The 56,093-nt window shown below is 64.1% G+C and carries 56 protein-coding genes (1 of these 56 only partly in view); 34 read left to right on the plus strand and 22 right to left on the minus strand.

What is annotated here, in order from left to right; translation table 11 throughout:
- Positions 1-285 precede the first annotated feature (285 nt).
- Positions 286-996 carry a hypothetical protein gene (locus ACTUWL_RS02205; RefSeq protein WP_146160371.1) on the plus strand — a complete coding sequence of 237 codons (711 nt, stop codon included), beginning with the start codon at positions 286-288 and terminating at the stop codon, positions 994-996.
- A gap of 72 nt (positions 997-1,068) precedes the next feature.
- On the plus strand, positions 1,069-1,623 hold the full coding sequence (locus ACTUWL_RS02210; protein ID WP_146160370.1) for a hypothetical protein: 555 nt from the start codon (positions 1,069-1,071) through the stop codon (positions 1,621-1,623).
- 77 nt (positions 1,624-1,700) lie between these two features.
- Here ACTUWL_RS02210 and ACTUWL_RS02215 read toward each other — a convergent pair whose 3' ends face one another.
- The gene (locus ACTUWL_RS02215) at positions 1,701-2,054 is read right to left on the minus strand and encodes a cupin domain-containing protein (protein WP_021082277.1); all 354 of its coding nucleotides are present in this window, start codon (positions 2,052-2,054) and stop codon (positions 1,701-1,703) included.
- 201 nt (positions 2,055-2,255) lie between these two features.
- Here ACTUWL_RS02215 and pstB point away from each other — a divergent pair, with 201 nt between their 5' ends.
- Positions 2,256-3,050 carry a phosphate ABC transporter ATP-binding protein PstB gene (gene pstB / locus ACTUWL_RS02220; RefSeq protein ID WP_106940261.1) on the plus strand — a complete coding sequence of 265 codons (795 nt, stop codon included), beginning with the start codon at positions 2,256-2,258 and terminating at the stop codon, positions 3,048-3,050.
- 70 nt (positions 3,051-3,120) lie between these two features.
- On the opposite strand, the gene ACTUWL_RS02225 is transcribed toward pstB, so the two are convergent.
- From ACTUWL_RS02225 to rpiA, 4 genes are all read right to left on the minus strand, one after another.
- Positions 3,121-3,312: a DUF2934 domain-containing protein gene (locus ACTUWL_RS02225; protein WP_021082279.1), complete on the minus strand. Its 192-nt coding sequence runs from the start codon at positions 3,310-3,312 to the stop codon at positions 3,121-3,123.
- 364 nt (positions 3,313-3,676) lie between these two features.
- Positions 3,677-5,062, minus strand: coding sequence for a glutathione-disulfide reductase (gor, locus tag ACTUWL_RS02230; protein ID WP_021082280.1), 1,386 nt, complete (start codon positions 5,060-5,062; stop codon positions 3,677-3,679).
- Between the two features lie 65 nt (positions 5,063-5,127).
- Complete coding sequence (locus tag ACTUWL_RS02235) at positions 5,128-5,661, minus strand: DUF2059 domain-containing protein (protein WP_021082281.1); 534 nt, start codon at positions 5,659-5,661, stop codon at positions 5,128-5,130.
- A gap of 23 nt (positions 5,662-5,684) precedes the next feature.
- The gene (gene rpiA, locus ACTUWL_RS02240; RefSeq protein ID WP_021082282.1) at positions 5,685-6,383 is read right to left on the minus strand and encodes a ribose-5-phosphate isomerase RpiA; all 699 of its coding nucleotides are present in this window, start codon (positions 6,381-6,383) and stop codon (positions 5,685-5,687) included.
- Positions 6,384-6,591: 208 nt separating this feature from the next.
- Between rpiA and ACTUWL_RS02245 the strand changes: the two genes are divergently transcribed.
- From ACTUWL_RS02245 to ACTUWL_RS02270, 6 genes are all read left to right on the plus strand, one after another.
- On the plus strand, positions 6,592-7,272 hold the full coding sequence (locus ACTUWL_RS02245; RefSeq protein WP_021082283.1) for an HAD hydrolase-like protein: 681 nt from the start codon (positions 6,592-6,594) through the stop codon (positions 7,270-7,272).
- 160 nt (positions 7,273-7,432) lie between these two features.
- Positions 7,433-7,897, plus strand: coding sequence for a magnesium chelatase accessory protein (locus ACTUWL_RS02250; RefSeq protein WP_021082284.1), 465 nt, complete (start codon positions 7,433-7,435; stop codon positions 7,895-7,897).
- Between the two features lie 243 nt (positions 7,898-8,140).
- Positions 8,141-9,175, plus strand: a complete 1,035-nt coding sequence (gene moaA / locus ACTUWL_RS02255; protein WP_021082285.1) for a GTP 3',8-cyclase MoaA — start codon at positions 8,141-8,143, stop codon at positions 9,173-9,175.
- Between the two features lie 346 nt (positions 9,176-9,521).
- A complete protein-coding gene (locus ACTUWL_RS02260; protein ID WP_021082286.1) occupies positions 9,522-10,061 on the plus strand; it encodes a TRAP transporter small permease subunit in 540 nt (179 codons plus the stop codon).
- Positions 10,058-11,662, plus strand: coding sequence for a TRAP transporter large permease (locus ACTUWL_RS02265; protein WP_021082287.1), 1,605 nt, complete (start codon positions 10,058-10,060; stop codon positions 11,660-11,662). Before ACTUWL_RS02260 ends, ACTUWL_RS02265 begins: the two co-directional genes overlap by 4 nt.
- Positions 11,663-11,782: 120 nt before the next feature.
- Positions 11,783-13,072 carry a M20/M25/M40 family metallo-hydrolase gene (locus ACTUWL_RS02270; protein ID WP_035653570.1) on the plus strand — a complete coding sequence of 430 codons (1,290 nt, stop codon included), beginning with the start codon at positions 11,783-11,785 and terminating at the stop codon, positions 13,070-13,072.
- Positions 13,073-13,124: 52 nt separating this feature from the next.
- Here the strand turns inward: ACTUWL_RS02270 and ACTUWL_RS02275 are convergent, their stop codons facing one another.
- Together ACTUWL_RS02275 and ACTUWL_RS02280 are read right to left on the minus strand one after the other, a co-directional pair.
- Complete coding sequence (locus tag ACTUWL_RS02275; protein ID WP_021082289.1) at positions 13,125-14,459, minus strand: sensor histidine kinase; 1,335 nt, start codon at positions 14,457-14,459, stop codon at positions 13,125-13,127.
- A gap of 2 nt (positions 14,460-14,461) precedes the next feature.
- Complete coding sequence (locus tag ACTUWL_RS02280) at positions 14,462-15,136, minus strand: response regulator transcription factor (protein WP_021082290.1); 675 nt, start codon at positions 15,134-15,136, stop codon at positions 14,462-14,464.
- A 403-nt stretch (positions 15,137-15,539) separates the two neighbouring features.
- Here ACTUWL_RS02280 and ACTUWL_RS02285 point away from each other — a divergent pair, with 403 nt between their 5' ends.
- The 6 genes from ACTUWL_RS02285 (at position 15,540) to ACTUWL_RS02310 (ending at position 22,640) form a co-directional block, all read left to right on the plus strand.
- Positions 15,540-16,730, plus strand: a complete 1,191-nt coding sequence (locus ACTUWL_RS02285; RefSeq protein ID WP_021082291.1) for an efflux RND transporter periplasmic adaptor subunit — start codon at positions 15,540-15,542, stop codon at positions 16,728-16,730.
- A gap of 58 nt (positions 16,731-16,788) precedes the next feature.
- The gene (locus tag ACTUWL_RS02290; RefSeq protein WP_021082292.1) at positions 16,789-20,037 is read left to right on the plus strand and encodes an efflux RND transporter permease subunit; all 3,249 of its coding nucleotides are present in this window, start codon (positions 16,789-16,791) and stop codon (positions 20,035-20,037) included.
- A gap of 93 nt (positions 20,038-20,130) precedes the next feature.
- A complete protein-coding gene (locus tag ACTUWL_RS02295) occupies positions 20,131-21,633 on the plus strand; it encodes an efflux transporter outer membrane subunit (RefSeq protein WP_291734348.1) in 1,503 nt (500 codons plus the stop codon).
- Positions 21,634-21,672: 39 nt separating this feature from the next.
- The gene (locus tag ACTUWL_RS02300) at positions 21,673-21,873 is read left to right on the plus strand and encodes a hypothetical protein (protein ID WP_021082294.1); all 201 of its coding nucleotides are present in this window, start codon (positions 21,673-21,675) and stop codon (positions 21,871-21,873) included.
- A gap of 61 nt (positions 21,874-21,934) precedes the next feature.
- A complete protein-coding gene (locus ACTUWL_RS02305) occupies positions 21,935-22,267 on the plus strand; it encodes a hypothetical protein (RefSeq protein WP_021082295.1) in 333 nt (110 codons plus the stop codon).
- Positions 22,268-22,337: 70 nt separating this feature from the next.
- Entirely contained in the window at positions 22,338-22,640 is a 303-nt protein-coding gene (locus ACTUWL_RS02310; RefSeq protein ID WP_021082296.1) for a hypothetical protein, read from the plus strand.
- 65 nt (positions 22,641-22,705) lie between these two features.
- On the opposite strand, the gene ACTUWL_RS02315 is transcribed toward ACTUWL_RS02310, so the two are convergent.
- The 5 genes from ACTUWL_RS02315 to ACTUWL_RS02335 all read right to left on the minus strand — a co-directional run bounded on the left by ACTUWL_RS02315 (position 22,706) and on the right by ACTUWL_RS02335 (position 27,542).
- On the minus strand, positions 22,706-23,794 hold the full coding sequence (locus ACTUWL_RS02315) for a TRAP transporter substrate-binding protein (protein WP_021082297.1): 1,089 nt from the start codon (positions 23,792-23,794) through the stop codon (positions 22,706-22,708).
- Positions 23,795-24,041: 247 nt separating this feature from the next.
- Positions 24,042-25,130: a TRAP transporter substrate-binding protein gene (locus ACTUWL_RS02320; protein WP_021082298.1), complete on the minus strand. Its 1,089-nt coding sequence runs from the start codon at positions 25,128-25,130 to the stop codon at positions 24,042-24,044.
- Between the two features lie 308 nt (positions 25,131-25,438).
- On the minus strand, positions 25,439-25,672 hold the full coding sequence (locus ACTUWL_RS02325) for a hypothetical protein (RefSeq protein WP_021082299.1): 234 nt from the start codon (positions 25,670-25,672) through the stop codon (positions 25,439-25,441).
- A 189-nt stretch (positions 25,673-25,861) separates the two neighbouring features.
- Positions 25,862-26,995, minus strand: a complete 1,134-nt coding sequence (locus ACTUWL_RS02330; protein ID WP_021082300.1) for an Mrp/NBP35 family ATP-binding protein — start codon at positions 26,993-26,995, stop codon at positions 25,862-25,864.
- 109 nt (positions 26,996-27,104) lie between these two features.
- The gene (locus ACTUWL_RS02335; protein WP_021082301.1) at positions 27,105-27,542 is read right to left on the minus strand and encodes a VOC family protein; all 438 of its coding nucleotides are present in this window, start codon (positions 27,540-27,542) and stop codon (positions 27,105-27,107) included.
- Between the two features lie 202 nt (positions 27,543-27,744).
- Between ACTUWL_RS02335 and ACTUWL_RS02340 the strand changes: the two genes are divergently transcribed.
- The 5 genes from ACTUWL_RS02340 (at position 27,745) to ACTUWL_RS02360 (ending at position 32,957) form a co-directional block, all read left to right on the plus strand.
- A complete protein-coding gene (locus ACTUWL_RS02340; RefSeq protein ID WP_021082302.1) occupies positions 27,745-28,617 on the plus strand; it encodes an NAD(P)-dependent oxidoreductase in 873 nt (290 codons plus the stop codon).
- A 160-nt stretch (positions 28,618-28,777) separates the two neighbouring features.
- Entirely contained in the window at positions 28,778-30,220 is a 1,443-nt protein-coding gene (locus ACTUWL_RS02345) for an L-lactate permease (protein ID WP_035653572.1), read from the plus strand.
- Between the two features lie 158 nt (positions 30,221-30,378).
- A complete protein-coding gene (locus ACTUWL_RS02350; RefSeq protein ID WP_035653573.1) occupies positions 30,379-31,983 on the plus strand; it encodes a sensor histidine kinase in 1,605 nt (534 codons plus the stop codon).
- 154 nt (positions 31,984-32,137) lie between these two features.
- Entirely contained in the window at positions 32,138-32,341 is a 204-nt protein-coding gene (locus ACTUWL_RS02355; RefSeq protein WP_035653599.1) for a DUF1289 domain-containing protein, read from the plus strand.
- A 25-nt stretch (positions 32,342-32,366) separates the two neighbouring features.
- Entirely contained in the window at positions 32,367-32,957 is a 591-nt protein-coding gene (locus ACTUWL_RS02360) for a TIGR02281 family clan AA aspartic protease (RefSeq protein ID WP_021082306.1), read from the plus strand.
- A gap of 39 nt (positions 32,958-32,996) precedes the next feature.
- Here ACTUWL_RS02360 and catC read toward each other — a convergent pair whose 3' ends face one another.
- Entirely contained in the window at positions 32,997-33,287 is a 291-nt protein-coding gene (gene catC, locus ACTUWL_RS02365; protein ID WP_021082307.1) for a muconolactone Delta-isomerase, read from the minus strand.
- A gap of 89 nt (positions 33,288-33,376) precedes the next feature.
- On the minus strand, positions 33,377-34,954 hold the full coding sequence (locus tag ACTUWL_RS02370) for a 4-hydroxyphenylacetate 3-hydroxylase N-terminal domain-containing protein (protein ID WP_021082308.1): 1,578 nt from the start codon (positions 34,952-34,954) through the stop codon (positions 33,377-33,379).
- Positions 34,955-35,217: 263 nt separating this feature from the next.
- On the opposite strand from ACTUWL_RS02370, the gene ACTUWL_RS02375 reads away from it, so the two are divergent.
- From ACTUWL_RS02375 to ACTUWL_RS02395, 5 genes are all read left to right on the plus strand, one after another.
- On the plus strand, positions 35,218-35,835 hold the full coding sequence (locus ACTUWL_RS02375) for a riboflavin biosynthesis protein RibF (protein ID WP_021082309.1): 618 nt from the start codon (positions 35,218-35,220) through the stop codon (positions 35,833-35,835).
- On the plus strand, positions 35,832-36,356 hold the full coding sequence (locus ACTUWL_RS02380) for a flavin reductase family protein (RefSeq protein WP_021082310.1): 525 nt from the start codon (positions 35,832-35,834) through the stop codon (positions 36,354-36,356). The genes ACTUWL_RS02375 and ACTUWL_RS02380 overlap by 4 nt, the downstream gene beginning before the upstream one ends.
- A gap of 71 nt (positions 36,357-36,427) precedes the next feature.
- Positions 36,428-37,297, plus strand: a complete 870-nt coding sequence (locus ACTUWL_RS02385) for an intradiol ring-cleavage dioxygenase (RefSeq protein WP_021082311.1) — start codon at positions 36,428-36,430, stop codon at positions 37,295-37,297.
- A gap of 64 nt (positions 37,298-37,361) precedes the next feature.
- The gene (locus ACTUWL_RS02390) at positions 37,362-38,540 is read left to right on the plus strand and encodes a muconate/chloromuconate family cycloisomerase (RefSeq protein WP_021082312.1); all 1,179 of its coding nucleotides are present in this window, start codon (positions 37,362-37,364) and stop codon (positions 38,538-38,540) included.
- A 168-nt stretch (positions 38,541-38,708) separates the two neighbouring features.
- Entirely contained in the window at positions 38,709-39,626 is a 918-nt protein-coding gene (locus tag ACTUWL_RS02395; RefSeq protein WP_307756224.1) for a LysR family transcriptional regulator, read from the plus strand.
- A 9-nt stretch (positions 39,627-39,635) separates the two neighbouring features.
- Here ACTUWL_RS02395 and dusA read toward each other — a convergent pair whose 3' ends face one another.
- The 7 genes from dusA to ACTUWL_RS02430 all read right to left on the minus strand — a co-directional run bounded on the left by dusA (position 39,636) and on the right by ACTUWL_RS02430 (position 47,044).
- Positions 39,636-40,595 carry a tRNA dihydrouridine(20/20a) synthase DusA gene (gene dusA / locus ACTUWL_RS02400; protein ID WP_021082314.1) on the minus strand — a complete coding sequence of 320 codons (960 nt, stop codon included), beginning with the start codon at positions 40,593-40,595 and terminating at the stop codon, positions 39,636-39,638.
- A gap of 287 nt (positions 40,596-40,882) precedes the next feature.
- A complete protein-coding gene (locus ACTUWL_RS02405; RefSeq protein ID WP_021082315.1) occupies positions 40,883-41,653 on the minus strand; it encodes an HAD-IIA family hydrolase in 771 nt (256 codons plus the stop codon).
- Positions 41,650-42,495, minus strand: a complete 846-nt coding sequence (locus ACTUWL_RS02410; RefSeq protein WP_021082316.1) for a phosphodiesterase — start codon at positions 42,493-42,495, stop codon at positions 41,650-41,652. Before ACTUWL_RS02410 ends, ACTUWL_RS02405 begins: the two co-directional genes overlap by 4 nt.
- A gap of 69 nt (positions 42,496-42,564) precedes the next feature.
- Positions 42,565-43,830, minus strand: a complete 1,266-nt coding sequence (locus ACTUWL_RS02415; protein ID WP_021082317.1) for an extracellular solute-binding protein — start codon at positions 43,828-43,830, stop codon at positions 42,565-42,567.
- A gap of 112 nt (positions 43,831-43,942) precedes the next feature.
- On the minus strand, positions 43,943-44,923 hold the full coding sequence (locus tag ACTUWL_RS02420) for a carbohydrate ABC transporter permease (protein WP_021082318.1): 981 nt from the start codon (positions 44,921-44,923) through the stop codon (positions 43,943-43,945).
- Positions 44,920-45,858: a carbohydrate ABC transporter permease gene (locus ACTUWL_RS02425; protein ID WP_021082319.1), complete on the minus strand. Its 939-nt coding sequence runs from the start codon at positions 45,856-45,858 to the stop codon at positions 44,920-44,922. The genes ACTUWL_RS02420 and ACTUWL_RS02425 overlap by 4 nt, the downstream gene beginning before the upstream one ends.
- 1 nt (position 45,859) lies before the next feature.
- Positions 45,860-47,044 (minus strand): ABC transporter ATP-binding protein, encoded by a 1,185-nt coding sequence (locus ACTUWL_RS02430; RefSeq protein ID WP_021082320.1) that lies wholly within the window; start codon positions 47,042-47,044, stop codon positions 45,860-45,862.
- A 138-nt stretch (positions 47,045-47,182) separates the two neighbouring features.
- On the opposite strand from ACTUWL_RS02430, the gene ACTUWL_RS02435 reads away from it, so the two are divergent.
- A complete protein-coding gene (locus ACTUWL_RS02435; RefSeq protein ID WP_021082321.1) occupies positions 47,183-48,040 on the plus strand; it encodes a LysR family transcriptional regulator in 858 nt (285 codons plus the stop codon).
- Here the strand turns inward: ACTUWL_RS02435 and ACTUWL_RS02440 are convergent, their stop codons facing one another.
- Positions 48,041-48,961 (minus strand): LysR substrate-binding domain-containing protein, encoded by a 921-nt coding sequence (locus ACTUWL_RS02440; protein ID WP_021082322.1) that lies wholly within the window; start codon positions 48,959-48,961, stop codon positions 48,041-48,043.
- Positions 48,962-49,061: 100 nt separating this feature from the next.
- On the opposite strand from ACTUWL_RS02440, the gene ACTUWL_RS02445 reads away from it, so the two are divergent.
- The 8 genes from ACTUWL_RS02445 to ACTUWL_RS02480 form a co-directional block, all read left to right on the plus strand.
- On the plus strand, positions 49,062-49,835 hold the full coding sequence (locus ACTUWL_RS02445; RefSeq protein ID WP_021082323.1) for an ABC transporter ATP-binding protein: 774 nt from the start codon (positions 49,062-49,064) through the stop codon (positions 49,833-49,835).
- On the plus strand, positions 49,832-50,554 hold the full coding sequence (locus tag ACTUWL_RS02450) for an ABC transporter ATP-binding protein (RefSeq protein WP_021082324.1): 723 nt from the start codon (positions 49,832-49,834) through the stop codon (positions 50,552-50,554). The genes ACTUWL_RS02445 and ACTUWL_RS02450 overlap by 4 nt, the downstream gene beginning before the upstream one ends.
- Position 50,555: 1 nt before the next feature.
- A complete protein-coding gene (locus ACTUWL_RS02455; RefSeq protein WP_021082325.1) occupies positions 50,556-51,470 on the plus strand; it encodes a branched-chain amino acid ABC transporter permease in 915 nt (304 codons plus the stop codon).
- A gap of 3 nt (positions 51,471-51,473) precedes the next feature.
- Positions 51,474-52,547, plus strand: coding sequence for a branched-chain amino acid ABC transporter permease (locus tag ACTUWL_RS02460; protein ID WP_021082326.1), 1,074 nt, complete (start codon positions 51,474-51,476; stop codon positions 52,545-52,547).
- Between the two features lie 31 nt (positions 52,548-52,578).
- Positions 52,579-53,766: an ABC transporter substrate-binding protein gene (locus ACTUWL_RS02465; RefSeq protein ID WP_021082327.1), complete on the plus strand. Its 1,188-nt coding sequence runs from the start codon at positions 52,579-52,581 to the stop codon at positions 53,764-53,766.
- 91 nt (positions 53,767-53,857) lie between these two features.
- A complete protein-coding gene (gene pxpA / locus ACTUWL_RS02470; RefSeq protein ID WP_021082328.1) occupies positions 53,858-54,586 on the plus strand; it encodes a 5-oxoprolinase subunit PxpA in 729 nt (242 codons plus the stop codon).
- A gap of 41 nt (positions 54,587-54,627) precedes the next feature.
- Positions 54,628-54,870 (plus strand): acetyl-CoA carboxylase, encoded by a 243-nt coding sequence (locus ACTUWL_RS02475; protein WP_021082329.1) that lies wholly within the window; start codon positions 54,628-54,630, stop codon positions 54,868-54,870.
- A 12-nt stretch (positions 54,871-54,882) separates the two neighbouring features.
- Positions 54,883-56,093, plus strand: the 5' portion of a protein-coding gene (locus ACTUWL_RS02480; protein WP_021082330.1) for an acetyl-CoA carboxylase biotin carboxylase subunit. 190 nt of this gene lie beyond the right edge of the window; 1,211 of the gene's 1,401 nt are visible here — the first part of the coding sequence; its start codon is at positions 54,883-54,885; its stop codon lies beyond the right edge, outside the window.

Below are 56,093 nucleotides of genomic sequence, written 5' to 3' on the forward strand. Positions count from 1 at the left end.
GGAAGAACGGCTGTACTGCTGAAGGTTGTCTGCAAAATTTCGAGTATGATCACGGGGCATGGGGCGGAGGACGCGAAGGAAATGGGAAAGAGGCGCGGCAAACTGAGGCCGACGACGCAACCGAAGAACACAAGCCCCCACACCGCGGACGAGAGCAGAATTCTTCCGGTTTCCAATCAAGTCTTGTCTTCGCAGTCTAGTGCCTCCTCGGATAGCGTTGCTACCGTTGATGCAATTGCGGAGGCCAACCTACGGCTAACTCGATGGTTGGTAATATGGACCGCCGTGCTCGCAATCGTCGCCATCATCACAACCGTCGTTGGGTACATACAGTGGAGGGCATTGCTTAAAACTGACAGCACGACCCGCGAAGCGTTCACGGCGGTCCAACGGCCTTTCATCATCGCGACAGGCCTAGCAGCATCCCAAGACCTTCCGGGCTACTGGACCTTTCAGACGATTTTGGAGAACACAGGTAGTACGCCCACCAAAAATATGACCGTGACATCTGCAGTATCATTCTCAGTGCCTGTATTGCCCGACAGCCCCGATGATCCTGGAGAACTAAGAAAGCAATCGAGGGAAGCCTATCCAACCGTGACCGATTACTTCATCGGCCCACACGGCAAAGTGGCCGTTGACGCGATTTCGCTGATTAACAAGACTCTTGAAGATATGGCTGACCAGCGTGCTGACTTCTTCGTGTATGGAATTGCGAGGTACAATGATCAATTCGCGGAGACCGCCGAACGTCTAACCAAGTTCTGTTTTGTGGTGCGTCCATATAAGGGCCAAACCGGTTTGACGCTTCAAAATCGCGGTCCCTGCCATCACTGGAATTGTGGTGACGGAGATTGCCAACGAGACAAGCAAGGGTATGAAGAGGAGCGTGCGGAGTTCCTGAGGAAAAATCCCGCCGCGAAATATGTTGCTCGAGATATCCCTATCGCAGCTATCATCCCCTTCTATCCGATACCGCTCGTTAAGGCGCACTAATGTGCTGCTCGACGTTTGTCCGTAAGCCAATAGCAACGCCGCTTATTTGGTAATTGGGAGACAATACCTTCGATGCGGTCAACGCAGCGATCTGCCAAAATAGCGCGCCGGGAACGCCTTGCACCTGCATTTCGCATTCCGCTTGCTGGCTCGGAACTGCAGGCGCTTGGAGAATTGTGCGCGATTCAAGGACAATGCGAACATCTGCTCGTCCATACGCTGCACTATGTTTTGGATTTGCCAATAGAAACAGCGCGTACAATGTTAGCGTCAAGTAGCATCCATACGAACGCAAGGGTATGGATCGAAGTGCTTCGCGCGAAATGCCGCGATCGGTCGATTTTAGAAACCGCCGAAGAAGCTTTCAGTTTAGTTGAGAGCACGACTAAGGGAAGAAACGACTTCGTTCACGCGATTTTTGCCACACCGATCGGAAATATGTGGATGCTTGACGTTGCTCCGAACGGCGCGAAGCATCGGCGATCGAAGGAAAACGAAGCCATCGCGGTGCGCACCCGAGACATCAGAAAGAAGCGACCGGTTTCTGACCTCGTTTCAGTACGCAATGACGCGGCAAAATTATCTCTGCTGCTCTCGAAAATTGCCTCCGAGTTCTTGCCTGATTAGGAAGCAATCGCAGCTGGGCTCATTCTTGTCCGCTTTCTCGGCCTTCCAGTATTCGGCTCCTGTGGGCGTTGCAGGCTTCACACCACCTTCCTCGCCGCCGCCGTCGCCGCATCACCCGTGTTCGCCGTCCCGGTCGGCTCGATCAGCAACAGATGCGCCTCCTCCCGCGCGACGGGGCGGTGCTCGACGCCTTTCGGCACGATGTACATCTGGCCTGGCTTCAGCGTCACGGTGCGGTCGCGCAGTTCGATGTCGAGCACGCCCTTCAAGACAAGAAAGAAGTCGTCGGTATCGTCGTGCTTGTGCCAGACGAACGCGCCCTGCACCTTCACCACCATGACGTCGCAGGCGTTGAACTGCGCCACGGTGCGCGGCGACCAGTGATCGGAGAACGTGGACAGCTTTTCGGCGAGATCGATCGGGTCGTGCACTGGTGCCTCCAGGCTCGGAATGACAATGGCGGGAGTGGATCGAGGCCGGCGCCGCGCCTTGATCAGCATCAACGCGCGCTGGACCGCCCCGGCTATCGATATAGCCGATGTCAATGCTGAGGGGGACGGCTGATGCTGTACACGACGAACTTTGTACCGATCGGCTCCGAGTCCGACCGCGAAGCAGCCGCGCGGCAGGCGATGGCCGCGATCGTCAACAGCAAGCCCACCGTGACCGCGACCACCGAGAAGATCAGGATCAAGAACCTGAATTTCTTCTACGAGGACGGCAGCCAGGCGCTCCGCAATGTCTCGGCACCGATCTATGACAAGCGCGTGACAGCCTTCATGGGTCCGTCCGGCTGCGGAAAGTCGACGCTGCTGCGCGTGCTGAACCGGATGCACGACCTCTACCCCGGTCAGCGTGCCGAAGGCGAAATCCTGTTCGACGGCGAGGACATCCTCAGCAAGATCGATGTGTATCAGTTGCGCGCGCGGATCGGCATGGTGTTCCAGAAGCCGACGCCGTTTCCGACCACCATCTACGACAACATCGCGTTCGGCATCAGACTGCAGCGCAAGGTCAGCGACGCCGAGATGGACGTTCTCGTCGAACAGGCGTTGCGCCGCGCCGCGCTGTGGGACGAGGTGAAGGACAATCTGACGCGTTACGGGTTCGACTTGTCGGGTGGCCAGCAGCAGCGGCTGAGCATTGCGCGCGTCATCGCAACCGGCCCGGACGTGCTCCTGCTCGACGAGCCCTGCTCGGCGATCGATCCGATCTCCTCGGCCAAGATCGAGCAGACGATCGACGAACTGAAGCGGGATCACGCCATCATCATCGTGACGCACAATTTGCAGCAGGCGGCTCGGGTGTCCGACTTCGCCGGCTTCATGTATCTCGGGGAACTCGTCGAGTTCGGCACCGTGGGCGACATCTTCGTCAGCCCCAAATACAAGCAGACCGAGCGCTTCATCACCGGAAGATTCGGTTGACGGCGCATCAACCGAAAATCGCGAACCCCGGCATCATCCGGGACTCGCCTGGTGTGTCTCGTGCCAATGCCTATTGATATCTCGTCGGCTGATGGCCGTTCAATTCGCCGTGCGCTTCACCGTTGCCGTTGGCGGCCTTGCGCGCCAGCAGTTCCCGTTCGGCCTTGTACCAGAGCTGATCCATCTGGCCTGGCGGCTCGCCGGCGTCCTTCCACAGCTCATAGGCGCGGGTCCGAATTTCCTGCTCGGTGGGACCTGTCATGGGCGGCTCCCTCAATTTGAGACATCAAACTGTTTGAGAGTGGAACTGCCAGCATAGCGCAAGGTTCCAAGGCGTGCGAGATGGCGCGCGGCCAATTGCGTACCCATGCTGTGCACAATCGCCGCGGCGGCAAGCCTACCCCTTCAGAGGTATGAAACCGATGCGCGCTTGCCGCAGACCTATCCTCATCAGGATTTTGCCACGACCCTCCTGGGGCTAGAGACAGCGCCGCTCGCAGGTATTTTAAGCGGGCGGCGTTGCGCTGTCAGGCAGGGCGCGTTCCCAGTTCCCAGCCATCAATGCGGGATGTGACGCGTTTTCTTCACGCAAACCCGCATCGGGAGAGTGCCTCGGCCGAGCGGCCCTACTCCGCCGCCTGGCGGACGTGGCGCGCGGTCGGGGTGCGCATCGTCACCAGCTCTTCGGACGCGGTCGGATGCAGCGCGATGGTGGCGTCGAAATCAGCCTTGGTCGCCTTCATCTTCACCGCGATCGCGACCGCCTGGGTGATCTCGGCGGCGGCATCGCCGACGATGTGGCAGCCGAGCACGCGGTCGCTCGCGCCGTCGACCACGAGCTTCATCAGCACGCGGGTATCGCGGCCGGACATCGTCGCCTTGATCGGGCGGAAATCGGTCTTGTAGATGTCGACGTGGGAAAACTGCGCCCGCGCCTCTTGCTCCGTCAGGCCGACGGTGCCGACCTCGGGCTGCGAGAACACCGCGGTCGGGATCGTCGCGTGATCGACCTGAACCGGGCGCTTGCCGAATACGGTGTCGGCAAAGGCATGGCCCTCGCGGATCGCGACCGGGGTCAGGTTGGCGCGGTGGGTGACGTCGCCGACCGCATAGATGTTGTCGACCGAGGTCTTCGACCAGCCGTCGACCTGGATGCCGCCATTGGCGGGATTGATGGCGACGCCGGCAGCTTCGAGCCCGAGACCTGCGATATTGGGATGGCGGCCGATCGCGAACATCACCTGGTCGGAGGCGATGCTTGAACCGCTCGACAGATGCGTCGTGAAATCACGGCCGTGCTTGTCGACCTTGGTCACCGTGCAGCCGGTGATGATGGTGATGCCGCGCTTCTCCATCTCGGCGCGGACATGCTTGCGCACGTCCTCGTCGAAGCCGCGCAGGATGTTGTCGCCGCGGTAGACCACCGTGACGTCGGAGCCGAAGCCGGCGAAGATGCCGGCGAATTCCAGCGCGATGTAACCGCCGCCCTGGATCACGATCCGCTTCGGCAGCTCCTTGAGATGAAACGCCTCGTTGGAGGAGATCACATGCTCGATGCCGGGCACCGCCGGGCCATGGTTGGGCGCACCGCCGGTGGCGATCAGGATGTACTTTGCTGTCACCTTCTCGCCGGTGGCGAGGCGGATGGTGTGGGCATCCTCCAGCACCGCGCGGGTCTTTACGATCCGCGCGCCGGACTTCTCGACATTGGTGGTGTAGGCGGCCTCGAGCCGGGCGATCTCCTTGTCCTTGTTGGCGACCAGGGTTGCCCAGTCGAACGAGATCTGGCCGATGTTCCAGCCGAAGCCGGCGGCGTCCTCAATCTCCTGGTGGACATGGCTGCCGATCACGAACAGCTTCTTCGGCACGCAGCCGCGGATCACGCAGGTGCCGCCCATCCGGTACTCTTCGGCGACCATGACCTTCGCGCCGTAATTGGCGGCGATGCGGGCAGCACGAACGCCGCCCGAACCACCACCGATGACAAACAGGTCGACGTCGAACTCGGCCATGGCAACCTCTTTCTTCGCCCTCGCCCCGCAAGCGGGGCGAGGTGACAAGCGCGCTTAGATATCCTTTAGATATCCTTGCCGCGCTTCTTCATCTCGGCCTTGAACTGGCCGGCGACGATCACGCCGAACTGCTGGGCCCATTGCTGCATATATTGCAGCGAGCCGTTGATTGCAGTGGGCTCCGCGGTCAAAAGCTTCTGGCCGAGCGGGGTCTTGTAGAACGTCACGAGATCCTTCAGCTCCTGCTCGGTGAACTCGGCGGCGTAGATCTGCGCCATGCCCTCGCCGATCTCCTTCTCACCGCCGGCGAACTGCTTGGCGACGATCACCGCGACCTCGTCGAGATCCTTCTGGTAGTTCAGGTACTGCTGCAACAGACCGGTCTTGGTCTTCTCGATGATCCCCGGAACGGCGCCGGAGTACATCACCGCCACGTTCTTCATGGTCAGGATTTCCTTGGCAGCCGCGATCGCCGCGGGCGTCGACTGCTTGACCTTGGGCATCGGAGGCAGCTGCTGCTGCGCCATGGCCGGTGCGGCCGCCAGCGCCAGTCCAGCAGCCAGGGCCGCCGCCGACAAAAGTCCCGAAAAACGCTTCATTCCAAGTCTCCTTGCTTGCGGCGCTATCGCCGTTCAACAACCCGAATTCCCTGCGCGCCGGCCAGAACGGCGACGCTGCCAAGCCCGATGAACAGGCCGTGTTCGACCACGCCCGGAATGACGCTGAGCAGACCCGCAAGACGCGGCGGGTCGCCGATCCGGCCGAGATGGGCATCGACGATCCAGTGGCCGCCATCGGTGACAAAAACGTGACCGTCCTTGCCCTTGCGGATGACCATTTGGCCGGACACGCCGGCCTCACCGAACGCTCGCGCCAGCGCGGCCTGGGTGGCGGCGAGCCCGAACGGGATCACCTCGATCGGCAGCGGAAAGCGGCCGAGCACGTCGACCCATTTGCTGTCGTCGGCGATCACGATCATGCGATCACTGGCGGCGGCCACGATCTTCTCGCGCAGCAGCGCGCCGCCGCCGCCCTTGATCAGATTGAGCGCGGGGTCGATCTCGTCGGCGCCGTCGATGGTGAGGTCGAGATGGTCGATCTCGTCGAGCGTGGTCAGCGGCACGCCGCAGCGGATCGCGTCCGCCCGGGTCGCCTCCGAGGTCGGCACGCCGATCACCTTCATGCCGGCGCGGACCTTCTCGCCGAGCAGCTCGACGAAATGCTTGGCGGTCGACCCGGTGCCGAGCCCGAGTTTCATGCCGTCGCGCACCTCTTCGAGCGCGCGCGCCGCCGCCTGGCGTTTCAGTGCGTCCATGTCCACGTGCCGATAGCCCCCGGTTGTCGATTCCGGGCACGCCATCGGCCGCCCAGCGGGCGCATATCTAGCCTCGATTCACCGGCAGGAACAGCGCCATCCGGACCGGTCTTCTGGACGAAACGGCATCGATCACGGCCAAAATCGCCGAAAACCGCTCTCCGGCCGCATCTGCTCTTGCATCGCGGTGCGCAGCCCGATAGCGAAATGCGTGATGTCCGCCGCCTCTCCCCCCATCATCGTGTTCGATCTCGACGGCACGCTGGTCGACACCGCGCCCGACCTGATCAGCGCACTGAACCACGTGCTCGACCGCGAAGGTCTGCGGCCGGTGCCGCTGTCAGCCGCCCGCAACATGATCGGCGCCGGCGCGCGCAAGCTGCTCGAGCGCGGGCTCGAAGTGGAAGGCCGCGTGGTCAGCATCGGTGAGCTCGATCGCCTGACCAGGGATTTCATCGACTTCTACGCCGAGCACATCGCCGACGGCTCGCGTCCGTTCGACGGGCTCGAGGCCGCGCTCGACCGGCTCGCATCGAAGGGCCATCGCTTGGCGGTCTGCACCAACAAGCTGGAGTGGCTGTCGAAGCTGTTGCTCGACAGGCTCGACCTGACGCCGCGCTTTGCCGCCATCTGCGGCCAGGACACGTTCGGGATCGCCAAGCCGGATCCGGCGTTCCTGCGCGAGACGGTGGCCCGTGCCGGCGGCCGGCTGCCCGGCGCGATCATGGTCGGCGATGCCGGCCCCGACGTCGGGGTCGCCCGGCGCGCCAACGTCCCGGTGATCGGGGTCGATTTCGGCTATACCGACGTCCCGATGACCGAGCTGAAGCCGGACCGGCTGATCAGCCATATGCGCGATCTGCCGGACGCCATCGCCAGCCTCATCGCGACATAAGTTTTTCGCAACACACTGATATCGCTTGGCAATGTTTTGCCATGCGATTTTTTCATTAACCATCCTTTAACGAACAGGCCTCGCCCTGTTGCGCCTCTGTTCCGACGCTCCTATGGTCGGGCCGGGGATTGTGGCTGATTGCCGCAGTAGAGTGTGGATCATGCGTCGTATCATCGTAATTGCGGCCGCCGGGCTGAGCCTGGCCGGCTGCTCCTCCTTCTCATTGGATTCGTTCAAGTCCGCGCCACCGCCAATGCAGGTGCAGCTGGATTCGAATCCGCAAGGCGCCGACGCCGTGACGTCGATCGGACCGGGCTGCAAAACGCCCTGCTCCGTGTCGATCCCGACGCCGGAGAGCAACTTCACCGTCACCTTCAACATGCCGAAGTTCCAACCGGCGACGGTGCCGGTTACGGTGACCCGCTCGCCGGGCGACTTCGCGAGCCCGGCCACCACCGCGCTCGATCCCAGCCCGGTGTTCGCCGAGCTGCAGCCCGCCGGCCCGCCGCCGCGCGCGCACAAGGGGATGCGGCCGAAAAAGAAGAAGCCGAAGCCGGCTGCCGCTGCGGCCCCCGCCGCTGCGCCTGACGCGGCGCCGCCGGCTGCGGCGGCTCCGACGCGCTAGCACGCAGCATTGCGCACTGCACAAAGAACCCGGCCCAAGGCCGGGTTTTGGTTTTCGTCGAGACACATCGGCGATTGCGATCATGCATCGCGCGATCTACCTCGCCTATCACTTTGCAATTCGCATTGCAGGTTGCGGATCATCCCTTGGAACGCATTGTGACGCTGTGCCAACATGCATAGATTGTGCGTGCGGGCCGGCCACGGCTTGGCCCGCAGCGACAGATTGCAAGGCTCGAGCTGAATGAACGGATCCACGCAGGCGCATCCCGACACGCTGTTCCGTCCGATGACCGACCCGTTCGGCCGGACCATCCGTTACCTGCGTGTCTCCGTCACCGACCGCTGCGACCTGCGCTGCTTCTATTGCATGTCGGAAGACATGACCTTCCTGCCGAAGGCCGATCTCTTGACGCTGGAGGAGCTCGACCGGCTCTGCTCCGCCTTCGTCGCCAAGGGCGTGCGCAAGATCCGCCTCACCGGCGGCGAGCCGCTGGTCCGCCGCAATGTGATGGGCCTGGTGCGTTCGCTGTCACGCCATCTGACGACGGGCGCGCTCGACGAACTGACGCTGACCACCAACGGCTCGCAGCTCGCGCGCTTCGCGCAGGAGCTGGCCGATTGCGGCGTGCGCCGCGTCAACGTCTCCCTCGACACGCTCGATCCCGTAAAATTCCGGAGCATCACCCGCTGGGGCGACATCGACAAGGTGCTGTCGGGCATCGAGGCGGCGCGATCGGCCGGGCTCGCGGTCAAGATCAACGCGGTCGCGCTGAAGAACTTGAACGAGGACGAGATTCCCGCGCTGATGGAATGGGCGCATGGCAAGGCAATGGGCTTGACGCTGATCGAGGTGATGCCGATGGGCGACATCGGCGAAGGCCGCATCGATCAATATGTGCCGCTGTCGCTGCTGCGCGCGCGGCTCGAGAAGCACTACACGCTGACCGACCTCGCCGACGACACCGGCGGCCCTGCCCGCTATGTCCGGGTCACCGAGACCGGCGGCAAGCTCGGCTTCATCACGCCGATGACCCACAATTTCTGCGAATCCTGCAACCGGGTGCGGATCACTTGCACCGGCACGCTGCACACCTGCCTCGGCCATGAGGACGCCTCCGACCTGCGCCGGCCGCTGCGCAGCTCGCCGGACGATGATCTGCTGTCGGCGGCGATCGACCGGGCCATCGGACTGAAGCCGAAGGGGCACGATTTCATCATCGACCGCCGCCACAACCGCCCGAGCGTCAGCCGCCACATGAGCGTGACAGGCGGCTAGTTCAAAACCCTGCGCCGACGCCTGCGTCGTCCTCCGATTTCCAAGGCGGGACAACGGTTTGCCGTGCCGTCAATTTGCCCATTTTCCGATTGACGGCGCTACACGGCGCTGATTTGGTGCCCCGGCTTTCACGCTTGCCCGGCCGGATAGGCCGCTGCCTCCCGTCGGCTCCAGCCGACGATCCGGCAGCCAAGAGCACCTAAAGACGGCGGAAGCGGATTTCGGGGGAGGACGAACGCTTGCAACTGCTCCTGAAAGTGAGCCGTGCTCCGCGCGCATGCGCGCGGCGGCCGGATGATGCTTGAAAGATATTCGGTGCGCAGATCGCGCGACCGCGGAGATCGTGATGCGCCCAATGTTGGCACTAAGTCAGGCCATCGACCGCCTCAATGAGAAGATCGGCACCATCTGCAACCTGCTCGTGCTGATCGCCTGCCTGGTCAGCGCCGGCAATGCCATGATCCGCTACGCGTTCAGCTACTCCTCGAACGGCTGGCTCGAGGCGCAGTGGTACATGTTCGCGATCCTCGTGATGTTCGGCGCCTCCTACACCTTCAAGCGCAATGAGCATGTCCGCGTCGAGATCCTTTATCTGATGCTGTCCGAACGCGGCCAGCTCTGGCTCGACCTGATCGGCACGCTGTTCTTCCTGATTCCGGCCTGCCTGCTGCTCGCCTACCTGTCCTGGCCGTTCTTCTACCAGGCTTATGCGGTCGGCGAGATGAGCGGCAATGCCGGCGGCCTGCTGCGCTGGCCGATCAAGTTCGTTATCCCGTCCGGCTTCGTGATGCTTGCGTTGCAAGGCGTCTCAGAGGTGATCAAGCGGATCGCCGCGCTGCAGGGCTATGTGACCATCGACGCGAAGTATGAGAGGCCGACGCAATGACGATCACGTTGGAGATGATGCCGCCGCTGATGTTCGGCGGCCTGATCGTTGCGATGCTGATCGGCTATCCGGTGGCGTTCACGCTCGCCGCGGTCGGCCTGTCGTTCGGGTTCCTGTCGATCTATCTCGGCTTCTTCGACCTCAACTTCCTGCAGGCGATTCCGGGCCGCATCTTCGGCAGCGTGCTGTCCAACGAGCTGCTGCTCGCGATCCCGTTCTTCACCTTCATGGGCGCGATATTGGAGAGATGCGGGCTGGCCGAGGACATGCTGGATTCGATGGGCCAGCTGTTCGGCCCGATCCGCGGCGGCCTCGGCTATTCCGTGATCATCGTCGGCTTCATCCTCGGCGCCATCACCGGCACGGTGGCGGCGCAGGTGATCGCCATGGCGCTGATCTCGATGCCGGTGATGATCCGCTACGGCTACAACATCCGCTACATCACCGGCGTGCTCGCCGCCTCCGGCACCATCACCCAACTCGTTCCGCCCTCGCTGGTGCTGATCGTGCTCGCCGACCAGCTCGGCAAGTCGGTCGGCGACATGTATCTCGGCGCCTGGGGCCCGTCCGTGTTCCAGATCCTGCTGTTCGCCGGCTACACCTTCCTGCTCGGCATCTTCAAGCCGAGCCACGTGCCCGCGGTGCCGATCGAGGCCCGCACCTTGACCGGCTGGGCGCTGTGGAAGAAGTGCCTGCTCGGCATCATCCCGTCAGCGGTGCTGATCTTCGTCGTGCTCGGCACCATGATGATGGGCCTTGCGACCCCGACCGAAGCCGGCGCAATGGGTGCGGTCGGCGCCATCGTGCTCGCTGCGATCCACCACAAGGACTTCAGCGCGACCGGCCGCAAGGTGCTGATAGCAGGCGTGATCGCCGGCGGCATCGGCACCATCATCGCGATGCTGTTCAGCGAGAACCTGATCTTCAGGCTCGCCTTCGCGATCACCTATCTCGCGGTGGTCTGGATCTGCCTCGAGGCGGTGAAGATCCCTGACCTGCGCGACCTGATCAAGCAGGGCTACGAGACCACCATGCGCATCACCTGCATGGTCACCTTCATCCTGATCGGTTCGACCTGCTTCTCGGTGGTGTTCCTCGGTGTGTCCGGCGGGGTTTGGCTGGAGCACATGCTGACCTCGCTGCCGGGCGGCGTCTGGGGCTTCCTGATCTTCATCAACATCTTCATCTTCTTCCTGGCGTTCTTCCTCGACTTTTTCGAGATCGCCTTCATCATCCTGCCGATGATCGCCCCGATCGCGCAGAAGGTGCTGGCGCCGGTGGTCGGCCCGGATGCGGCGCTGATCTGGTTCGGCGTGATGCTCTGCGTCAACATGCAGACCTCGTTCCTGCATCCGCCGTTCGGCTTCGCGCTGTTCTATCTGCGCGGCGTGGCGCCGAAGGAAGTGAAGAGCTCGGACATCTACTGGGGCGCGATGCCCTGGATCGGGCTGCAGGCGATCATGGTGGCGCTTGTCATCGCGTTCCCGGTGGTGGTCACCGGCCTGCTCGACAAGCCGCTCGACGTCGACCTCAACAAGGTCAAGATCGAGGTGCCGCAGATCGAGTTGCCGCCGCTCGATTTCGGCCAGCCGAAGCAATAGCCGGCGTCAGCCCCTGCGGCGCGCCTCGCTTCCGCGAGGCGGGCCGCGATGGTTGACGGCGGCGGCGCGGCCTGTGAAGACGGGGATCCGGATCGTCCTCGAACCCACAGATCGCCGCCCATGCCCCAATCGCGTTCCACCCGCTCGTTCGTCCGCCCGCTCATCGCATCCCTCGGCCTGGCGCTTGCCGCCACCACGGCGCAGGCAGCGCCGGCAGCCGACATTCGCGCGCTGGCACAGCAGGAGCAGCAGCCGCTGCTCGACACCCTGCGCGACCTCGTGCAGATCGAATCCGGCAGCAAGGACCTCGACGGCCTCAACCAGATCGCCGCGCGCATCGCTGCGGAGCTCAAGCAGCTCGGCGGCGCGGTGGACATCCTGCAGACCACCGACATCTATCGCCTCGACGACACGCCCGAGAAGATCGGCCCGGCCGTGCGGGCCGTCTTCAAGGGCACGGGCAGCGCGAAGATCATGCTGATCGCGCACATGGACACGGTCTATCTCAAGGGCATGCTGAAGGATCAACCCTTCCGCATCGACGGCGACAAGGCCTATGGACTCGGCATCGCCGACGACAAGCAGGGCGTCGCCACCATCATCCACACCGTGGCGCTGCTGCAGAAGCTGAACTTCAAGGACTACGGCACGCTCACGGTGCTGATCAACGGCGACGAGGAGATCTCCTCGCCCGGCTGGCGCTCAACCATCACCCGCACCGCCGCGGAGCAGGACGCCGTATTCTCGTTCGAGGGCAGCGACGCCAGCGGCACGCTCCGCCTCGCCACCAGCGGCATCGGCTCGGCCTATCTCACGGTGCACGGCAAGTCGTCGCACGCAGGCGCCAGGCCCGAGGGCGGCGTGAATGCGCTCTACGAGCTGTCGCACCAGGTGCTGCAGATGAAGGACCTGTCCAAGCCCGAGCAGGGCCTGAAGCTGAACTGGACGGTGTCGAAGTCCGGCACCAACCGCAACGTGATCCCCGCCGAAGCCACCGCCCAGGCCGACGCACGCGCGCTCAAGGTCGCGGATTTCGACGAGCTCGAGAAGGCCCTGCAGGACAAGATCAAGAACCGCCTGCTGCCCGACTCCAAGGTGGACGTGAAGTTCGAGGTGCGCCGCCCGCCGCTCGAAGCCAACGACGCCTCGCGCAACGTGGCCGGCCACGGCAAGGCGATCTATCAGGAACTGGGCCTGTCGATGAACGTCGCCGAAAGGGCCACCGGCGGCGGCACCGACGCCGCCTTTGCCGCCCTCAAGACCAAGGGGGCCGTGGTCGAAGGCATGGGCCTGTCCGGCTTCGGCGCGCACTCCAACGATGCCGAATACGTCCAGCTCAACAGCATCGTGCCGCGCCTGTACCTGACCACGCGGATGATCATGGACCTGTCCGACGGCAAGGTGAAGTAAAGCGGCACGGTCGGCGACCCGGCCGGGCTGCCGCCGAAAACCGGTGAGCCGGTCACGCGGTCGCCGGCTCGGCCTTGGCGAGATGAAAGCTCAGCGTGAACTGGGCACCGCCGGATGGCAGGTTCTCGACCTTGATCGTCGCGTCGTGATCGTCGACCACGCCCCGGACGATCGAGAGTCCGAGCCCCGCACCATCCGTGCGGTGGCGCTGCCGATCGCCACGCCAGAAGCGCTGGAACACCAGGCCCTGCTCGGCAGGCGCGATGCCGGGCCCGCAGTCGCGCACCTGCACCGAGCCGTCCTCGTGCACCTCGACATCGACTGACGTAGCGTCGGCGGTGTATTTGATGGCGTTCTCCGCCAGATTGAAGATCGCCCGCTGCAGCATCTCGGCATTGCCCTTGACCCGCACCGGACCGTCGGTGCCGCGCAGCGCGATGTCCTTCTGCTGCGCCAGCGCGTAGGGCGCGATCGAGCCGACCACCTCGGCGCACACCGCGCGCAGGTCCGCGGTCTCGCCGGGGTCCAGCACCAGCGTATCGAGCTCGGCGATCTCGAGCAGCTGACTGACGATACGGCTCATGCTCTCGATGTCGGCATGCAGCTCCCTGGTCCCCTTGCTCGCATCCAGCGTCTCGATCCGAGTCCTCAGGATCGCGAGCGGGGTGCGCAGCTGATGTGCGGCATCGGCCGTGAACTGGCGCTGCACATGAAACCCTTCCTCCAGACGGTCGAAGGCCTGGTTGACAGCGGTCACCAGCGGCAGGATCTCGCTCGGAATCCCCTTCGTCGGCAGCCGGACGCCGGTCCTGGCCGGCCCGATGGTCCTGGCCTCCTCCGATGCCCGCAACAGCGGAACCACGGCGCGGCGGAAGATCAGGATGTCGGTCGCAAGCAGAATCAGGAGAATCGGGATGGTGATCCAGCCGACCCGCCGGAAGAAGTTGGAGACGATGTCGTCGATGATGACGTCGCGATGCGACAAGTCCTCGGCGACCTGGATGCGCAGCGTCTCGCCGCCGAGCACCTTGGTGACGCTGGCGCCGGAAATCCGGTTGGCCGAGGCGGGCGGCCGCGGCGGCTCGCGATGCGACGAGAACAGCAGATGATCGTCCGCATCGTAGATATCGTAGCGGTAGCGGCCATACGCGTCGGAATACAGCCCCCTCAGGCTGTCCGGCAGGTTGAGCTGCACCTTGCCGGCGGCATCGACCGCGAGGTTCTCGCCGAGATCGGCGGCTTGGTCGCGCATCGCCTCGCTATGCAGATGGTTGATCTCCGAATTCAACAGCCACAGCAGCAGCAGCGGCAGGAAGATCGCAGCGACCGCGACCGCCACGATGTGCAGGAACACGATCCGCGAGGTCAGCGACGTGAAGCGGAACACCCCTATTTTTCCTCCGCCATCAAATAGCCGACGCCGCGAATGGTGTGGATGATGACCCTGGCGCGGTGCTCGGTCAGCAGCTTGCGCAGGCGCGACACATAGACCTCGACGGCATTCGAGGCGACCTCGCCCGACAGACCGAAGATGTGGTCCTCGACGTTCTTCTTCGGCACCACCCGGCCCTGCCGCCGCAGCAGGATCTCCAGCACGGATGTCTCACGCGCGGAGAAGACGTGCGGCGCACCGTCGACGAACACCTGCTTGCTCTCGGTGTCGTAGACAAGATTGGCGAGCTTGAGCGACGAGCCGAGCAGTTGGCCGGGCCGCCGCAGAATGGCTTCGAGCCGCGCCACCAGCTCCTCCAGCGCGAACGGCTTCGCCAGATAATCGTCCGCGCCGCTGCGCAGGCCATTGACCCGATCCTGCAGCCCGTTGCGCGCTGTCAGCACCAGGACCGGCAGCGGGTCGCTCCTGCGGCGCAGCTCCGACAGCACCGACAGGCCATCGCCGTCGGGCAGACCGAGATCGAGGATCATGGCAGCATAACTGACGCTGCGCAGCGCATCGCGCGCTTCGGCGACGCTGTTGACGATGTCGGACTCATAGCCCGCCGCCATCAACCCGCTGGCGAGCAGTCTCGAGAGCTCGACATTGTCCTCGACGATCAAAAGGCGCATCGCAGCATTCCTGTCTTCACCAAAGCGCGCCTGTTCGCACACCCGATTGCAATAGGCCAGCCATTCCCGAAATACCGGAACAGACCACTTCGCGGGCACCAGCATCGTGCAAATGCCGCGCATGTCCGCAGACCGCCCCAGACACGCGAAACCGGCTATGTTTTTTCTATGGGCGGACCGGCCCGCGCCTACAAAAAATAGATAAAACCGCCTATGCTGCAACGGAAATTCGTTAGTCGCATGCGAGGTTTGTGCAAAGCAGTGTAAGGCTGGCGTAAGCTGGTCCTGATAACAGGTTCCTGGCCCCGTCGAGACCAACATTCCTGTCCGCGATGCGGTTAGGTTTCGGGTTCTTGTGCGGCCTCTCCAATCTCGGCGAATCGGGCGGACGATGTCATTTCGGATGAAGTATGCGGGTTACTTTGCGCTGCCCCTGCTGGCTGGACTGCTGGCGGGCGCATGGCTGCTGGTGCGAACCAGCGGCGTCGAGAGTGTCAAGGCGGCTGCGCCGACCAACACGGCGCCTGACGTCAACATCGAGCAGCAATATGTCGTCCTGACCGACAAGCAGGCCGCCAACTTCAAGATCATGCCCGCCGAACAGCGCTCCTTCAAGACGCTGAAGAATGCGGTCGGCTCGATCGACTTTAATCAGAACATGCTGGTGCAGGCGTTCACGCCGAATCCGGGACGGATCGTCGATACGTTCTTCAACGTCGGCGACGAAGTGAAGAAGGGCGATGCGCTGTTCACCATCGACAGCCCGGACCTGCTTCAGGCCGAATCCGGACTGCTTGCGTCGGCCGGCGTGCTCGAGCTGCAGACGAGAACGCTCGCGCGGGTCAAGCAGCTGCTCAAGACCGGCGGCGGCGCGCAGAAGGACGTCGATCAGGCCACGTCGGATCAGCAGACCGCCGAAGGCAATTTCAAGGCCGGACGAGACGCAGTCCGCTTGTTCGGCAAGACCGATGCCGAGATCGATCGCATCGTCGCCGATCGCAAGGTCGACTCCATCCTGGTCGTTCCAAGCACGATTTCGGGCCGAATCATCGCGCGCAATGCCGCGCCCGGCCTCTACGTGCAGCCCGGCAACGCGCCGGCCCCCTACTCGCTGGCCGACATCTCGACGATGTGGATGGTGGCCAACGTGATCGAAACCGACGCGCCATCTTATCGGATCGGCCAGCCGGTCGAGGTGCGGGTGCCGGCCTATCCAGGCGAGGTGTTTCGCGGCCGGGTGACGACGCTCGGCCTCAACATCGATCCGAACTCGCACCGCCAGCTGGTGCGTTCGGTGATCGAGGATCCCCAGCACAAGCTGCGCGCCGGCATGCTCGCGAGCTTCACCATCGAGACCGAGCCGCCGAAGATGTCGGTCAGCGTGCCGCTCGAGGCCATCGTCCGCGAGGGTGACGGAACGATGACAGTGTGGGTCACGACTGATGGCCGACGGTTCGATCGACGGTCGGTGAAGATCGGAATGGAGCAGGACGGCTGGCGTCAGATCCTCGACGGCGTTGCCGCCGGCGAGAAGATCGCCTCCACCGGCGCGGTGTTCCTCAGCAACAAGTTTGCCAACGCGGCCACAGGCTAGCCGTGGCCGCCGAGATCAACCGCGCCGTCCATCGTTCAAGACCAAGTGCAGTAGTCCAGTGATCAAGAGCATCCTCCAGTTTGGCCTGACACGAAGCGCCGTCATCGTGCTCAGCCTTGCCGTGTTTTGTGCCGCCGGCATCGCCGCGTTCTACAAGCTGAACATCGAGGCCTATCCGAACCCGGCGCCGGTCATCCTCGAGATCACGGCACAGGCCGCCGGCCTCTCCGCCGAGGAGATGGAGAAGTATTATACGATCCCGATGGAGGTCGGGCTGTACTCGACGCCGGGCGTCGTCAACATCCGCTCGACCTCGTTCTACGGCCTGTCGTTCGTGCGGGTCACCTTCAAATACGGCGTCGACTACTATTTCGCGCTCTCGCAGGCCACCAACAACCTCACGCAGAACGTCCAGCTTCCCGGCAATCAGATCCCGCAAATCCAGCAATCGAGCCTGGTCGGCGAGATTTTTCGCTACCAGCTCGTCGGCCCGCCGAATTTCGGCCTGACCAACCTCAGGACCTTGCAGGACTATGTCGTCGCCCGCCGGCTGATGACGATACCGGGCGTGGTGCAGATCAACTCATGGGGCGGCACGACCAAGCAGTTCAACGTCGATGCCGACCTCGAGAAGCTCGAGGCTTACAACATCACCGTGCCGCAGCTGATCAGCGCGCTCGGTAACGCCAACATCAACGTCGGTGGCCGCGAAATCGCGATCGGCCAGCAATCCGTCAACATCCGCGGCATCGGCCTGATCAATTCCGGCGGCGAAGACGACGTCACCAAAGGCTACCGGGTCCGGGACATCGAGAACGTCGTGTTGACCCAGTCGAACGGGTTGCCGATCCAGATCAAGGACGTCGCCAAGGTGTCGGTCGGCTACGTGCCGCGGCTCGGCATCGCAGGAAAGGACAGGGACGACGACGTCGCGGCAGCGATCGTCGTCATGGGACGCACGCAGCACACCAACGACATTGTCCCCAAGGTCGAGGAGGAAGTCACCAAGATCAACAGCGACGGCACCTTGCCTCCCGGCGTCAAGATCGCGCCCTACTACGATCGCACCTCGCTGGTCAGCGTCACGACGCATACCGTGCTGCATAATTTGGTGTTCGGCTGCCTTCTGGTTTTCGTGATCCAGTGGGTCTTCCTCGGCGATCTGCGCAGCGCGCTGATCGTCAGCGCCAACATCCCGTTCGCGCTGTTCTTCGCCATCATCATCCTGGTGCTGCAGGGCGAGGACGCCAACCTGCTGTCGCTCGGTGCGGTCGATTTCGGCATCATCGTCGATTCCGCCGTCATCATGATGGAGAACATATTCCGCAACTTCCAGTCCGCGCCCGAGAACCGGCTCCGCGTGCTGCAACACCTTGCACAGGGCTATTGGGGGACCGATCCGACCACGTCGCCCAGCGGCCAGCCCGCGCCAGGCTGGACCGAACGGCTGCGCATGATCTTCGTCAGCGCATTGCAGGTCGACAAGGCGGTGTTCTTCACCGCAGCCATCACTGTCACCGCGTTCGTGCCGCTGTTCACCATGCAGGGCGTCGAAGGCCAGATCTTCGGACCGATGGCGCGCACCTATGGCTACGCGCTCGCAGGTGCTCTGCTGGCAACCTTCACCGTGACGCCGGTGCTGGCCTCGCTGCTGCTGCCGAAGCATATCGAAGAGACCGAGACCGTCATCGTGCGGTCGCTGCGTCAGGCCTACACGCCGGTGCTGCGCTGGTCGCTGTCGCATCTGAGGGTCGCGGTTGCCGCCGGCATCATCTTCCTCGGACTGAGCGGCCTTGCCGCAAGCCGGCTCGGCAGCGAGTTCCTGCCCGCGCTCGAGGAAGGCAATTTCTGGATCCGCGCCTCGATGCCACCGACCATGTCGCTCGATGCCGGTACCGAGCCGACGCGCAAGATGCGCGAGATCCTGCTGCGCCACCCCGAGATCATCACCGTGGTGTCGCAGCATGGCCGTCCCGACAATGGCAGCGACGCGTCGGCTTTCTCCAATGTCGAGCTGTTCGCGCCGATCAAGCCGTTCGACCAATGGCCGCCTGGCCTGACCAAGGAAAAGCTCACCGAGGAGCTGCAGAAGGAATTCGACGAGGAACTGCCCGGCGTCACCTTCAACTTCTCGCAATACATCCAGGACAACGTCGAGGAGGCGCTCTCGGGCGTCAAGGGTGCGAACTCAGTCAAGATCATAGGTCCGAACCTTGCAGTGCTCGAACAGCTCGCGGGCAAGGTCGCGCAGGAGATGGCCAAGATCCGCGGCGTTGCCGACCTCGGCGTCTTCCACCTGGTCGGGCAGCCCAACCTCAACATCAAGGTCAACAGGGAGAAGACCGCGCGCTACGGTCTCAATACCGGCGATGTCACGACCGTGGTCCAGGCCGCGCTCGGCGGCACCAGTGCGACGACGGTGCTCGAGGGTGACCGGCAGTTCGGCGTGGTGGTACGGCTCGATCCGAAGTTCCGCCAGAGCATCGACGAGGTGCGCGAGATCAAGGTGGCCTACCAGACGCCATCCGGCAGCAACGCCTATATTCCCTTGAGCGAACTCGCCGACATCTCGCTCGATACCGGCGCGTCGTTCATCTATCGCGAGCGCAGCCAGCGCTATATCCCGATCAAGTTCAGCGTGCGCGGCCGCGATCTCGGCAGCACGGTGGCGGAGGCGCAGAGGCGCGTCGCCGAGGCCGTGCAGCTTCCGGCCGGTTACCGGATGATCTGGTCCGGCGAGTTCGACAATCTCGAGGCCGCCAAGGCGCGCTTGTTGATCGTGGTGCCGGTGACACTGCTGCTGATCTTCGTGCTGCTCTACAGCCTGTTCAACTCGCTGCGCGACAGCCTGCTGGCGCTGGCCGGCATTCCATTCGCGGTCGGCGGCGGCCTGATCGCGCTGTACCTCGCCGGGCTCGATTTCTCGATCTCGGCCGCGATCGGCTTCATCTCGCTGTTCGGCGTCGCGGTCATGGACGGCATCCTCAACATCACCTATTTCCGCGAGTTGCGGGCCTCGGGCATGAGCATCGCGGAGGCGGTGTTCAACGGCGCCGAGCAACGCATGCGGCCGATGCTGATGACCGCGCTGTCTGCTGGCGTAGGCCTGTTCCCGGCCGCGCTGTCGCATGGTATCGGCAGTCAGGTGCAACGGCCGCTTGCGACGGTCGTAGTCGGCGGCATGTTCATCGGTCCGCTATTGCTCTTGATCGTCGCACCGGCGTTGCGCAAGATATTCCTGTCGCGCGAGCGCGTTGCTTCGCCCGACGAGACGGCTGCCGCGGCGCCGCCCGAAGCAGCGCATTAGAGGCGCCCAGTCATGCACGCCCTCAGCGCAAGAATGTCTCGCCACGCAGCCGCCTTCCCCATGCGCGCGCTGGCGGTAGCGGCCGGAGCCCTCATGCTGGCGAGCTGCGCCGTCGGCCCGAATTTCGCGCCGCCGGCCGCTCCGGACGTCGAACGCTTTACGGCCGAGAAGCTCGCTTCCCCCAGCGCCAATACCGCGGGCCCCAGCGTGCCGAAGCAGCATTTCGTCAACGGAGAGGACGTGTCGCTGCGGTGGTGGACGGCGTTCCGGTCGAAGCCGCTCGACGAGCTGATCAAGATGTCAGTCGAGCACAACCCTTCCCTGCAGTCGGCCGAAGCGGCGATCAGGATCGCGCAATACAACGCGCTGGCCCAGCGCGGGCTGTTCTTCCCGCAGATCGGTGCAAACTACACGCCCTCCCAGCAGCAGATTTCCGGCGCGTCGAGTTCGGGCCCGGGCGGCCAGTCCCCGTCGGTATTCTCGCTTCACACCGCGCAACTGAACGTCAGTTTCGTGCCGGACATCTGGGGCCAGAATGTTCGCGCGGTCGAGAGCCTTGATGCGATCTCCGAGCAGCAACTGTTCCAGCTGGAAGCGGCCTACCTCACGCTGACGGCCAACGTCGTCACCGCGGCGATCCAGGAAGCATCGCTCCGCGGCCAGATCGGAGCGATCCAGCGCGTCGTGAAGATCGAACGCGGCATTCTGGAGATCGTCAAGAACCAGTTCAACGCAGGCGGCGCCGCCCAGGTCGACGTGCTGGCGCAGGAAGCCGCGCTGGCGCAGTCCGAGCAGCTGCTGCCGCCGCTCGAAAAGCAGCTCGCGGTTCAGCGCGACCTGCTGACGTCGCTGGCCGGGCAGTTCTCGGCTGACGAGATCCTGCAAAAGTTTACGCTCGACCGCCTCACGCTCCCAGCAAACCTGCCGGTGAGCCTGCCGAGCAAGGTGATCCGCCAGCGTCCGGACGTCAGGGCCGCGGAGGCGCTGCTGCATTCGGCGAACGCCCAGATCGGCGTCGCGATCGCGGCGCGGCTGCCCAACATCACGATATCAGGAAATGCCGGAACCACCGCCTTCACCCTGGCCGAATTGTTCACGCCGGGAACCAGCTTCTACGCCATCGCGGCGAGCGCGACCCAGCCGATCTTCGATGGCCTGACGCTTTACCACAAGCAGAAGGCCGCCGAGGCCGCGGTGGACCAGGCCGACGCGCTCTATCGTCAGGCCGTCATCACGGCGATGCAGAACGTCGCCGACGCCCTGCGAAGCCTGCAGGCCGACGCCCGCGCGTTGCAGGCTGCGGTCAAGGCCGAACTCGCCGCAAAGGCCAGTCTCGACATCATTCAGAAGCAGCTTGCGCTCGGACAGGTCAACCAGGTGGTCGTGCTCAATGCCCAGCAAGTCTACCTGAACGCCGCGGTGGTCCGCGTCCAGGCCCAGGCGACCCGTCTGTCGGACACCGCCGCCCTGTTCATGGCGCTCGGCGGCGGTTGGCCCACCAACTGCGCGTCCGACGACTGGCGCAAATGCGCCCTCGAGGACGCGCCCACCACCACCGCGCAGCAGGTCAGCGAAAACCGGCCTGCGGCCCGCTGACCGGGCGGAACGCAAGGTCCCAACTGGAGGAGTCGGCGAATGAAAAACATGCTCACTTTGGCGGCAATCCTGCTTGCGATCTCGGCGGGATCCGCGGCCGCACAGAGCGCTGTCGGCGGCCCGAAAAAGCCGAGCAATCTCGGCGGGCCAACCGCCCAGAAGAACCCGGTGGTTCCGGCTCCGCAGGGCAACGCACCAACGCCTCCACCAGCGCCGCCAAAGCAAGCGCCGAAGAAGTAGCGCATGCTTCGGCAATTGAGTTGGCACCCGGACATCAGCTGATCGGCCCGATGAGACCAATATGAAACGCACGACGCCCCTGCTTCTCATCGTTGCGGCGATCGCCGTCATGGCATCGGAGGTCCGCGCTGTGCCCGTTCACGTCACAACGCTGTGGTCGCAACCTCCTGCGAGCACCGTTCAAGTGCGGCTCGCCTGCGACCAGGACTGCCGTTGCTGGCAGACGCGCTACCGGCAGCGAAGCTCTCGCCATGGGATCGACGATCAAGCGCGCCTCGATCCGAACTACTGCCCCGGCGGGGGGCACTACAACGGTCATTACCGCACCGGACCGGCCACCGGATTGAGCTTCGAGAGCCGCGATCGGGTGCGCGCATTCCCGTTTCCATTTTGATCGACGGGATCGCACCGGTGACAGCCGCCCGCTCCCGCCTCAGGCCAACGCCTTGTGAAGGAACCGCACCATGAAAAGCGCTGCCTTGGGCGTCGTGCCGTTGACGGCAGCGCTGTGCCTGGGTGCCCTGTCGAACGCCGAGGCGTCCCGCACCAACCCCGACGATTGCACGGTGAGAGTCCTGCACGCCGAAGAGCTACCTTACGCTACGATCGGATACTGGCTTGTGAAAGTGACGCTGGAGGTCACCCCGGCGAGCGGACCGCAATTCGTAAGAACGCTGTTCAACAATGTCCCATGGCAGAAGTCGTCGCCCAGACGGGGCGACACTTACCGGTTGAGGTGCAGCTCGCTGGACGGGTTCGGTTATTGACGGCCGCGCCGTTGTCGGCCGCCAATGCCCGATGGGATCTCTGCACGCGCTGAAGAGGCGCGGCGTCAGACCTGAGAGTGCCGCGCCATGAAATTGTCGTAACCGACTTCAGCGACCTGGAACCACTGATAGCCGTTGTTGGAGAACGACGTCAGCGAATCATAGACCTTCTTGAAGTTGGCATTGCCCGCCGCGACCTCGGCATGCAGCTCCTTGGCGGCCTTGAAGGAGGCCTCCATCACCGCAGACGGGAACGGGCGCAGCTTGGTACCGACCGCGAGCAGCTTCTTCAGCGCGACCGGGTTGGCCTGATCGTAGCGGGCCATCATCCAGTTGTTGGCGAGATGGCCGGCCTGCTCGAGGACGTGCTGATAGTATTTCGGCAGCGCGTTCCATTTGTCGAGGTTGATCATCGCAACCAGCATCGGGCCGCCCTCCCACCAGCCGGGGAAGTAATAGTTCGGCGCGACCTTGTAGAAGCCGAGCTTCTCGTCGTCGTAGGGACCGACCCACTCGGCCGCGTCAATGGTGCCTTTTTCCAGCGCCGGATAGATGTCGCCGCCGGCGAGCTGCTGCGGCACCGCGCCGAGCTTCTGCATCACCCTTCCGGCAAAGCCGCCGATCCGGAATTTGAGGCCCTTGAGGTCGTCGACGCTGTTGATCTCCTTGCGGAACCAACCGCCCATCTGGCAGCCGGTGTTGCCCGCGAGCAGCGAGGTGACGTTGTAGCTCTTGTAGAACTCGTTGAGCAGCTCCTTGCCGCCGCCCAGCATGAACCAGGCCTGGTTGAGGCGCATGTTGGGCCCGAACGGCACCGACGAGCCGAAGGTGAAGGTCGGGTCCTTGCCGAAATAATAATAGGGCGCGGTGTGCCCCATCTCGACCGTGCCGTTCTGCACGGCGTCGAGCACCTGCAGGCCCGGCACGATCTCGCCGGCGGCAAAGGTCTGGATCTGGAACTTGTTGTCGGTGGCCTCACCGACCGCCTTGGCCATCAGCTCCGCACCGCCATGCAGCGTGTCGAGCGATTTCGGCCAGCTCGTCGTCAGCCGCCATTTGAGCTCCGGCATCGACTGCGCGATCGCGGGAGCTGCGACTGTTGCCGCGCCCGCGACACTGAGGCCCGTGACCTTGATGAAATCTCTTCGCTTCATTTTGAATCCCGCCCTGTGTGATTGTGTTGTCCGAGCGTCGACTGCTTGCGCTCGTCGCGCTGCTTTTCTTTGCCGTCATGACCGGTGACCGATCGCGCGCCGCCTTCGTGCCGAGGCTTCGGCAGCGAGCATGGAACATCCCCCGGGCGAATGCCAGACGCAAAAAACCCGGCCCCCTTGCGGGGGCCGGGCTACTTAAGTCGAAGCTTTTTGGCGCGTTCGCGTCTCGCGAACGCCCGAAACGCCGTCAGCCGCGGGTGCGCGAGCGGATCATGAAGCTGTCGAAGGTGTACTCGGCAACCTGCCACCACAGATACTGGTCGGAACGGTATGCCTGCATGGCATCGATCGACTTCTTGAAGTCGGCGTTCTTGGCCGAGATTTCACCCCACAGCTCGTTGGTCGCCTTGAGGCAGGCCTCGAGCACCTCGTTGGTGAACGGACGCAGCTGCGTGCCGCTGGCGACCAGCCGCTTCAGCGCCGAAGGATTCTGCATGTCGTAGCGCGCAGCCATCCAGCTGTTGGCGTTGGCGGTCGCGTTGGTCAGGATCGCCTGGTAGTTCTTCGGCAGCGCATTCCACTTTTCGAGGTTGCAGTAGGCGTGCACGGTCGGGCCGCCTTCCCAGAAGCCCGGGTAGTAGTAGTACTTGGCGACCTTCTGGAAGCCGAGCTTCTCGTCGTCATAGGGACCGACCCACTCGGCAGCGTCGATCGTGCCCTTTTCCAGCGCCGGATAGATGTCGCCGCCGGCGAGCTGCTGCGGCACCACGCCGACCTTCTGCAGCACCTGGCCGGCAATGCCGCCGATGCGGAATTTGAGGCCGGAGAGATCGGCGACGGTCTTGATCTCCTTGCGGAACCAGCCGCCCATCTGGGTGCCGGTGTTGCCGCAGGGGAATCCGATCACACCGAACTTCTTGAAGAACTCGTTGCCGAGCGCCTCGCCGCCGCCCTGGTACCACCAGGAATTCTGCATGCGCGCGTTGAGGCCGAACGGCACCGACGCGTAGATCGCAAAGGTCGGGTCCTTGCCGACATAGTAGTAAGACACGGTGTGGCACATCTCGACCGTGCCGTTCGACGTCGCGTCCAGCGCCTGCAGCCCGGGGACGATTTCACCCGCCGCGAACACCTGGATCTGGAACTTGTTGTCGGTCATTTCGGCGACATACTTCGCCACCTGATCGGCACCGCCATAGATGGTGTCCAGCGACTTCGGGAAGCTCGAGGTCAGGCGCCACTTGATTTCAGGCGAGGACTGCGCGATCGCCGGCGCGGCAACCGCCGTCGCGGCAGCACCGGCCGCAGAAACTTTCAAAAAATCACGACGCTTCATCGTAAGGCTTCTCCTTGAGGGGCGTTTCCCAGTGATCGCAAGCAATTCTCCGGCAGGACGCTAGCACGTCCAGCCGAGGCGCTCTGATCGGCCCTTTAACACGGAAGGCGGCCTCACGGAAACGCGACAATGGCATGACCGCGCCAATTAAACGAAAGTCTGATGACGCGGGAATCTGCTGGAAATTGCAGGCTCAGGCCGCCGCGCCGACACCTTGCCGCTGGTCGCGGACCCTGCCGCCGACCGCGCGGTAAATCGCCGCGTGCGGGCCGTCCGGTTGTTTCTCAACCTCCGGGTGACCGTGGCAATCAGCGCCGCGTCGTCTCCCGCGATTTCTTGGCCTTGTCGGCCAAATGCCGCCCACGCCGGATCCAGCTTTGCGCGGTTGTCTTGCTGACACCATACATCTTCGCGATCGTCGCCGCGGCTTCGCCGATGGAGTCGGACTTCTTCGCAACGTTGAACGCCACCCGGGAGGCCTCTTCGCGCTTCTCCCGCGTCAGATGCTTGCGCTCTTTGTCTGCTTCGCGTGACGCTGCCATGTCGATGGTCGCTCCACGACCCTTCCCGCGGTTTCGGCTTCATCCCTGGCCGCCTTCAATTGATCGAAAGACGGTATGATTCGGCCAGTGCAGCACAAACATACAGGCCGGAACCGATTCAGCAATCGCCGCGGGGCGACAGGCCTGTGAAGAAAGCCCGCCGCGGCGCGCCGGAACACCAGCGCGGGCTCAGGCGGCGGCGATCACGCCTTGCAGCTGCTCGCGGACCTTGCCGCCGATCGCGCGGTAGATCGCCGCGTGCGGGCCGTCCGGTTCGCTCTCGACCACCGGGTTGCCGGAATCGGAGGCGGTGCGGATGGCGATGTGCAGGGGGATTTCGCCGAGGAACGGCACCCCGAGCTTCTCGGCCTCGTGGCGGGCGCCGCCATGGCCGAAGATGTCCGAGCGCGTGCCGCAATGCGGGCACTGGAAATAGCTCATGTTCTCGACGATGCCGAGCACCGGCACGTTGACCTTCTTGAACATCGCCAGACCGCGCCGCGCGTCGATCAGCGAGAGGTCCTGCGGCGTCGAGATGATGACGGCGCCCTTGAGCGGGACGTTCTGCGCCAGCGTGAGCTGGGCATCGCCGGTGCCCGGCGGCATGTCGACGACCAGCACGTCGAGCGTGCCCCAGGCCACGTCGCGCAGCATCTGGGTGATCGCCGACATCACCATCGGCCCGCGCCAGATCATCGCGGTGTCTTCCTCCACGAGGAAGCCGATCGACATGATCGACAGGCCGAAGCGCGCCAGCGGAATCATCTTCTTGTCGTCGTTGAGCTGCGGCTTCTCGCGGATGCCGGTCAGCCGCGGCACCGACGGGCCGTAGATGTCGGCATCGAGCAGCCCGACGCGCAGGCCGAGGTCGCGCAGGCCGAGCGCGAGGTTGAGCGCCGTGGTCGACTTGCCGACCCCGCCCTTGCCGGAGGCCACCGCGATGACGGCGGAGATGCCGGGGATCTCGGCCTGGCGCGCCATCGGTGATTGCGCGCCAGGGGGGTGCGGATGGCGGTGCGCTGACGCCGGCTGGACGCCGCCGGCCGGCCGCGGCGCGGGTGCCGCGCCGCCGCCCGCCTTGCGCTCCGCGGTCAGCGCGATCATCGCGACGCTGACGCCGGGCATGGCGCGCACGGCATTCTCGGCCTGCGCGCGAACGCTCTCCCAAGCGCGGGCTTCCGCGGCATCGACGTTGATCGAGAAGAACACCTTGCCGTCGGTGACCGTGATCGCCGACAGCACATTGGCGTTGGTCAAGGGGACGCCGCGGGGCGACATCACCTTGGCAAGGCAATCGAGAACCTGTTGCTGCGTCACGCTCACCGCGCATCTCCTGGGCTTCTAGCGGGCATGGTCTTGTTCGGAAAACCGCTTCGTACTTTCCCGGACCGTGCCCAAGAGACGACCCAATAGAGCGTTGCAGCGCAAAAGGCTACCTCGCTCCGACGTCGTCCCGCCGCTCGGCCGGTGCCGCGGCGCCGCCTTCCTTGGCGGCCTCGTAATTCAGCTCGATCATGACCCCGTTGGGGTCGTTCACGAAGATCTGCCAGAGGTCGCCGCCGGGAACCTGGCGTGAGTCGAATTCCATACCCTTGGACTGCAGCCGCTTCCGCATCCCGTCAAAGCCCTGGCTGGCAAAGGCGACGTGATGGACGACGCCCGAATCCGGCTTCTGCGCCTCGTCGGTCGCGGAGATGTCGACCAGATGCACGACAGCCTTGCCTTCGCTGTACATCCACGCACCGGGGAACGCGAAGTTCGGGCGGGCGCCCTTTTCCAGGCCCAGAACGTCCTCATAGAACCGCACCGTGGCGGCGAGATTCCGGGTCCGTATATTGAAATGATCGAGCACACCGACGCTCATGCCCATGCGAGACACTCCCTTTTTTGTGAGGTTCTTAGGTAGCCCGATCCTAGCACAAAACCGGGGCCTGCCATCCAACGAACCCGTTGCCCTCCGCTGCGCAGGGGGTATGGTGCGGCTCCTTCCATGGACGGAATGCCCTGCCCGGCGCGACGTTTTCCGGCGGTCTTGCGGGGCGATCACCACGGCAAATCACAAGGTATCAGACATGGCTAAAGTCGCTTTTCTCGGTCTCGGCGTAATGGGCTTCCCGATGGCGGGACACCTCGTGAAAAAGGGCGGCCATGAGGTCACCGTGTACAACCGGACCGCGGCGAAGGCGAAGGAATGGGCCGACAAGTTCGGCGGCAAGACCGCAGCCACGCCGAAGGCCGCGGCCGAAGGTCAGGACTTCGTGATGTGCTGCGTCGGCAACGACAATGACCTGCGCTCGGTCACGATCGGCCCCGACGGCGCCTTCGCCGGCATGAAGAAAGGCGCGACGTTCGTCGATCACACCACCGCTTCCGCCGAGGTGGCCCGCGAACTCGATGCCGCCGCCACCAAGGCCGGCTTCAAGTTCGTCGATGCGCCGGTGTCCGGCGGCCAGGCCGGCGCCGAGAACGGCGTGCTGACGGTGATGTGTGGCGGCAGCGAGGACGCCTATGCCGGCGCCGAGCCGATCATTACCGGCGCCTACGCGCGGATGTGCAAATTGCTCGGACCGGCAGGCGCCGGCCAACTGACAAAAATGGTCAACCAGATCTGCATCGCCGGCCTGGTGCAGGGCCTCTCCGAGGGCATCCACTTCGCCAAGAAGAGCGGCCTCGACGTCGCCGCCGTGATCGAGACGATCTCGAAGGGCGCGGCGCAGTCCTGGCAGATGGAAAACCGCTACAAGACCATGAACGAGGGCAAGTACGATTTCGGCTTCGCCGTCGAGTGGATGCGCAAGGACCTCTCGATCGCGCTGGCGGAAGCCCGCCGCAACGGCGCCACCCTGCCCACAACCGCGCTGGTCGACCAGTTTTATGCCGAGGTCGAGAAGATGGGCGGCAAGCGCTGGGATACGTCGAGCCTGCTCGCTCGCTTGCAGCGCTAAGGCCTCGGCACGCGGCCACGGTGACCCGCGCAGGCGGGTCACCTGCCATGCGGCGGCGTCTCGCAAATTCCGCACCCTCGACGGCTGCTGGCGGCTAGAAGTAGCGGCGGTTTGAAACTCGCCGTCGACGCCGGAAGCCCGTGAGGAAAGCGAGACGACCTTGGAATACCTGGTGTGGTCGCTCCCGTTCGTCGTCGTCGCGGCGCTGATTGCCACGGGACGCGCGTCCTCCACCACGGTGGGGCTGTTCGGTCTCGTGACCTCGCTCATCGTCGCAATGGTGGCGCCACCGCATCCGTTTGGTGCGCGCGATGCGCTCGGCGCGATCGCTCACGGTGGATGGCTGGCGTTGCTCGTCGGCGCCGTCATTCTTGGCGGATTATTCTTCCGCGAGGTGATCTCGGAGCATGGCGCGGCAGACGATCCGGCACCGGTCGCTCCGGAACGGCGTCGCAAACAGCTCTACACCACGTGCTTTCTGATCGGCCCGTTCGCAGAGGGGGCGACCGGCTTCGGCGTTGGCCAGGTCACGATTGCGCCGATGCTCAACGGCATCGGACTCGCGCCGCTCCACGCCATCCTGTTCGGGCTGTTCAGCCAGATGATGGTGTCGTGGGGCGCAATGGCCAACGGTACGATCGTCGGCGCGCAGCTCTCCGGGATTGCGCCGACCGACCTCGGCGTGCACAGCGCCCTGCTCACCGCGCCGCTTCTGATCGCCTGGCTCTGTCTGTTCTGGCGCATCGCCGCCCTCGCCAAGGTCCCCGGCACGGCGCTCGATTTCGTCGGCGAGGCGCTGTGCACGGCCGCGGCGGCCGGATTGCTGGTCGCCGCCAATGCGGTGTTCGGTCCGGAGGTGGCAGCACTGGCAGCGCTGGGACCACTGATCGTCGCACGATTTCTGATGAACGGCCGGCCCGATCGCGAGCAATGGCGGTCAGCGCTTCGCGTCGGACTGCCCTATGTCGCGCTGATCGCGGTGCTGATGGCGACGCGTGCGATCACGCCGGTGAACGAATGGCTCCGCCTTGCGCTCGCGGTAAAGCCTTTTGCCGACGGCCCGGCCTGGTTCCCGCTGCTGCATCCAGGCTCATGGCTGCTGGTGGTCGGCCTCGCCACGGCGATCGCGATGCGGCGGCCGGCGGTGCTTGCGCTCGCACGCGCATGGACCCGTGGCCGCAAGCCGATCCTGACCATCGGCTGCTTCCTTGCGATGGCGCAGGTGATGGCGACGTCCGGCCTCGCCGATGGTCTCGCAACGGGCCTGAGGTCGGGACTTGGCCCGCTCGCCGTTCTCGCAACACCGCTGTTTGCCGCAGCGTTCGGATTTCTGACCGGCAGCAGCAACGCCGCCAATGGCCTCCTGATGCCCGCCCAGATCGCGCTCGCAAGGGATGCTGCGCTCAGCCTGCCCTGGCTCGGCGCGATCCAGAACACTGCCGCCGCGGCCCTGACCATGCTGTCGCCGGTGCGGGTCGCAGTCGGCTGTGCGCTGGTCGGGAAGCCCGACCTTGAGCGCACCGTGTACTTGCGGGGCTGGCCGCTCGGTGCGGTTCCGCTCGCAATTCTGGTCGGCGCCGCAGCGCTGTTGCTGGTGCACTGATGCGTCATCGGCGCACCAGTGCAAGCCCGGCGCAAAAGTTAATTTAACCTCCGGTTAACGGTTTTCTTTAGCTCTTTAAGTCATCGCTTAATGATTTGGCGTCACAGATAGACAATGCAAAAGGCCCGCGCGGTACGCGGGCAGGATTTGTGTTGTTTATGAGTAATCCCGCAGAAAAGCCTGAAGTTGTAGCGCTTCCGGCAGGACCTCAGGTGGCAGCGCCGGTGAACAGCCGGCGCGTCGCTGCGCAGCGGGTGCGTGAGGCGCGGGATCGGTTAACGTCAACCAGTGGAACCCGCCCGGCGTTCGACGCCGAACTGCTCCGCCAATACGCCCAGACCCGGATCTCGGCGTCCTATGTCGTGATGCTGCTCGTGGTGGCAACCGGCGTGCTGTTCGGCCTCTGGATGAAGCCGATCGTGGCCGGCGCCTGGACGGTCGGCATCCTCTGTGTCCATCTCCTGATCATTCGCAACTGCTCCCGCTTCCTCGCCGAGCCGACTTCGGTCGCGGTGACGCGCAAATGGCGGACGCGCTTCGTGCTGCTCGACCTGCTCTACGGTCTGTGCTGGACCGCGATCCTGATCCACCCCGCCGGGCGCGATCTCGCTTCCAACACGCTGATGATGTTCCTGATGCCGCTGGTGATCGCGGTCTCCAGCATGCTGGCGGCGAGCCTGCCGATCGCAGCGCTCGCGGCGACCGTTCCGGTCACGGTCGGGATCGCGCTCGACCTCGTGCTCAACGGCGCGTTCGACAATTACGTGCTGGCGCTGCTGGCGCTTGCCGCCGAGGGCTATTTCGCCCTGCTGGCGCACCGCCTGCATTCGACCACGCTTGCGACCCTGGAGGCCCGTGCCGAAAAGGACGCGCTGATCGGCGAACTGGAACAGGCCAAGGCGATATCAGACGAGGCCCGGCACCGCGCCGAGTCCGCCAACGTCGCCAAGTCGCGCTTCCTGGCCCAGATGAGCCATGAACTGCGCACGCCGCTCAATGCCATCCTCGGCTTCTCCGAGGTGATGAAAAGCGAGATCTTTGGCGCGCATGCGGTGCCCGTCTATAAGGAATACTCCGCCGACATCCATAATTCCGGCGTGCACCTGCTCAACCTCATCAACGAGATCCTCGATCTGTCGCGCATCGAGGCCGGCCGGTACGAGCTGAACGAAGAGGCCGTGGCGCTGGTGCATGTTGTCGCCGACTGCCACCATTTGCTGAAGCTGCGCGCCTCCAGCCGCGGCATCACCATCCACGAAGTGTTCGAGCACGGCATGCCGAGGATATGGGGCGACGAGCGCGCCATCCGCCAGGTCGTGCTCAATCTGCTCTCCAACTCGATCAAGTTCACGCCGCAGGGCGGCGAGATCTGGCTGAAGGTCGGCTGGACCGCGTCGGGCGGGCAATATCTGAGCGTCAAGGACACCGGCAGCGGCATCGCCGAGGACGAGATCCCGGTCGTGCTGGCCTCGTTCGGCCAGGGCTCCAACTCGATCAAGTCGGCGGAACAGGGTGCCGGCCTTGGGCTGCCGATCGCGAAGAGCCTGATCGACATGCATGGCGGCACCTTCACGCTGAAATCGAAGCTGCGCATCGGTACCGAGGTGATCGTGACCTTGCCGCCGGAACGGGTGATGAGCGCACTGGCGCCGATGACGGAAGAAGCGCCGCCGGTGCAGCCGGAGCCCGCCGAGCCCACGATGGGCGCCGACCGGAAGCGTGTGCGCCGCAAGTCGATCATGAGTGCCGGCACCGGATTGTAGAACATGTCGCGGACAATCGTGACTAGGGTTTCGTTGCCAACAAATGCAAGGCGTTCGCGCCGAGACCATGCTCGCGACAAGGAGCCGGGGCGTGATGGCGCATCCCGTTTCGAGCGACTTGCACCAGCGGCCGAAACGGTTCAACAGTTGCAGCATGAGCTCAGAAACGCCGTGTATCGCAGTCTGCATGATGGACCCCAGGACGAAGCTCTGCTTCGGCTGCGGTCGCACGCTTCCGGAGATCGCGCGCTGGCACAAGATGGATCGCGCGGAGCGGCTGTCGGTGATGTCGACTTTGCCGGCGCGCATGGCCGATGCCGGGCTCGAGCGCATGGAGCCGCGCCCGAAGCGCGCCTGACCGCCGCCGCGAGCGGGGGCGCAGCATGACCCGCATCCTCCTCGTCATCCTGCTGCTGATGGCGACCGCCGGCGCGGTCGTCGCCTATGGCGATCCCGATCAGATCGCGCGCGCCAGGGAGAACCTGACCCAGATCTTCGGCCGCACCGTCGCCGCCGCAGCCCCCAGCTCCACCTCCGCCCCCGCGGTGCAGATCGCGCGCAGCCAGGGCGGCGAGTTCGCGTTCCGCGCCAAGATCAACGGCGTCAGCGCGCCGATGGTGATCGACACCGGGGCGACCTCTGTCGTCCTGACCTGGGAAACCGCCAAGGCGATCGGGCTGCCGACCGACATGCTGGACTACAATGTCGACCTGGAGACCGCCGGCGGCCACACCAAGGCGGCGCGGCTGACGCTCGATCGTCTCGCGGTCGGCAAGCTGGTCGAGAAATCGGTGCCGGCGCTGGTGGTGCAGCGCGGGCAGATGAAGACCAACCTGCTCGGCATGAGCTTCCTCGACCGGCTGGAGAGCTGGGGTGTCCGCTCCGACACGCTGTCCCTCACCGGCTACCCCGACGTCACCGGCAGCATCAGCACCTCGAGCCGCCACCGGCGTCCGCGCACGGCGATCGACTAGGACGCACGCGCCGACCTCAGTCACGCATACAAGCTTGTGCTACCGGTCGTCGTCGCGGATCGAGGACGGATGCCGGCACAGCGGCGTGACCTGGATTTCCATGAAGGGAAACAGCGGCAGGCTGGACAGGATGTCGTGCAACTCCTGCGCGCCCGATACGTCGAAGATGCTGACATTGGCGTAGCGTCCGGCCACCCGCCATAGATGGCGCCATGCCCCCGTGCGCTGTAGCTCCATGGCGCGGACGCGTTCGGCCTGCTTCAGCGCGTCGACCTTTTCGGCTGCGATGTCGTGCGGAATCCGTACATCCATTTCGACGTGGAATAGCATGGCGATGGGCTCACTTTGCAGAAATAATGGAGCCGCCGCGCAATCGCGGCGGCTCATCGATTTGTCTTACCAGATCGTCAGCCTTGTCGTCAGCCCTGTACCAGACCGCGGCTGACGAGATTGATGTCGTCGGGATTGACGAGGTCCTTCGCCGTCCAACCCGAGACGTCGTAGTCGCTCATGCAGTTGCGAACGAAATCCTGCATGGCGCCGAGATCGCCGGTGGCGCTCGCGGCCATCAACGTCTCGACGCGCAGATTCTCGTAATTGCCGGCATAGTTGCGCTCGTAGAGCTCGTGCCGGCCGCCGAACTCGGAGCCCATCGCGTCCCACAGCAGCTTGAGCAGCTTGATCCGGTCGATCGCCGCATAGCCGTTGGAGCCGCGCACGAAGCGGTCGAGATAGGGCCGAATCGCCTCGCTCTCGAGGTCGGCCGAACTCGACGGCAGATAGATCAGGCCGCTCGCGACATGGCGCTCGATCAATTCCTTGATCCGCGGATAGGCCATCGGCGCGAACACACGATAGGCCAGCCCGTAGTTCAGGTTAGGCAGATTGTAGCCCTCGGTGCCCTGCCAGGCGATCGGCGATTTCACCATCGCGTCGGCAATGCCGTGGAACAAATTGCGCCAGGCGATGACCTCGCCGACCGCGGTCTGCACGCCGCGGAAATCCTTCGAGCCGGTCGCCTCCACCGCCATCGAGAACAGGCCGGCGATGAAGTCGAGCTTGACGGCAAGCCGTGTCACACCGTGCAGCGTGAAGCGCGGGATGAAGCCTGACGCCGGGAAGAACTGGTTGATCTTGTCGACGTCGCCATAGATGAAGACGTTCTCCCAGGGCACCAGCACCTTGTCGAACACGAGGATCGAATCGTTCTCGTCGAAGCGGCTCGACAATGGATAGTCGAACGGCGAGCCGGTCGCGGCCGCCGTGAATTCGTAGGACGAGCGCGCGATCAGCTTGATGCCCTTGGCATCCATCGGCGCGGTGAAGATCAGCGCGAACGACTTGTCCTTGATCGGGATGCCGTAATGGGCGATGAAATTGTAGTGCGTCAGCGCCGAGCCGGTTGCGACCACCTTCGCGCCGGACACGATCAGGCCCGCGTCGGTTTCCTTCTCGACATGCATGAAGACGTCGCGCACCTCCTCGATGGCGCGATCGCGATCGATCGGCGGATTGACGATGGCATGATTCCAGAAGTCGAGCCGCTCCTGGGTTCGTGAATACCACTTCTTGGCGTTGCCGGCATATTCGCCGTAGAAGCCCGAATTCGCACCGAGCGTGCCGAGGAATGCCGCCTTGTAGTCCGGCGAGCGGCCCATCCAGCCATACGCGACCTTCTGCAATTCGGCGATCGCATCGCGGCCCCGCACAAGGTCGTCGGCCGTTTTCGAGCCGAGGAAGAACGGATGGGTGATCTGTCCCGAGCCGGTATCGGTGAGAACGCCGATCTGATCCTTCTTCTCGTGGAAGCGGTCGTACCAGCGCGCCACCATCCGGGCCGAATTGCGGAACGCGGGATGCTGGGTGACGTTCTTGACGCGCTCGCCATAGATGTAGATTTCGCGGCCGTCCTGGATGCTGTCCAGGAATTCCGCACCGGTATAGACGCTGGTTGTCGACGCAGGCGCGTCGGCCCGCAGAGCTGCTGCTGTCGTCATGGGTTTCTCCTCCGCTTGTGTCGCTCGACCGGCGGACGTCGCCGCATTGGCCTGGACAATCCCGTCACGCTCTTGGTCGGCGTGACATCGGAGGAAAAGCTACGCGCTCACCCGGAGCCGGCGAAAGGTATCACACCATACCGCGCCGGCCGCCGCGGCTCGCGCTATGACTTGGGTGCACCGACCGGACGCCAAGATCGTCCAGCGGACGCAGCGCCGCAGCTGACCATGCACAATGCACAGCACGGCAGAGGGAGCGAACCATGGGCAAGGGTTTTGACAGCAGCGCTGTCGCTTTCCATCGCGATGGGGAATTGGCCCTCGACGCCAGCGTCGTCACCATCGGCGCGTTCGACGGCGTCCATCGCGGCCATCAGGAACTGCTTCGGCAGACCATTGCGGCAGCGCAGCGCCGCGGTGTCCCGGCCGTGGTCTACACTTTCGATCCGCCGCCAAAGGTGTATTTCGGCCAGGCCGAGGCACTGATCTCGCTCGACGAGAAGCTCGATCGCATCGCAACATTTACGCCCGACCATGTCGTCGTCGCGGACTTCAACCAGATCTACGTCAGCCGCAGCGCGGCCGATTTCCTCGCCGAGTTGCAGCTCCTGCGGCCATGCGAACTGATCGTCGGCGAGGATTTCCGCTTCGGGTCCTGCAAGGGCGGCACCGCGCAGCTGCTCCGGCAGCACTTCAACACGCGCATCCTGCCGCCGGTGCGCTGCGGCAATGGCGAGATCGTCTCCAGCAGCCGGATCCGGAGCCTGCGGCGATCCGGTCTTGCGGCCGCCGCGGCGGCGCTGGAGAACTGGAAGGATATCGTGACCGCGCCGCGCGCCATTCGATCCCGTTTGGCCCAATTCGAGGTCGCAAACCAATGAGCACCATCGATCCGCGTGAGCTGCGCAACGCCTGCGGCCAGTTCGGCACCGGCGTCACCATCATCACGACGCATTGCGAGGGACGCGATCACGGCATGACGGCCAATGCCTTCATGTCGGTCTCGCTCGATCCGCCTCTGGTCGCGATCTCGATCGCCAAGAGCGCGAAGATGCTTCGCAACATCCAGAGCACCGGCCGCTTCGCGGTCAGCGTGCTTGCCGAGGGCATGGAGGATCTCGCCTGGCATTTCGCCGGCAAGCCGAAGCTCGACCTCCGCGACGTGTTCGAGCGCCGCAACGACCTGCCGGTCATCGCCAACGCGGCGGCGTACTTCGTCACCGATCTCGCCGACGAGATCATCGCCGGCGACCACACCATCTTCCTCGGCCATGTCCGCGAGATGGCACTGCAGCAGAGCACGCGACCGCTGCTGTTCTTTCGCGGCCGGTTCGGCAGCCTTGCCGACCCGCACCCCGCCCCCGCGATGCTGGAGAATGCGGCCTACGAATTTGTCTGGTGAATCGACCAGCCGAAATTCCCGAAAACGGGAATGCAAGCTTGATCAAACTGCAAGAAAAGGAGGAAACGACCATGCTGAACGTCAACAAGGACACCATCACCGACCACGTGATCGCGGCGCTCTCGCCGGATATCCCGGACCGCAACCGCCAGATCATGACCAGCCTGATCCGTCACATGCACGCGTTCTGCAAGGAGGTCGACCTGACCTTTGCCGAATGGTTCGCGGCTTGTGAATTCCTGCGCCGCGCCGGCGACATCTCGGACGAGAAGCGCAACGAGTTCATCCTGATTGCTGACATTCTCGGCGTCGAGGTGCTGGTCGACATGCTCGACCACCGGGTCACCGACGGCGAGAGCGAATCCACCGTGCTCGGGCCGTTCTACCGGGAGAATCCGCCGGTGCTGCCGAAGGGCGCCTCGATCATCAAGAAGACGTTCGACAACGCGCAGACCGTGAAGGTCAGCGGGCGCATCAGCGACACCGCAGGACGGCCGATCGAGGGCGTCACCATCGATGTCTGGGAAGATGCGCCGAACGGGCTCTACGATCTGCAGGACCCGGAGCAGCCGGCCTACAATCTGCGCGGACGCTTCACCACCGATGCCAACGGTGAATACGCCTTCGTGGCGCTGCGCCCCGAGCCCTACCCGATCCCCTATGACGGCGCCGGCGGCGAGCTGTTGAAGTACATGGGTCACCATCCCTGGCGTCCCGGCCACATCCACTTCATGCTCTCCAAGGACGGCTATCAATCGCTGATCTCGCAGATCTACGATTCCGAGACCAAATATCTCGACAACGACTCGGTGTTCGCCGTGAAGCAGAGCCTGATCGGCAAGTTCGCCAAGGCGCCGGCCGGCGCCGACACCGACCTCGTGCTCGAGTTCGACTTCAAGCTCAAGAAGGCGGCCGTCGAACGGCTCGTCGCGGCCGAGTGATGCGCATTCCGCCCCGCCAGGCAGAGCCTGGCGGGGTTCATTCTGATCTGACCTGTGAGGACATATGAGCCGTGCCGTGATTGAAATCGCCGAGCCCGTGGAGCACGTGCAGGCTGCCGCCAAGGACACTGCGATCCGCAGCATCCGCGCCACCATCGTGGAAGCGCCGACGCGCCGGCGGCACAAGCTCTCGAACACGGAAGTCACGCATCAGGGTTACGTGCTGGTGCGCGTGCTGCTCGACAACGGCGTCACGGGGATCGGCGAAGCCTCGACGCTCGGCGGGCCGCGCTGGGCCGAGGAGAGCGTGGAATCGATTAAGGCTGCGGTGACGAATTATCTGGCGCCGGCCCTGCTGGGACAGCCGGCCCTCGCCTTCGAGGCCAATGGCTTGCGCATGAGCAAGGCCGCGACCCGCAATTTCGCCGCCAAGGGCGCGATCGAATCCGCCCTGCTTGATGCCGCCGGCAAGACGCTCGGCCTTCCCGCCAGCGCGCTGCTCGGCGGCGCCGTGCGCGAGCGGATGGAGGTGATCTGGGCGCTGGCCTCGGGTGACAGCAGCCAGGAGTTGGAGGAAGCCAAGGAGAAGCTGCGGCGCCGCGAACACCGTCAGTTCAAGATCAAGTTCGGATTCGACCGGCCCCAGGCCGATCTGAGGCGGCTGCAGGCGCTGCGCGCCGGCCTCGGCGACGAGGTGCGGCTGATCGTCGATGTCAATCAGGGTTGGACCGAGGCCGAATGTATCCGCTTCCTGCCGGCGCTGGAGGAGCTGGACGTCGCCCTGATCGAGCAACCGGTCTCGGCGCTACAGCTCGAAGCCATGGCGCGGGTCGCGGCGCGCACCTCGATCCCGTTGCTGGTCGACGAAGCGGCCTTCACCAAGGAGGAAATTGCCCGCGTCGCGACGATGGGCTGCGGCAGTGTCTATTCGCTGAAGCTCGTGAAGAGCGGTGGCCTGTTTGAAATGAAGCGTGCGGCCGCGGTCGCCGGCGCGCATGGCCTCGAACTCTACGGCGGCTGCCTGCTGGAGAGCAGCATCGGCGCGGCCGCGCATCTCGCCGCCTTCGCGACCCTGCCCAAGCTCGAATGGGGCACCGAGCATTTCGGTCCGCGGATTCTCGTGGAGGACCTGGTCGTCAACCCGATCAAATTCGACGCGTTCGAGATCTGCGTCCCTGATGGCCCGGGTCTCGGCGTCGAGGTCGACGAGGACAAGATCCGTGCCTTCGCTCGCGAGGACTAGTCCGATGACGTCGTCCCCGCGGACAATTGACAATCCGGGGACCCACGCCCAGTCTTCGCGCAGAAACCATCGTCTCGAACGCGCGCTGATGACCACACGGCACCAAACCCGGCCAGCCTTCCCGGCAGCTTCTCTTGAAGCGCGTGGCCGAACGTCCGGCTAGCTCCCGTGACCGAGCGCGACGATGTCATGGATCTCAGGCGACTGGTCTATTTCGTCGCGGTCGCCGAGGAATTGCATTTCGGCCGTGCCGCATCGCGGCTCGCGATCGCCCAGCCGCCGCTGAGCCGGCAGATCGCGCAGCTGGAAAGCGATCTCGGCGTCATCCTGATCGACCGGAGCCGCAGCCAGATCCGGCTGACCCAGGCCGGTAGCGTTCTGCTGGAACGTGCCCGCGACGTGCTGGAGCGGCTCGACCGCACCCACCGCGAGATCAAGCGGATCGGCGAAGGCTTTTCGGGTCACCTGCGCGTCGCCTTCGTCGGATCGGCGACCTACGGCGTGCTGCCCAACGTGATCAAGGCGTTCCGTTCGGCCTATCCCGACGTCGAGCTTGCGCTCTCGGCGATGAACAATGCCGAGCAGAAGCGCGCGGTGATCCAGCGTGAGATCGATATCGCCGTTGCCCGCCCCTCGCTCGACGACGAGGAATTGAAATCGGAGCCGCTGCTGCAGGAGCCGTTGATCCTCGCGCTGTCCGACACCTCGCCCTTGCTCGAGCAGCAGGTCCCGCGGCTGGCGGCGCTGAAGGCCGAGACCTTCGTGCTCTACCCGCGCAAGCCGCGCCCGAGCTTCGCCGACCACATTCTCAACATCTGCCTCGAAGAGGGCTTCATTCCGAGATCGCAGGTGCTGGCGCAGGACTATCAGACCGCGATCAGCCTGGTGTCGGTCGGCGTCGGCATTGCGTTGGTGCCGAAATCAGTCTCGCAGGCCGAACGCCCCGGCGTCGCCTACCGCGCTTATGAGGGACACAATCCGGGCACCGCGCTGTCGCTGAACTACCGGCGCGACAACCGGATGCCGCACCTGTTCAATTTCCTCAAGGTCGCACAGGAGGTCGTGCGGCGTCAGCGCAAGCCGTAGTTTGTCGCGTCAGGCCGCCACGGCTGCGCGTGCGCGATCGTCAACCAGCGCGATCGCGTCGCGCAGCACGTTGACACCGGCGCCCGGCCGCACGCCGTTCTCCGCGAGGTGCCTGCGGAACGCCCGCGCGCCGGGAACGCCATGGAAGGCGCCGACGAAATGGCGCGTGATCGAATGCAGCCGCGTGCCTTCAGCCAGTTGCCGCTCGATATAGGGCAGCATCGCCGCGAACACGTCCTTCATCGTCGCATGTGGCGGCGTTTCACCGAACAGCTCGGAATCGACCGTGAGCAGCCGCCACGGCTCCTGATAGGCTGCCCGCCCCAGCATCACGCCATCGACATGCGCCAGATGCTGCTTCGCCTCGGCAATACTCTTGATGCCGCCGTTGATGGTGATGGGCACGTGCGGCAACGCCGCCTTGAGACGATAGACGCGATCGTAGTCGAGCGGCGGGATGTCGCGGTTCTCCTTCGGCGACAACCCGTTGAGCCAGGCCTTGCGCGCATGCACGACGAGCGCATCCGCGCCTGCGGCAATCACGCCGCGCGCCAGCGTATCGAGAGCGACTTCCGGATCCTGGTCGTCGATGCCGATCCGGCATTTCACAGTGACAGGGATTTTCACCGCGCGCTTCATCGCCGCAACGCCTTCGGCGACCAGCGCAGGCTCCGCCATCAGGCAGGCGCCGAACCGGCCGTCCTTCACCCGGTCCGACGGGCAGCCGACATTGAGGTTGATCTCGTCATAGCCGAAATCCTCGCCGATCTTCGCGGCGGTCGCGAGGTCGCGCGGATCGGAACCGCCGAGCTGCAGCGCCACCGGATGCTCGCTGGCATCGAAGCCGAGCAATCGCGCCCGGTCGCCGTGGATCACGGCACCGGTGGTCAGCATCTCCGTATAGAGCCGCGCCCGCCGCGACATCAGGCGATGGAAGACCCTGCAATGCCGGTCGGTCCAGTCCATCATCGGAGCCACGGAAAAGAGATAGTCTTGCGATTCCAATTATTTACCTTACACTTTCAATGGGATGAAGCACGAACGTGTGCACTCCAAACTAGCCCAAATTGCACACGTTTGTACCTGTTTTGACCTCTCATTGCACACGTAGAGCACACGAATTGCCATCGCCGTTGACCAGCTGGTTGCCCTTCGCGCAGGCCCGGAACCGTTGCGTAGGGCCGTTCCGTTAAATGCAGTCAATCGGGCTCGTCTTCCGGACTCCGCTTTGCCCTACTTGCTATGCATATCGAACGCTATAGGTCGCGCTCACTGGCACGGGCGTTTCCAAGCGCGTCATTTCTGAGCATCAACTCGGCAATATTCCGAGCGGAGCCATTGCCAATTCCTGCAAAGGCTATCCCAAGGCGCCGCGCGCCCTCCCCGTCGGTTTCAGGATTGTCGCCGATCACGATCGCCTCGCAGGATTCAACGCCCGCCTTCAGCAACGCAGCTCTGAACAGCGCCTCCTCCGGCTTTCCGATCGCCCGGTACCTCAGACCAGGCAAGCAGGTTTTGACGGCACCGAGGAGAGCTCCTGTTTCCGGGACAAGACCTCCGTCCGCGGCAGGGTGAGTAGCATCGATGTTGGCGACGATCAGTTCGGTGCCGGCGCTCAGCAGGCGCACCAACCTTTCAAGACGCTCATAGGTGAAGTCGACGTCGCGGGTCAGCAACGCGAAATCCGCGTCCCGGTCGGTGAGAACCAATCCTCTCATCGAGGCTCGAGCGGCCAGCGTCGCAGAGCCGATCAGCGCCAGCCTGGCTTCGGGTGACGCCATCGCGATCTCGTCGATCGCGGTCGCGCCCGCGAGGACGATCCGATCCGCAGGTAACGCAAGACCAAGCCGAGCAAGACGCGCCGCCAGCGTTTCCGGCGTATCCGTCGAATTGTTGGAGATCGCGATCAGCCGGTCTCCGAACCGGGACACCAGTTCGGATGCGCCTGGCAACGCCGTGTCTCCCGCAATCAGACATCCGTCGATATCGCAGAGGATGGCCTTGAAGTGATCGAGCCGAACCCTCATTCGACGAAGCGGCCTTCCACCGCAGCCCGGTCGTGCAGCCAATATGAAGGGCCGTCGTAGAGGAACTGCCGATGATGGACGGTCAGACCGTCGCCCGACACGCGGACCAGGGCAAAATCGGGCGGCTCGAGCGAGCCGGGAATCTTGTCCTCGGTCTCGAGGTCGAAACCGACCTGATGCATGATCGAGCGCTGCACATGATAGGGCACGCCCCGCCACAGCCCGAAAACAGGCCGATGGATGTGGCCGTGGAACATCGCATCCGGTCGGCGGCCGGCGCGCTCGAACGTCTCCCATTGTTCGTCGGCGTTGCGCACATTGTAGCGATCCATCGATCGCAAGCCGACCTTGCCGCTGTGATGATGCTGGAACAACAGCAGCGGACGATCCGCAGGTGCCTCGCGTAGCGCGCGCTCGAGAAACGCCAACCGACGTCCGCACAGGATGCCGACATGGGTACGCCCATCCTCGTCGAGCGTATCGAGCGTCAAGATGCTTGCGGCCGGGAAGACGCGCAGCGCCTGGACGAATCCGTTTCCGTCGTCATCGGCATTCGGGAACACGCTCCTGAACGGACCCCGCCTGTCGTGATTGCCGAGCATCAGGATCGGCGGAACCTGCAGCTTCGTAACGGCACCGGCAAAATTTTCGTAGGCCTCCCGTTGCCCGAGGTCGGTGAGATCGCCCGCGAAGATCACGAAATCAACCCTTGCATGATCCCGGTTGACGACCTCGATGGCCGCTTCCAGGCGCTCTCGCGGATCGAGGCCGTAGAACCTCTGGCCCGGCGGGCCGAAATGGCAGTCGGTGAGTATGACGAATTCGAGCGCCTGGTCGCTCATCGAAAGAGCCTCCATAGGGTTTTCGTTCGGGGGGCGGACGCGGCATTCGCGCATCCGCCCCGATCGATTTCACTTCTTGGCAAGAAGCTCGGTGACCTCCTCCTGCAACTCGCGCTGCAGGGCCGGCATGTCGTTGGCGCGTCCCACCACGATGGACTCGATGCCGTCGTAGATGACCTGCGTCACCGCAAGGCCGTTCGCGCCGGGATAGGGCTGCCATTCGCGCAGCAGTGGCAGCTGACGGACCGCCGTCTCCTTGTTCGGGTTCTGCTTGTAGAAATCGGACAGGATCAGCTCGTTCGCAGCCTTGTTCGGCGGCATGTAGCCGGTCGTGCGCGCCACGTCAGCCGCACCTTCGCCTGACGTGATGAACTTCAGCCACTTCCAAGACGCCTCGACCTTCTTCGCATCAGTTGACGTCGTGACCAGCAGCGCCGCATTGCCGCCGGCCGGCAGCCCCTTCGGTCCCGCAGCATCGATGCCCGGGAATTCATGGGTAACCAGCTTCCATTCGCCCTTGGACCGTTCGATCGCGCCCAATTCCGAGGTCGAGGTGAAGTACATCGCGATCTGGCCAGCGGCGAACGATTTCTGCGCATCAGCGAGCGAATAGTTCGGCATGTTGCAGCCCCGGAAGATCTTCTTCATCGTCTCCAGGGCTGTCAGGCCGGCATTGCTGGCGAGATTGAACCTGCCGTTCTTCATGAGCGAATCGCCCTGCGACCACATCAGGGTTTGCAGGAACCAGTTGCCGGTGATGTTCCAGGTCCAGAACAGCGGAGTCTTCACGCCGGCCGACTGCAGCTTGCCGCAGAGACCCACCACATCGTCCCATGTCTTCGGCAGTTGATCGGCCTTGGTGATGCCGGCCTTGGCCATCATGTCCATGTTGTAATAGCTGACCGGCAGCGAAATCGCGAACGGAAGCCCGTAGACCGCTCCGTTCGAGGTGCCGAGATCGAGCATCGCCTTGTGGTAACCGTCCTTGGCGAAATCAGGTTCTTTCGCGATATACGGCTCCAGCGATTTGGCGATCCCCTTCTCGACCAGGATCGCCTGCCGATTGAGGCCCTGGATCGTCACATCGGGGAGACCGCCGGAGGCCGCCTCGCGAAGGATCGTGTTGGTGCCGTCCTCGTAATCCTTGTAGGCGGCGCGCATCTTGATCTCGATGTCCGGGTGCTGCGCGTAGAATTTCGGCAGTATCTTCTGGAACGTGACGTCGAACAGATATGAGTAGGTGTAGCCGAACTCGACGACGGTCTTTTCTTCGGCGTTCGCACCTGACGACAATCCGAGCGCGAGCAGCGCGGCAGTGGCGAGAAGGCGTTTCAAGGTCATTCTCCATATGGTGGTGGTCGAAGGGAGGTTCAGCCGGATTGACGCTCGAGCCCGGACCTCCCCTTCTTCTCTTCCGCGGGATCGCGGAGATTGCGATGCTGCAGGGCTATTTCATGCCAGACAGCGTAATTCCTTCGATGAACCGCCGCTGCGCGAGCAGGAATGCGACGATCAGGGGCGCGACGATGACGGTGGCACTGGCCATCATCGGTCCGTAGAGGCTTCCGTCGCCGCCGCCGCGAAATTCGTGCAGCCCGAGCGGCGGCGTGAACAGGTTGCGATCGCCCGTCACGACGACCTTCGGCCAGAAATAGTCGTTCCAATGCGCGACGATGGAGAAGATCGCGAAGGCGAGCAGCGCCGGTACCGCCGTCGGCAGCATGACCTTCCAGATGATCGAGAACTCGCTCATGCCGTCCATGCGTGCCGCATCGATGAGATCGTCGGGCACCGTCATGAAGAACTGCCGCATCAGGAAGATGCCGAACACGGAGATCGTCCAGGGCACGATCAGGGCCGCGTAACTGTTTGTCAGGCCAAGCTTGGCGAGCATAATGTAAAGCGGCAGCGCGATGGCATGCACGGGAATCAGCAGGCAGAACAGGACCAGGCCGAAGACTGCATCTCTGCCCCAGAATTTGAGCTTGGCCAGGGCGTAGGCGGCGGGCAACGCGATGATGACCTGGAGAACAAAGATGGACGCCGTCACGATGACGCCGTTCAGGAGGTAGCGCAGCAGCGGGGCCTCCTTGAACGCCGATGCGTAGTTGAAGATCACCGGTCGCTCCGTGCAGTGCTCGCGCAGCGCAGCCGAGAGCTTGGCGCGGACGGCCGCCGTGTCGAGATCCGGATTGGCTCGCGTGGCCTGCTCGATCGCCGTCCGGCCCGGCTCGTTGCGCTTGACGCAGAACTCGTCGACCATCGGCGCTTGCGAGCCGAAGAAGCCTCCCTCATTGCGCTCGATCTCGCCCGGCGACTTCAGCGACGTCGACAGCATCACGTAGAACGGCAACGCGACGATCAGGGCTCCGAGCATGAGCAGGGCGTGTTTGAGGCATTCCGTTGCGGAGAAGCGATGGACGGTCATGCGTAGTGCGCCTTCCTCTCGATCACATATTTCTGAATCGTCGTCGCGATCAGCACGAAGGCCAGGAAAATCACGGCGATGGCCGCGCCGATCCCGATCAGGTTCTCGCGGATGCCCTTCTCGAACATCGCGAACAGGATGACGTAGGCGCTGCGGGAGGGGCCGGCCCCCTGGTCGTAAAATCCCTCGACGATGTCGAAGACCTGGAACGAGCGGATCACCGTGATGGTCACGACGAACACCGTCGTCGGCGCCAGCATCGGCCACGTCACCAGGCGGAATCGGTCCCATGCAGTCCGCGCGCCGTCCATCTCTGCCGCCTGATAGAGCTCGGGCGGCACCGAGGTCAGGCCGGCGAGAAACAGCACCATGTTGAATCCGAATCCCTGCCAGACCCCGACGAAACAGACGGTCCAGATCGCGTAGGATCTATCGCCCAGCCAAAGCGGGAAGCCACTGCGACAGCCGCGATCGAACCATGGCCAGGCATGGAGCCAATCGGCGCCGCAGAAGGACGCCAGCGTGCTGTTGACGATTCCGAGCGTGGGGTGAAGCGCGAAGCTCCACACCACCGACATCGCCATGAGCGTTGCCATCACGGGCAGGAAGAACACGGTCTTGTAGAATGCGCCGCCCCAGCGCAGCGAGTGGATCAGCAGCGCGGCGCCGAGGCCCAGGCCGATCGATAGCGGCGTGACCGTCAAGACGTAGGTCAGCGTTGCGCCAAACATGCTCATGTAGCGCGTCTGAGTGAATATCTTGACGAAGTTGTCGATGCCGACCCAGCGCGGGCCGTCACCGCCCAGGCCGTAGTCCGTCAATGACAGCAGCGCGACGCCGACGATCGGCAGCAGCAGGATTACGACCATCAGCGCCAACGCGGGAGCTACGAAGATCCGGCCTGCATGACGAGCCGCGGACGACGTGGACGCCATCTCACGCCCCCGCCATGACCGGAGACCGATCGCGGACCGCGGCAGTTTCGCGGAGCGGCAGGCGCCCCTTGTCGGCGCCGAACACCAAAATCCTTGCCGGATCGAGGTGCAGCTGCACTGCCGTCCCGACCGCAAGGGACCGCGCCGTCTCGGGTGATGAACGCACGATCACGCGGTGCTCGACATCGGTGATCCCGCCGCCGAGAGCGGCATGAACGAAGACATCCGCTCCCAGGTTTTCCTTATAGATAATCCGGGCGTCCAGCCCTTGGTCGCAATCGCCGGCGCCGATCCGCAGATGTTCGGGCCGCACTGCCACCGTGACGGCTCCAGGCGTGCCGACAAGGCGCTGCGGCAGGATCCGACCGAACACGGCGATATGCCCGTCGGCGTCCGCCGTCGCCGGCAGCGTGTTGATCTTCGGACTGCCGATGAACTCCGCCACCCTGAGATCGCACGGCTCGTCGTAGATATCTTCGGGAGTTGCAACCTGCAGAATGTTGCCTCCCATCATGACGGCGATGCGGTTCGACATCGTCAGGGCTTCGGCCTGATCGTGCGTCACGTAGATGAAGGTCGCGCCCAGCGCGCGATGAAGCTCGGCCAGTTCGGCCCGCATATGGACCCGCAATGCCGCGTCGAGGTTGGATAGCGGTTCGTCCATGAGAAAGGCGACCGGCTTGCGAACCATCGCCCGGCCGAGCGCAACGCGTTGCCGCTGTCCACCGGAGAGCTGCCCCGGTTTCCGCTGCAGCAATTGCTCGATCTTCAAGGTGCGCGCCGTCTCTTTGACGGCTGCTTGGATCGACCGGAGCTTCCTTCCGCGCGCGGGCGACAAACGTCCCAGCAAGGGCAGCCGCTCGAGCAGCGAAAGATCGCGCAACAACAGCGGCGTCATCATGTTGCGCTCGACCGAAAGATGCGGGTAGAGGGCATAAGACTGGAACACCATCGCGAGATCGCGGGCGCTCGGCCTGATGCCGGCAACGTTCCTGCCGTCGATCAGTACATCTCCGCTGCACGGATCCTCCAGCCCCGCGATGATGCGCAGCAGGGTCGATTTGCCGCAGCCTGACGGCCCGACCAGGGATACGAATTCTCCGTCGGCAACGTTGAGGCCAACGTCCCCAAGCACCTTGGTCGGGCCGAAGGCCTTTTCGATATTACGCAAACTGATCGCGGCCATGTGAGCTTCCGTCGCAACGATTTTTCCGCAGACGGTTCTGGCGCTCCAATGCAACAAAGCTGTTACATTCATAACCTAAGCTTATGTTTGCGCATGCGGGGTAACGACGCATGTCGGATATATCCAGGACGAATCGAGATGTTGCTGACGAGCGCGAGGGTTCGCGCGTTCAATGCGGTCCTCGAGACCGGAAGCTTCTCCGCCGCCGCGAAAAAACTGGGTCTATCGCAGCCGGCGATCACGCAGTCAGTGCGTGACATCGAGCGGGAAGCAAACATTACGCTGTTCGAACGCCGCGGACGAGCGATCGCACCGACAGCCTTGTGCGCGGAGTTGTATCGGCTGACGGCGGAATCCGAACGCTGCGAAACCGAGGCGCTGAAGCTACTGAAGCAGCACGCCAACTTGGAAATCGGAACATTTCAGATCGGGCTCGGGAATTCGATGCCCGGCATGGCGCTGATCCGAGAGTTCCGCCGCCGATTTCCGGGCGTCCAGGTTCAGGTCGAGCTGGGGTCATGGGCCAACATCATCGCAGCCGTCGTGGAGCAGCGTGTCGATGTCGGCGTGCTGCCCAACGTGCCCGATGACGGCCGGTTCCTGCGCAGAATCTGCGTCAAGCAGGACGTGGTCGCCATCGTCGCAGAGGACGCCCCGCTGGCCCAGCTCACGCAAACGAGCTGCAGCGAACTGGTACGCCATCCGCTTATTTTCAGAACCGCGACCTCTTCTACACAGCGGGTCGTGGACCGGGGCTTTCGCAGCAGTGGCTTGGCACCAAGGCCGACCATGGTTCTCGACACTCGGGACGGCGTCCATGAAGCCGTCGCGAACGGCCTCGGGATCGGCTTCATGTGGGAGTTCGGCTCAAGCCGCAAGGACGGCATCCGCAAGCTTCGTGTGGTCGACTTTGAGCAGAGTCATCCCGAACACGTCTTTCACCTGACGGGACGCGCAAGCCCGCTCGTCAGAGCGTTTCAGGCCATTCAAATCTAGCTAGTCGAATTGGACCGGATCAGATCCGGGATATGAGTGGGCGACAAATTCGCAGAACGCGCGAGCGGCCGCGGACAGCTTCGTCTTGCCTTTCCAGGCAAGCCCGACGTCCATGGTGTGGACGTCGTCATCGAGCGTCTTCAGATCAATGCGATGACCTTCGAGCGACCAGGGACGGTAGACCATGTCCGAAAGGATGGTGATTCCCATACCGGTCGCGACCATGCTGCGAACCGCCTCAACCGAAAGGGTACGGAAGATGACGTTCGGAACGTGCGTCGTGTGCTGCCAGTAGCGCATCGCGGAGCGTTCGGCCTCATCGACGGTCAGCATCAAATACGGCTCGCTCGCCAGGTCCGCCAGCTTGACGCTGTCCTTGCGCAGCAGCGGATGATTGACGCAGGTCCACAAGCGGCGCGGTGAGCGCAGCAGCAGCCGCGAGCGGATCGAGTGCCGGTCATGCAGGTTCGCGATCAACATGATGGCTGCATCGACGCTGCCGCTGATCAGGCTCTGCTCGATCGCATCACGTTGAAACTCGTGCAGCCGGACCGTGATGCCCGGAAAGGTCCGCCAGAACCGCGTCAGCAGCGGCGGCAGGAAATATCCGGCAACGGTGTAGCTCACCGCCACGTCGACGGTGCCGTCGACCTGCGTTCCCCAGCGATGCGGCCCCCTTGTCGCATCCGACACGCTCGCCTCGATCGCGCGGGCGCGCTGCAGGAACTCATGGCCGTCGAATGTCAGCGTCACGCCGTTGGAATGGCGATCGAACAATTTGCGGCCGAGCTCAGCCTCGAGCGCCTTGATCGACGAGGTGACCGCCGACTGCGTCACGTTCAAAGCCGCCGCAGCCGCCGAAACGCGGCCGCTCTCTGCCGTCGCGATGAAATGCCGGACCTGACGAAACGTCAGAGACATAAAAAATTCCGATATCAGTGAACGATATTTCGAATTTTACAATCCCGCGACGGAACGGAAAAATCAATCCGTCGGTTCCGGGTGAGAAGGCGTTGGGATGATGTCTGATGGTTTGGAGTTGGTCGCTCGCGGTGTCAGCGTCCAATTCGAAGGCCTGAAAGCGCTGTCCAACGTTACACTGACCGTGCCGCGGGGGCGTATCGCAGGACTGATCGGCCCCAATGGGGCCGGCAAAACCACCCTTATTAACGTACTGACCGGATTCCAGCCGGTCGGCACCGGCACCGTCGTGTTGGAAGGCGAAACGCTCAACGGCATTGCAGCGCACATGCTGCGACGCAAAGGCGTGGCGCGAACCTTTCAGTCAGGCCGACTTTTCCGCGACCTGCCTGTGGTGGACAACCTGGAAGTGACCGGCGTCGGCCTCGGCCAGAGCCGGCCCGACGCAATCGGCGAGGCCGAACGGGTCATGGCCTGGCTCGGCATTTCGCACCTCGCCAACACCATCGCCGGCGCGCTGCCCTATACGGACGAGCGTCGCGTCGCGATCGGCCGCGCCATCATGGGCACGCCGCGCTATCTGTTGCTCGACGAACCGGCGGCCGGCATGTCCGAACACGAGAGCCACGAACTCGCCGCGATCATCCGCCGCATCGCGGTCGAGCTCAATGTCGGCGTGCTGCTGATCGAGCACAATATCGGCCTCGTGCTCGAACTCTGCGAACGCATCTTCGTGCTCGACTCCGGCGAGGTCATCGAAGTCGGCCCGCCCGCCCAGATCCGCGACAGCGATGCGGTGCGGCATGCCTATATGGGCACGCAGCGCGACGAGCTGCTTCCATCGGTCGCAGCCGAAGCGGCCGTCGCGTCATGACCGCGCTCGTCGTCGACGACATCACGGTAAGCTATGGGCGCCTCACGGCGCTCCGCGGCGTGACATTGACGGTCGAGGAAGGCGAAATCCTGTTCGTGACCGGCCCGAACGGCGCCGGCAAGTCGACGCTGCTGAGCGCCATCGCAGGCGTCGTGCCGCCGCGCTCCGGCTCCATCATGATCGATGGCGCAGGGATCGCCGGCGCCGCGCCCGAGGACATCGCCCGGCGCGGGTTCTCGCTGGTGCCGGAGGGACGCAACGTCTTCGGCGCGTTGACGATCGAGGAGAACCTGAAGGTCGGCACCGGTATGCGCGCCGACCGCAGGACAATCGCCGACGACCTCGATCAGATCTACCAGGAATTCCCGATGCTGGCCGAGCGCCGCCACACCCCGGCGGGCATGCTCTCCGGCGGCCAGCAGCAGATGCTGGTGATCGGCCGCGCGCTGATGGCCGCGCCCCGCATCATGGCCATCGACGAGCCGTCGCTCGGCCTCGCGCCGAAGATCATCGACCAGGTCTACGAGATCCTGCTGCGGCTGCGGGCACTGCGCAAGCTCACCCTCCTGATCGTCGAGCAGAGTTCGACGCGCGCCATGATGACGGGCGGGCGGATGGTCCTGATCCGCGGCGGTCGCATCGTGCTCGAGGGCCCCGCCGCCGACCTGGTCCGGGACGATCGCCTGAAGCAAAGCTATTTCGGCTTCGGAGATCACTGAGATGCGCGAGCTGCTCCAGATCATCTTCGACGCGCTGAGCCTCGGCAGCCTCTATGCCCTCGGCGCGCTCGGCATCGCCCTGATCTTCGGCGTGATGCGGCTGGTCAACTTCGCCCATGGCGATTTCATCGCCTTTTGCGTGTTCGCCATGCTGTGGCCGTCGATCGATGCGGCGGCGGTGGTGTTTGCCGGCCAGCTGCCGTTCTATCTCCTGATCCCGCTGCTGCTGCTGACCGGCGCCGCGCTGTCGATCCTGTCTGAAATCGTCGTCTTCCGCCGCTTCCGCAACGCCAACCCGGCGACGATGATGATCGCGTCCTTTGCGCTCGGCTTCGTCATCCGGCATCTGCTGCTGATGCTGTTTTCCAGCCGGCCGAAGTCGATCACGCTGTGGCCGAGCCTCGGCCTGCCGGTCGAATTCCTCGGCGCGCATATTCCGATGCTGCAGGTCGTGACCATCATCATCACGCTGACCGTGCTGGTGATCCTCGTCCTGTTCCTCAAGCGCACCCGCTACGGGCTGGAGATGCGCGCGGCGGCCGATAATTTCACCATGGCGCGCATGCTCGGGGTCCGCGCCAACGGCGTGATCCTGCTGGCCTTCGCCATCAGCGGCATGCTGGCGGCGGCGATCGGCCTGATCCTGGCGACCAATTCCGGCACCGCCGACATCGGCATGGGCGCCAACGTGATGCTGATCGCGTTCATCGCGACCGTGATCGGCGGCCTCGGCAGCATTCCCGGCGCCGTTGCCGCCGGTTTCCTGATCGGTGCGGCCAGCGTCGTGTTCCAGGCGACCCTGCCGCACGATGCCCGCGTGTTCCGCGACGCGTTCGTCTACGGCGCCGTCATCGTCGTCCTTCTGGTGCGGCCGCAAGGGCTGTTCGCACCGAAATCCGCCAAGCAGAGGGTCTGATCGATGTCGCAGCGGCCGTCCGTCATCCGGCAAACGATCATCACGCCGATCGTGCTGATCGTGGCGCTGCTCATCATCGCCGCCCTCTCCTATCAGTTCGGCAGCCGGGCGTTCAACCGCACCGTGGTCGAGATGTTCATCAACATCATGGTGGTGGTCGGTCTCTACGTCTTCGTCGGCAATTCGGGCCTGCTGTCGTTCGGCCATATCAGCTTCATGTGCCTCGGCGCCTACACGACCGCCTGGCTCACGATTCCGCCGGTCATGAAATCGATCACGCTCAAGGGCCTCCCGACGTGGCTGCTTCATGCGCAGCTGCCGATGTGGGTAGCAACGCCGATCTCCGGGGTATTCGCCGCATTGTTTGCCCTGATCGTCGGGCGCGTCATCATGCGCCTGTCGGGCATCGCCGCCTCGATCGCGACCTTCGGCCTGCTCGGCGTCATCAACAATGTCTATTCGAACTGGGATTCGGTGACGGGTGGGCAAGGCTCGATCGTCGGCATTCCGCCCACCATGAACGTCTGGACCGGATGGATCGGCGGCGCCGCGGCGATCGCGATCGCCTATCTCTACGCGATCTCGCGCTCGGGACTGGCGCTGCGCGCTACCCGCGACGAGGCAGTCGCCGCCAGCGCCTCAGGCATCGACATCGTCCGCGAGCGGCTGATCGCCTTCGTCGTCAGCGCCTTCATCATCGGGCTCGCCGGCGCGCTCTACGCGCACTTCCTGAGCATCGTCAATCCCGGCGCATTCTATCTGCGGACCACCTTCATCACGCTGTCGATGCTGGTGGTCGGCGGCATGTACAGCCTCAGCGGCGCGGTCTCGGGCGTGGTCGCGATCTCGCTGCTGATCGAGCTGTTCCGCGATCTCGAGAAAGGCATCAGCCTCGGCGGGCACACCGTCGGCTTGCCGAACGGCGCCCAGGAGATCGCGATCGGCATCATCACCATCGTGATCCTGATGTACCTGCCGACCGGGTTGACCCGCAACCGGGAGTTCTCCTGGCGCCGCTGGCCGCTGCAGCGGCGCGTGGCCCGGCCGGTCCAGACCGCATTGAAGGAACTGCACTAACGCTCGTTTTGCAAAATTGGAGGAGTGGCATATGCGCTTGACGACATTACTCGGCATCCTGGCCGGAGCATCCACGCTCTGGATCGCACCGGCCCGGGCGGCCGACGAGATCGTGGTCGGTTTTGCGACCGCGGCATCCGGATTCATGCAGGCTTATGACAAGCCGGCGCAGGACGCGGCGCTGATCCGGATCGACGAGATCAACAAGGCCGGCGGCCTGCTCGGCAAGAAGCTCAAGCCGGTGTTTGCCGACACCAAGACCGACCAGGCCGAAGGCGCCAAGGCCGGCCTTGCGGTGCTCGACCAGGGCGCCGACCTCGTGATCGTGTCCTGCGACTACGATTTCGGCGCGCCCGCGGCGCTGCAGGCGCAGGCTGCCGGCAAGGTTTCGTTCTTCCTCTGCGCCGAATCGATCAAGGCCGGAATTCCCGGCGTCGGCCCGTTCTCGTTCTCGGCCTCGGTGCTGGCGCCGGTGCAGGGCGCGACGATGTCGGAATGGGCGTATACCAAGAAGAACGCGCGCAGCTTCTATCGGCTGCTCGACAGCTGGACCGTCTACAACAAGGGTATCTGCGACGGTTTCGACTGGATGCTGCCGCGCCTGAAGGAGGCCAAGCTGGTCGGCAGCGACACCTTCAAGAACGACGACGCCTCGATCGCTTCGCAGATCACGCGCATCAAGAGCCTGCCGAAGGAACCCGACGCCATCATGCTGTGCACGATGATGCCGGGCGCCGTCTCCGCCATCAAGCAGATCCGCGCCGCCGGCATCAAGTCGATGATCCTCAACGGCTCGGGCGTCGACGGCAGCTACTGGATGAACGCCGTTCCGGATCTGTCGAACTTCTACGTTCCGGTTCAGGGCTCGGTCTACGGCGACGATCCGAACGCCAAGGTCAACGAGTTCAACAAGAAGTACAAGGAGGTCACCGGCGGTGACCCGTCCAGCCAGTACGTCTATCCGGGCTATGTGCTGATCGACGTCTGGGCCAAGGCGGTCGAGCGGGCCAAGTCGACCGATGCAGCGGCGGTCGTGGCCGAACTCGAGAAGATGAACAACGAGCCCACGCTGTTCGGGCCGCGCACCTTCACCAAGGACATCCACCACCAGAACCAGGGCCGTTACCTGATCGTCGACACCGAGGCCGGCAAGCCGAAGGTGATCGACCAGTGGACGATCTCGGAGAAGATCCCGCTGGACTATCTGGTGTCCAAGTAACCCGGCAACACGCCGCTCTGGGTGCGCTGGACGCACGCAGGGCGGCCTCGCCGCCGGTCCTTTATAAAGCCTGCTGGAAGGAAATCAGGAGATGGTCGTGATCAACTGCGACATGGGCGAGGCCTACGGCCTCTACAAAATGGGCGACGACAAGGCATTGATGCCCCATATCGACGTCGCGAACGTCGCGTGCGGCTTTCATGCCTCCGACTTCAATCACATGCGCAAGACCGTGCAGCTCGCCAAGCAGTTCGGCGTCAAGGTCGGCGCGCACCCCTCGCTGCCGGATCTGCAGGGCTTTGGCCGCCGCGAGATGAAGATCAGCCGCGAGGAGCTCGGCAACTGCCTGCTCTATCAGATCGGCGCGCTCAAGGCGTTCCTCGACGCCGAGGGCATGCCGCTCAATCACATCAAGCCGCATGGCGCGCTCTACGGCATGGCCGCGCGCAACGAGGAGATCGCTGAGGCCGTGGCTGACGCCGCCGACGTCTACAAGGTGCCGCTGCTCGGCATGAAGGGAACGCTGCACCAGCAGGTCTACGAGCGGCGCGGCCACGCTTTCGTCGCCGAATATTATGCCGACCTCGACTACAATGGCGACGGCAGCCTGATCATCACACGCGAGCACGAGGCCAAGGATCCGGTCGATGCCGCAAGCCGGTGCGCAAGGGCCGTCAACGAAGGCAAGACGCGCACGGTAGCGGGAAATGACATCATGGTCGGCGCCGATTCGATCTGCATTCATTCCGACACGCCGAATGCGGTCGCCATCGCAGAGGCCGTTCGCGAAGCAGTCCGCCCCTATCTCACCGCGCGCTGAGCCGTCGCGGCAACGAAGCAAAGATTCTCAAAGAGGAAACCATGGCCACCCAGCAGATCTTCTCGCCACTCCCGGGCATCTTCTACCGCAAGCCCGCACCCGACAAGCCGGTCTACAAGAACGACGGCGACGTCGTTGCGGAGAGCGACACGATCGGGCTCATCGAGGTGATGAAATCATTCAATGAGGTGAAGGCCGGCGCTGCCGGCAAGATCGTTCGCTTCCTGGCCGAGAACGAGGATGCCGTGATGGCCGGCCAGCCGATCGCCGAAATCGACGTTTGAGCGCACCCGGCCATGGCGATCAAGAAGCTCCTCATAGCCAATCGCGGCGAGATCGCGGTGCGCATCATCCGCGCCGCGCGCGATCTCGGCATTGTGACCGTTCAGGTCCACAGCAAGGCCGACAAGGACTCGCTCGCGGTCCGGCTCGCCGACGAAGCGGTCGATATCGGTCCGCCGCAGGCGTCGAAATCCTATCTCAACCAGGCAGCGATCCTCGCCGCGGCACAGAGCAGCGGTGCCGATGCGATCCATCCCGGCTACGGCTTCCTTGCGGAGAATGCCGAGTTCGCAGCCGCCGTCGAAGCGGCCGGATTGATCTTCGTCGGCCCGACCGCGCAATCGATCCGCCTGATGGGAGACAAGGTCGCGGCGCGCGAGGCCGCCGCGGCGGCCGGCGTGCCGACGGTGCCTGGCAGCGAAGGGCGGCTGGAGTCGGCGGAGGCGGCATTCGCGCTGGTCGGGAAAACCGGCTTCCCTGTCATGATCAAGGCCGCAGCCGGCGGCGGCGGACGCGGCATTCGCATCGCGCGGTCTGCCGAGGAGTTTCATCATCTGATGCCGCAGGCGCAGGCCGAGGCGCTCGCGGCCTTCGGCGACGGCGGGCTCTATGTCGAGAAACTCGTCGAAGGCGCGCGGCACATCGAGGTCCAGGTGCTCGGCGATGGACGCGACGTGATCCATTGCTTCGAGCGCGAATGCTCGCTGCAGCGTCGCCGCCAGAAGGTCTGGGAAGAGGCCCCCTCACCCTCGCTCACCCAGGCCGTACGTGAGAAACTCTGCACCTCGGCCGTGGCGCTCGCCAAGGCGGTCAACTACCGCGGCGCCGGGACACTCGAATATCTCTATGATGACAGGACCGGCGAGTTCTATTTCCTGGAGATGAACACCCGCATTCAGGTCGAACATCCCGTCACGGAAATGGTCACCGGCATCGACCTCGTGCGCGAGATGATCCGAATCGCCGGCGGCGAGCCGTTGCGCATCCGTCAGGACGAAGTGCGCGTCAGCGGCCATTCGATCGAGGTTCGCATCAACGCCGAGGATCCCGCCAGGAATTTCCTGCCCAATCCGGGTACGGTGAACGCGCTGTGCGTCCCCGGTGGTGACGGCGTGCGCTTCGACAGCATGCTCTATCAGGGCTACACGGTGCCGCCGTTCTACGACAGCCTGCTCGGCAAGCTGATCGTGCACGACAAGGATCGGCCGAGCGCCATCAGGCGGCT

It is taken from the genome of Bradyrhizobium sp. WCU1, from assembly GCF_053474805.1.

Bases quoted from the DNA above. Each gene is read 5' to 3' on its own strand.
- ACTUWL_RS02285 (WP_021082291.1), top strand. From the start codon at position 15,540: ATGAAGTATGCGGGTTACTTTGCGCTGCCCCTGCTGGCTGGACTGCTG.
- ACTUWL_RS02210 (WP_146160370.1), top strand. From the start codon at position 1,069: ATGCGGTCAACGCAGCGATCTGCCAAAATAGCGCGCCGGGAACGCCTT.
- pstB (WP_106940261.1), top strand. From the start codon at position 2,256: ATGGCCGCGATCGTCAACAGCAAGCCCACCGTGACCGCGACCACCGAG.
- ACTUWL_RS02300 (WP_021082294.1), top strand. From the start codon at position 21,673: ATGAAAAACATGCTCACTTTGGCGGCAATCCTGCTTGCGATCTCGGCG.
- ACTUWL_RS02335 (WP_021082301.1), bottom strand. From the start codon at position 27,542: ATGGGCATGAGCGTCGGTGTGCTCGATCATTTCAATATACGGACCCGG.
- ACTUWL_RS02245 (WP_021082283.1), top strand. From the start codon at position 6,592: ATGTCCGCCGCCTCTCCCCCCATCATCGTGTTCGATCTCGACGGCACG.
- ACTUWL_RS02305 (WP_021082295.1), top strand. From the start codon at position 21,935: ATGAAACGCACGACGCCCCTGCTTCTCATCGTTGCGGCGATCGCCGTC.
- ACTUWL_RS02355 (WP_035653599.1), top strand. From the start codon at position 32,138: ATGAGCTCAGAAACGCCGTGTATCGCAGTCTGCATGATGGACCCCAGG.
- ACTUWL_RS02280 (WP_021082290.1), bottom strand. From the start codon at position 15,136: ATGCGCCTTTTGATCGTCGAGGACAATGTCGAGCTCTCGAGACTGCTC.
- gor (WP_021082280.1), bottom strand. From the start codon at position 5,062: ATGGCCGAGTTCGACGTCGACCTGTTTGTCATCGGTGGTGGTTCGGGC.
- ACTUWL_RS02405 (WP_021082315.1), bottom strand. From the start codon at position 41,653: ATGAGGGTTCGGCTCGATCACTTCAAGGCCATCCTCTGCGATATCGAC.
- ACTUWL_RS02225 (WP_021082279.1), bottom strand. From the start codon at position 3,312: ATGACAGGTCCCACCGAGCAGGAAATTCGGACCCGCGCCTATGAGCTG.
- ACTUWL_RS02270 (WP_035653570.1), top strand. From the start codon at position 11,783: ATGCCCCAATCGCGTTCCACCCGCTCGTTCGTCCGCCCGCTCATCGCA.
- ACTUWL_RS02435 (WP_021082321.1), top strand. From the start codon at position 47,183: ATGTTGCTGACGAGCGCGAGGGTTCGCGCGTTCAATGCGGTCCTCGAG.
- ACTUWL_RS02445 (WP_021082323.1), top strand. From the start codon at position 49,062: ATGTCTGATGGTTTGGAGTTGGTCGCTCGCGGTGTCAGCGTCCAATTC.
- ACTUWL_RS02295 (WP_291734348.1), top strand. From the start codon at position 20,131: ATGCTGGCGAGCTGCGCCGTCGGCCCGAATTTCGCGCCGCCGGCCGCT.
- ACTUWL_RS02360 (WP_021082306.1), top strand. From the start codon at position 32,367: ATGACCCGCATCCTCCTCGTCATCCTGCTGCTGATGGCGACCGCCGGC.
- ACTUWL_RS02235 (WP_021082281.1), bottom strand. From the start codon at position 5,661: ATGAAGCGTTTTTCGGGACTTTTGTCGGCGGCGGCCCTGGCTGCTGGA.
- ACTUWL_RS02420 (WP_021082318.1), bottom strand. From the start codon at position 44,923: ATGACCGTCCATCGCTTCTCCGCAACGGAATGCCTCAAACACGCCCTG.
- ACTUWL_RS02460 (WP_021082326.1), top strand. From the start codon at position 51,474: ATGTCGCAGCGGCCGTCCGTCATCCGGCAAACGATCATCACGCCGATC.
- ACTUWL_RS02475 (WP_021082329.1), top strand. From the start codon at position 54,628: ATGGCCACCCAGCAGATCTTCTCGCCACTCCCGGGCATCTTCTACCGC.
- ACTUWL_RS02440 (WP_021082322.1), bottom strand. From the start codon at position 48,961: ATGTCTCTGACGTTTCGTCAGGTCCGGCATTTCATCGCGACGGCAGAG.
- ACTUWL_RS02410 (WP_021082316.1), bottom strand. From the start codon at position 42,495: ATGAGCGACCAGGCGCTCGAATTCGTCATACTCACCGACTGCCATTTC.
- ACTUWL_RS02455 (WP_021082325.1), top strand. From the start codon at position 50,556: ATGCGCGAGCTGCTCCAGATCATCTTCGACGCGCTGAGCCTCGGCAGC.
- ACTUWL_RS02325 (WP_021082299.1), bottom strand. From the start codon at position 25,672: ATGGCAGCGTCACGCGAAGCAGACAAAGAGCGCAAGCATCTGACGCGG.
- moaA (WP_021082285.1), top strand. From the start codon at position 8,141: ATGAACGGATCCACGCAGGCGCATCCCGACACGCTGTTCCGTCCGATG.
- ACTUWL_RS02320 (WP_021082298.1), bottom strand. From the start codon at position 25,130: ATGAAGCGTCGTGATTTTTTGAAAGTTTCTGCGGCCGGTGCTGCCGCG.
- pxpA (WP_021082328.1), top strand. From the start codon at position 53,858: ATGGTCGTGATCAACTGCGACATGGGCGAGGCCTACGGCCTCTACAAA.
- ACTUWL_RS02340 (WP_021082302.1), top strand. From the start codon at position 27,745: ATGGCTAAAGTCGCTTTTCTCGGTCTCGGCGTAATGGGCTTCCCGATG.
- ACTUWL_RS02310 (WP_021082296.1), top strand. From the start codon at position 22,338: ATGAAAAGCGCTGCCTTGGGCGTCGTGCCGTTGACGGCAGCGCTGTGC.
- ACTUWL_RS02385 (WP_021082311.1), top strand. From the start codon at position 36,428: ATGCTGAACGTCAACAAGGACACCATCACCGACCACGTGATCGCGGCG.
- ACTUWL_RS02430 (WP_021082320.1), bottom strand. From the start codon at position 47,044: ATGGCCGCGATCAGTTTGCGTAATATCGAAAAGGCCTTCGGCCCGACC.
- ACTUWL_RS02370 (WP_021082308.1), bottom strand. From the start codon at position 34,954: ATGACGACAGCAGCAGCTCTGCGGGCCGACGCGCCTGCGTCGACAACC.
- ACTUWL_RS02380 (WP_021082310.1), top strand. From the start codon at position 35,832: ATGAGCACCATCGATCCGCGTGAGCTGCGCAACGCCTGCGGCCAGTTC.
- ACTUWL_RS02250 (WP_021082284.1), top strand. From the start codon at position 7,433: ATGCGTCGTATCATCGTAATTGCGGCCGCCGGGCTGAGCCTGGCCGGC.
- ACTUWL_RS02260 (WP_021082286.1), top strand. From the start codon at position 9,522: ATGCGCCCAATGTTGGCACTAAGTCAGGCCATCGACCGCCTCAATGAG.
- ACTUWL_RS02450 (WP_021082324.1), top strand. From the start codon at position 49,832: ATGACCGCGCTCGTCGTCGACGACATCACGGTAAGCTATGGGCGCCTC.
- ACTUWL_RS02350 (WP_035653573.1), top strand. From the start codon at position 30,379: ATGAGTAATCCCGCAGAAAAGCCTGAAGTTGTAGCGCTTCCGGCAGGA.
- ACTUWL_RS02265 (WP_021082287.1), top strand. From the start codon at position 10,058: ATGACGATCACGTTGGAGATGATGCCGCCGCTGATGTTCGGCGGCCTG.
- ACTUWL_RS02425 (WP_021082319.1), bottom strand. From the start codon at position 45,858: ATGGCGTCCACGTCGTCCGCGGCTCGTCATGCAGGCCGGATCTTCGTA.
- ACTUWL_RS02315 (WP_021082297.1), bottom strand. From the start codon at position 23,794: ATGAAGCGAAGAGATTTCATCAAGGTCACGGGCCTCAGTGTCGCGGGC.
- dusA (WP_021082314.1), bottom strand. From the start codon at position 40,595: ATGATGGACTGGACCGACCGGCATTGCAGGGTCTTCCATCGCCTGATG.
- ACTUWL_RS02390 (WP_021082312.1), top strand. From the start codon at position 37,362: ATGAGCCGTGCCGTGATTGAAATCGCCGAGCCCGTGGAGCACGTGCAG.
- ACTUWL_RS02465 (WP_021082327.1), top strand. From the start codon at position 52,579: ATGCGCTTGACGACATTACTCGGCATCCTGGCCGGAGCATCCACGCTC.
- ACTUWL_RS02375 (WP_021082309.1), top strand. From the start codon at position 35,218: ATGGGCAAGGGTTTTGACAGCAGCGCTGTCGCTTTCCATCGCGATGGG.
- catC (WP_021082307.1), bottom strand. From the start codon at position 33,287: ATGCTATTCCACGTCGAAATGGATGTACGGATTCCGCACGACATCGCA.